Raw genomic sequence first — 57671 nt, 5'->3', positions numbered from 1 at the left:
TATAGGTAGAATCTATGCGCAATAGCTGATCTTTAACCCGCTTGCGCCCCTCTATGGCAATTTGTAACATTTCCTCTACCTCGGACTCTGTCCCACTACCCTGGGGAAAAAGGAGTTTCATTAAACCGGAAAAGGTCTTTTGAATACCATCGCGATCGCGGGTGGAAATATCAGGAGAAAGGGAAAAGTAAGTATGGTAGTAATCTGAGTAATCAAGGTTACGCATAGCTCGGAGAATTTCCGCTAGGTAGTCTACGACAAAACCATAGCCATTGCAGAACATTTCCCCCCGGATGATGTCCACTTCCCATCCGGGAATGTAAAAATGAATGCGATCCAGGAAGGCGGAATCGTGGAATTTGTCGGGAAGTTCTTCAAAAAGATCAGAGTGCTTAAGCATATAGGGGACTGTATGCTTAGTGTTACCCACAAATACCATTGAGGCTTCAGCTCCAAGGGTTTCTATACCTCGGGAAAAGGATTTGTTGGCCATGTAGTTCTTCATGATGTCTACAAGAGATTTATTCACACTCTTTTGCTTACCAGCAAATTCATCAAAGGCCACCACATCCCAATAACCAACTAAACCAATCCTACCAGTGGAATTATTGACAAATAATTTGGCTACGGTTACTTCGCCACCGGAGATGAGAATGCCATGGGGGGAGAATTCGGAAAAAATGTGGGATTTGCCAGTCCCCTTGGGTCCAAGCTCAATTAGGTTATAGTTGCGCTCACAAAATGGAATCAGACGGATGAGCTGAAGTAGCTTGCTTCGCCTACCAAACATCTCGGGGTTAAAACCAATACTCTGGACTAGTAAGTCAATCCATTCTTCCGTGGTGAATGCTTGGCGGGCCTGCACGTAAGTATCAAAATCAAAGTAAGATAGTTGAATGGGTTTTAGGGAGGCCAGAATCCAGGGACTAGAATTCTTATCTTCGCTAAATTCGTATTCCAGGTCTGCAATGCACCACACTCCACTCACTAGGAGTTTGGGGTGGCTCTTGACTGTGCTAGAATCAACTAACACCTTCTTAATGCCCAGATTGCCAAACTCGGCTTCATACACATCCGCCTTTTCGTTCAACTCAACGCTGATCTTATCTATGACCTTATAACGTCCCTTTTCCCTAATATTAGAGCGAATCAGCCCTGCTTCGTTGCGATGGACATAATGTTTCCGCAATATTTCCTTAACTGTTTCAATCCCTGTGTTAATAGTGGCTTCGTCATTGGTGGCACAATACTGACCGAGAAGGTATTCGAGTACATAGGAAGGAACGATGGCGTTACCTTTGACCGTCTTAACCAGGTCTTTTCGCACCACAAGTCCAGGAAAATGGGCATTTATCTTTTGATCCAGGTTGTTCAAAGCAGTTCCTCCCACTTAAAAATCAAAGTCACTGGTGAACGAGCGGCGCATGGTATAAGAAAGGTGTTTATACTTCTTATGTTGAGATGTGCCGGGTAGTTTTTCGTTAAGGCGCAAGTAGACCTCTTGTCCATTGGCTTCATCCGCTTTGCGTGTTAGGGTGAAGGTGACGGAAATTTCCCTATCTCTGGGATTTTCTGATTCTAGGTCAAAGGTGAGGTCATGGGAGTCGGAGATCAGTTCCTCTGTCTGAGTATAGATTCCAGCTTGCAGAAACCGGGGGTGTACTTTTTCTGTAACTGCTTGTGTCTGGTATATAACTACAGTCAGTTGGGTGGCTGTGATAATAGAACTAGCTCCCCGGAGAATTTCCACTTCCACCATAGTGATATCACTGGTTCGCTTCTTGTGGATCTTCACAATAGGAATCACCACTTCTTGCAGGGAGGCGCCACCATGGACGTAACGACTTCCCGAACCTTTAAGACGGAGACGGTTGATTGATTTGGGGATCTGCACTTCTAGTTCCCCTTGTAGACCAAGCTGATTGGAAGTAAATTTACGTAGGCTGGGGGTCTCTTTTAGTCCCTTACCCAGGACGAAGCGGCGGTTTTTAAACAGGATCTGTTCCCCCTGGGGTTCATCACTGGCAAAATCACTATCTTCGATCGCCCGTTTCTGGTAGATAAATCCGTGGTCTGCTGTTACCAATATATTACTGGCATTTGCCCCGGTTAGTTTCTTAATCAGCTTGACTAGTTCATCTAGGGTTTCTTCAACTGCATCAAAAACTCGGGACTCTGATTCTCGTTTATCGCCTATAGCATCAATATGGTTATGATACACATAGACCAAATCATGGTCACGGACGAGTGTGCGACGATCGTCTGAGCTTAGTTCTCTTAGATCTTCTGCGGTTATGGCGGTGGCACGTTTGTAATGTCCGCGTTTGATTTGTTTTTTACGATTTTCGGTTCCCATGGAACTTTGAGAATCTACTAAAACCGAACCATCATTAGCTATGGCGAGAGTGCTATGGGGGAGCAAGGCAGCCATACCAAGCTGGGTATAGCTTGGGAGCATGGCCATGGCTGATTCTAGGGTCGCTTCGTAACGATCTTCTTGGCGGATTAAGCTGATCAGTTCATCACCAATTTCAAAGCGCAAAGCATCGGAGATAATTACAAATATTTTCTTATCTGTGTTGAGAAAGGGCAGTACCCAGTGGTGAAAAAATTTATTTTGGAGATAGATATATGGTGCAGACCAACTGGTGGTCTGATCAACCAATAATTGCCAGCGATCATTCAGCTTCAACAGGTAATTGTTAGTATAGAAGTTTTCTATTAAATCAACCAATTTCTTCATCAGTGAGGAATCTGCTGATCGGTTCAGATGGTAAATGATTTTACGATAAAACTGATCGATGCGAAACCAAGAACTAGTATATTTTTGCACGCCATCAGTCAGGGATTTCATGGTGAGATCAGACATGTCTAACTCCTGTAGAAACCTAGCTGCGGCCCCAACACATTCGTAGTAGTGTTGAAACTCTTCATACCAATGGCTTTGCTTGCGCCGCCATATCCACTGAGCAACATCACTACCAAGTAAAGTTCTCTGCTCCACACCGCGCACCAGTTCGCTCAATATTCTTTGGTCAATTAGGCGGAAGTAGTCCACATCGAGCAGTTCCCCAATCTCTCTTTCTCCTAGGTCATGTTCAATGCCAAGGTCTTTAGCACACCAGCTGGATAAAGTCTCGAAGGAATGTTGACATTTAATGCTATCCTTCCATCGTTTGAGAAATACCACAGCGTCGGAGGAGAGGTTTTGAGTTCCTTTGGGGGTGGAGGCAAAGTTTTCAAAATAGCAGTAGCTGAAGAGTTGGAGAGCAAAATCCTTCATACTTGGTTTGGCACAGCTGTAACCATAGCAGTTCTTCATCTGCTCCCAAAAATACTGCTCTAGCTCGCACCGTACCATCAGGCGATATTTATCCCCAATTTGACCTTTCTCATACTGGGCACAGTCACTAGAAAGCTCCCCTAAAAGTTGTTCCAGAATCGCTTCCAATCTTGAGTCCGACCCACAGCCGGTGCAGACAGCTAACATCTTTAATTGGATTTGAGTGATAGTATCATGGGATGTGATTAACCGTTTAAGCGACTCCCTCCGCTCAGAGGATTGGAAAAAGGCAATGTGACCTTGCACCAAATGGGTAAACTCCCTACTTAGTTCCAGTTCGGCGAGCCATAGAGAAGTCTGGTCAGCACGAAACTCTGTGTGGGCTAGTTGAACATCCAGCAACCAGTTTTCTAGGTCAGGGGGTTGAGGTCCTTCTTGATAGAGTAGGAACTTACTTTTCGGTTCCTGGTGCAGGATACGGTACTTAACGGCGAACTGGTTGTTGGTAAGTTCTATTTTCTCTACACCACCCAAAAATTCCCGGACAAGTTCCGGTTTGGCATCATACCAGAACACAATGCGGTGTTTTTCAAAGAGTTTGGTGAGGGACTGGTTAATTCGGTTAATCATAAATGCCCTCCAGCAGGTTAGAAATCGCTTCTGAGGAAGGTAATTGACCTTTTAGTTCCTTTATTCGGGGGATAATGGCTTTTTCTAGTTCCCATGCAATTTCTCCAACCAGTGGTTGGAGTTTTTCATCCCCACTAAACTCCAGGTAATATTGGCGCATATACCAGAGATTTTGTACGGAAAACCCTCTGATACCGGGGAATTTTTCCTGGAGATCAGCAGATAGCCTTTCTACCACGGATTTCCCCCATCCACTATCTTTTTGTCGCTCCACGATCATTTTGCCGATGTCCCAATATAATCCTACCAGCTGGGTATTTACGGCTTTGAGGGCTGCATACTGGGCTGTGCGAACTCGTTCTTTGACCTCTAGTAGGAGTTGGGAATACTCGACTGGAGATAGAGTTGATTGGATATCTTTCTTAGATTTCTCAGCCATTAGTCCTCCTCTTTTGTCTCCAATCCGGGGATTTTCTTTAAAGCTAACCCAAATTTTGGGTAATTTGCCTTGACACCGTCATCCAGGTCAATGTGGATTTGCTCTATGGCCAGGGGATAGAGGATCTCTCGTTCGTAGTCATCGAGCTCTTCGATTATGGTAGCAAGTTTGTTGATTTCTTTGACTGCTTTGGTTTTCTCTGACTGGGAGGCATCAGCACTTACTTCAACTCGTTTGAGGTGATTTTGACGGGCTTCTAGTTTGGCTCGGAATTCCCGCAGGTAATCGTTTAGCACTATACTGACTGTATCTGGGCGATAGCGGTGTAGGTAGATGAGGGCGTTGAAGTTGCTTTTGGGGGAGGAGAAAAGCCAGTAGATGGGGCGTTTTTTGTAGCGTTTGATGTGGTCGTTGTAGAAGTCTTTGAGGAAGTATTTGCGGATATCTTTGCCTAGGGCTTTTTCGATGAATTTTAGGTTTTCTTCGTAGTGTTCTTCACCAAAGGTAAGGCGCAGGAATTGGCGGAAGCGATCGCTCATATCGTCGGTGAACCATTGGCCATCGAGAATGGGGATAACGTTGGTTTTTGTGGGGGTAAAGGTGGGATTGGGGATTTGTTGGAGGTAGTCTGGGAGGGTTTCTCCTTGGTTGGCGAGGATGAGTCCTGGTTGGTCGAGGGAGTAGCGTCCAAACATGCACCCTACTGCGTAGGAGATGTATTCTTTGATGGTGTCCGCGAGGAGAAGGGTTTCTAGTTCGGTTTGGGGTTTGGTGTGGTCGTAGCGGTAGTGGGGGTTACAGGTGAGGGTGATTTCGTTCAGGGGAACTTCGGGGGTGAGTTCGTCTTGGAGTCCGTACGCCAAGATAAATATGCGGTTGTTTTCTTCTTCTAGGCGTTGCATTTCTAGGGTTGTTTGTTGCCATTGATGGCGGAGTTTTTGGTAGGTGGTTTGGAGGGTGGGTTGGCGGTAGCTGGGGTCGAGGAGGGGGAGTTTGGTGAAGTCCCAGGAGGTTTCATAGGAGTCCCAGTCTGACCGGGCAATGTTAATCACTTGTTCTATATTTTCAAGACTGTTAATTGTGATTTTGTGAATAGTATTATTAAGTATGGGAAAGTTTGATATTTGCCCAACTTCAAAATTTAATGTGGGAGAAAGTGAGGCGGTTGTACTATTCATAATTGGCGAATTCATTAACCCTAATATTGGCTTAATTATACTTTTATCATTAAAGAATATTGACATACCTGCATCGGCAAAAATAAACCCCTTTGGATAAAATCTGAGGGAAAAATAACTACTTGTTACTTTAGACCAACTTATACTTTCTTGAAAATATTTATCTGTGTTTTGGGGACGGGATCTAGCTTTTAGTCCATGTTCAGTGCCAAAATTACGAATCTCGAAACCATCATTTTCCCAATTAACAACATATTCCTGATTGCCATACCATTTTCTAAATTCCCCGCCTTTATTATAGGGAAACCATTTTTTTCCAGATTTTTTTGCCGCTTCTCTGCTATCTAATCCAAAACCTATATTATTAATGTTAACTTCTGTCCATAATCTCAGAAATCTATCATTATTTGCGGTAGCTAAACCCTGTCTTGGAGATGCAATATCATTCAGGGGTTTGGAGTGTTGGAAAATCTCTAAAATCTTATCACTCACCCAATAGGCGATCGCACTTCCTGGAATTTTGGAGAAATCAGCAGCAGAAGCACGGAAAAACCAACCGCAATTGGGATTTTTAATGGCTTCACGAAGCGCAGACTCCTTCTCTCCTTCGGAGTTGCCATCAACTAAACGTACATAACTTCCTTTATATTCAGAATCATTGCTGTTCGCTAAAACAAAGGCAGTTGTGGATACAACCTCACCCCCAATACTGTCAAACCCTCTTGCGCCAAGATAGGCCATGGAAAGGAGAGTATCTTGACCCAAAATACCCGCTCGAAGTTTTTCAAATGAGGAGAGAAACATCCAACTCTGCATGGTTATCATCGCAACCAAACCGTGCTTTCTCGCAAGTTGCAGATTGCGCTCAATAAACACAGCAAATAAATCCCCCTTGCTGTCAGGATAATTATCTTTAACCCACGCCCCCAACCTGCTATTCATCCCCTTCCCACCCATATAGGGGGGATTAGCCACCACTACATGATACTTAGAACTCAAATAATCTGCCTGCTTTAACACTTGCAAAACCTTCTGATGGGTCTGGTAAAAAAACAGTTGCCCAGAAACATCCTTCCCTTCCAGCATGGCCACCATCCCTCCCACATCTGTCGCTGTGGGACGAATGAGAGAGCCAAAATTATCAGCCTCTTCAAACTCATGTAGGGTGCTTTGCACCTTATATGTAAACAGATCCCGCCCTATAAAATCCATGTAGCTCTTTAGCTCATTCTTCTCAAATATCACCTTTTGCAATACGCAAATATTCGGTTGGAAAGGCTTACGCAAGAACCGCCGATATTTCTCCCGGGCCTTCATCACCAATGCAAACGCTGCCAACTCCCCTGCTCGTTCATCAATTTCCACCCCGTAAAGGTTATGGGTGAGAATCTTACCAGGAATCTCAGATGGTTCATAACCTTCCTCTTCATAAATGGCATACAGCAGCTCAAAGGCATATACCAATATATGTCCGCTACCGCAGGCCGGATCACATATCTTAATCTCCTCCGGATTTTCAATGGGGAGAAAATCAGATTCAGGTACTTCTGGTTTGATATAATATTCCATGCGCTCCACCAGTGGAGAATGGGGACGATTCAGCATCCACAACCGACCCAAGGAATTTTCCACCAAATATCTAACAATCCAGTGGGGGGTAAAAAGCTGGGTCGCTGCGGGAATATTCTCTGGCGTAATCTTCTTATTCTTTTTTAACCCCTCGAATACCTCATCCTTCTTCTCTGAGATATAATACTGATACAACCACCCAATCACCTCCACATCCTGACCAACATCAGGAGTCATGGCCTCACGGGTATAGGCGAGAATTGATTTTCCTGATAGTAAATCATCGGGTAACAACAGCTCAGTGTAATCTTGAATGCGCTGAAAAAGAAAAGGCATAGCTCCATGCCAGTAGTTACAAGCAGCTACCAGTAGGAGGCGATAGGCCTCCGTTTGTGGGTCTCGGCTGGTAGAAGTTCCGTTTAGTAAGGTCAAGACATGATTTCTAGTTTTAGCTATGGGCATCATATCCTCATCAATATGCCCCATCTTAGCTTCAGCCAAAACCTCTGGTTGGAACTGTCCTTCCAAAGGGGATATAATGGCGGTGGTGGTATAGCCATTTAAATCCATAAACCGCAGGGCACAGAATCGGTTAAACCAGATATAAGCCACCTGCTCAATCACCTGTTGTTTTCCCTGTTCTTTAATTTGCTGTTCTAGCTTATCTACTGCTTCTGCGCTCTCGCGACGAGCTACACTGTCTTCAGCTATTATATGATTTAATTTACTAGAAACCTGTTCAATTAGGCTGCGACGGGCAAATTGGGCAAATCTTTTGAGTCTAGTTGTATCCATATATGTTAATTTTCTCTCCTTTCAGTGCTTTGATTTAGGCGTGTGACGGGCCACCCGGGGAAAGTTTCGTTCCATGTCTCCAAATTGAACACTTGACAATTTTCTACTAATTGTCGTCTCCATCGCGGCACAGTCTTACCCATAGGAGGGATCACCTTTCTTATTTTCATCTGAAAAATTATCCAGTAATACTGCATCATCCAATGTTATAATATTGAGGTAGTCCACTGGTTTGTGAATCTTTTCTTCCGCCCAGCGATACAAGAATGAATCAACAAATTTGTTTGCAAAAGTCCTGCTGAGACTCCCATTTTTCAATTCTTCCCAAAACTTTTCCAACCCCTTTACCTATGCTTTTGGGTTGCCAGGATCTTTAATCTCGACAAACACGATGCGCGTTTCAAACTCAACCACGAAATCAACACGGTACATTTCGGCTACACCATGATAGTCTGGGAGTGTTTTATCCTTCATTTGATCAAAAATTAGTGCCTCTATTGCATCAGTAAAGTCAATTTCCAAATCTCCCTCTCTCACTTTCATTTGCCTAAATCCCCCATTTTTAGGTTTGCCTGTTGTTTGATAAGGTCGCTAAAGGTGTCGGCAATGGCATTTGGTGACATGCCTATGTAGTTATCTACACTATCTAGTTTGATGGTTCCAGATTCATCGTCACGGTAAAGAGTATGAAACAGAATATGATCCCCTTTACTCTTGTCCATAAGTAAGTCAAACCACTTAAGTAGGATGTAATCATGGGTTGCCAGAATAATTTGCTGTCCATTGCGTGATAGCTCTAGCAAAATGGTAACGAGACTTTTCATCAGTTTAGGATTCATGTTTGATTCGGGCTCATCCCACAACAGCAAACCACTAACACCGGGTTGAAGCGCTCCCGTTTCTAACAGACGGTAAAGCATTCCAACTTTGCAAATACCCTCAGCTATAGAGTTAGCGGAGTATTCAGAATCCTCGGTTCTGAAGGTGACTTTGCCTCCTCCATAAAAAATGAATCGACCACCGCAGATGGCTTTCAGCTCTTCCATGGCCCATTTGGATTTTTCGTGCAGGTTTTCTGGACGAATTTGGGGAAGGTCTAACAACAGGCAAATATCTTGATAGGTCTGGTCAAAGGAGACTTGGTACATCTGGTACAAACTGTTAAATCCTTCCATAAAGGAGAGGACTTCTTTGGTGGGAAAGAAAACTGGTTTGGATTGGTATTGTTCCCAGCTATTTCTATCCTTGATCTTGATTTCCAAGGATTTAGATCTGGTGCTAAAGCTAACAGCTATCTGTTGATCATGGGCAAAGTGGGCTTCTAATGTGGCTTTTGCACCTCCACCGTGGTGACGCATTTTGTTTAACTTAGCATCTAAAGGCAAAAATAGGCGTAAAAGCTCAGGGGTAAGGGCGGAAGCAAGTTCCTTAACAAGTTCTTTGTCACTAATATGGGAATTGTTTTTGAATAGGGGAGCCACACCACTGAGGAAATAAGCAGCTTTGAGCAGATGGGTTTTTCCTGTGCCATTTTTCCCGATGATCACGTTGATCTTAGGAGAAAAATCAATTTTCACTTCGGTGAAGGCCATGAAGTTTTTCAGTTCTAAATGTGTTATCATATTTATGTTATTTTGTACCCATATCTCTTAGTTTTTTCTCGACTCAGTGCTTTGATTTAGGCATGTGATGTACCACTTGGAATACACTTATGTATTTGTCTACACTATCTAGTTCGATGGTTCCAGATTCAGCCTTATTGTGTAGGCTATGAAACTGTGTATAGTCCCTTTTACTGTTGTCTATAAGTAATTAAATGGAGAATTGGTACTTCTTGTCAATACCTCAGCCCAAAAAAGATTATGAAATGCTAGGACTGACCATTTAAAAAAAAAGATTTATTGGAAAGACTAGTATTATGGACCGGGGCTTATTTTGTAGCTAGTTGTGGAGGTGTCAGACCAACTTAAAAAATATGTAGAGAATCAAGATTCCCTTGAACATTAGTTGTGCTTGTCTTATAGCGTTATAATGGATTGCTCTAGCATTCGGCGCATTACGGGATGAAAATGCGTCTTGCGCCTTGATACTCTTCAATATCAACTACAATATCAACCAAACGATTAACGCAGCGATTGCGATAATCTGGCTCGGAAAGTAGTCGATCAATATTACCGATTGTAACGACGGGTAATGATGTGGGGGTATTTTCCTCCCGCATCACTTGCTCCAGGGAATCTTTGCCTTTCATGCTTCGGTTACCGGTGATCAGGATCATCTGATTGGCTTGAGCATACCGCCAAACAACGCGATCATCGCTCGTGACAGCTAAACCGACTTCTTCAAAGAGAATAAAACGAATCGATATCAAGTCAAGCCAACCACTCGCAGTAAAGCTCCCAGCGAGGAAAACAGAATGCCCTCGTAGGTTATGATCAACTAAAAAATTCATACTCGTGATGCAAACTTGGCTTTTTCTGCTTGGAGTTTTGCCCGAATGGCTTCTGTACCTGGTTTTGGGGGCTTAGCCGCAATACGGGCAACTCGCTCACGATTTTGTTCTTCGTAATACTGTCTCAGTTCTTCGCCTTCCTTCAGGACAAGCTGATACTCTGCATCAACTTCTTCACGGTATGTTTCAATATAAGATAGTGCAGCATTTACCTGTCCATGGGTAAGATCGAGCATAGCACGGATAAACTTTGGTGGATAGTTTTCCGTTACGTAATCCATCACATCGTACAGGGTAATGCGAGTACCTGCGATCGTTAATCCTCGCTCTGTACGAATGATATCAGTTTTTCTATTAGATGCTGGGGTCATGGTCAAAGCCTCTTAATATGTGTGTTTACTAACTTGTATTTTATCATAGTTGTACTCTTCTCCCACTGCGAACTTCTGCCAATAATGCCTCTCGCATAACAGCTACATACTGCTCTACATCCGTTTCATCTGCCAGCCACTCTTTGTCGAAACTAAACTGGATGGAACAATGACTTACATACAGACTTTGTGTCTCTTGCCAATTCCCCACTAATCTTTTTTCTTGATTAGTATGGTATTGATTTGCCTTCTCTGCTACCACACCAGGCTGGGTACAAAAAACTATTTGCCGTAACCTTTCGTATTCCTCTTGCTCAAAGTAGCTCTTTCTGTCACGGATTACAGCGATGAGCTTCTGGTTCTTGATAACCTTTATATATTCATCAAATGAGCTAGCAATCTCAGTTTGCTGACCAGAGCTAAGGACATGAAACTCAGCCGTAGCAAACAGTTTGCTTCGTAGTGATTCTATTATAGCTACAGCATCCTCAATTTCTCTATTTAACCGAGTAGTAATCTCTTCCCCCAGTTTAGTCACCAATTCCTTTAACTGCTGCATGCGATCGCCTCGGAAACAGTCGGGATCGGCGAGTATTTCCTGCACCTTTTTCTCTTGAGGAGCATTCACTCTCCAGAAGTTCGCTTCCTGCTCTTTAACAAACGCCTGGGCGGAATCGAATATGTTTCGCTGTGAACCGTTCATAAATGTACAAATCGGATCAATGGTTTGTTCTTTCAGGTCAAGCAGTTCATCTTCTTGTTTGATAAGGTCTGTAAGATACCAGGCATAAGGTTTGCCATTTATGGTTCTCAGTCTGGCGATCGCACTACTAAGTTTTTCTTTAAAGGGATAGTGTGAAGTAGAAAGGGCTTCAAGCCTATCAATTAAGTCGGAAATGGCGGTTGCGGTTTTTTGTCCCAGTAGTTTGGCATCTCCGCTGGGAGCTGGTTCGTTAAAAAAGTCAGTATATAGTTTCTTTAATGCCCGTACCTGGGAAGCAGTGAAATCTATTTGCGGTTCAAGAATGATGTTCATGTGGTCACGGGTGTTGGTTAGTGCTTTGAGTAGCTCATTACCATCCAATAGATTGCTGTCCCAGCGTACTTCCAGCTTACCTCGGGCACAAAGACTCGCTACATTGTGCAATAGGGCTGCATGATGCCAGCCATAAGGTTTACGTTCAAATTTGTCTATTAGCGTTTTTAGGGTTGTCCTTACTCCAAGATCTTTATTGTGCTGAATGGAAGCAAGCACCTCCTGCTCTGGTTCGGTGTCTTCACGAAGCTGTTCAGGTTTGTTTAGTGCCTCGGACAGATCTTTTTCTGTATAAACCATACCGCGCAGCATTTGTAAATTGGGATAGGTTTTGAGGATCAGATCCTCAAATCCCTTGAGGATGCGATTCTGGGGGTCATCTCCCCCTACTTCAATATAGCTGCCATTAAGGATGAGTTTTGATTTACTCAATAATGTGTGTACCCGTTGCTGGAGATCTGTGTAGCGTTGCCTATTCTGGGAATTCTTATCGGTGAGTATGCTTTTAACTGAATCCTTTTGGGTAATGGACACATTCTGGCTGATATATTTATCTGTCTGTTTGTACATGATAAGGTCGCGCATGAGTCTTTCCTCTGGTGGTATAATCACTACCAGTTCATCACGTCCCATGGACTGGGCGCGCAGGTTATCTTCATTCTCAGCATTTTCATTGAACGGGGAGATGATGTGTATTGTCAATTCACATTCCCGACTATAGAGACGATCATCTATCTTTTTACAAAAGGGATAATCCTGTGAGTTGGAGCGAATCTTTTTCAGCTTGAGGGTGTGATCGAAGACTAGCTTTTCTAACTCTTCAGCAACAGCTCTTTTGTCTACCTCCGTATTCTTAATCTCCTGTTCCACGTCTTTTTCTTCATCCGTTAGATACTCGTAGAGTTCCCCGTGGCGCTGGATGTAGGTTTCTTGCTCTAATAGGTTTAGTCCTTCCTCTACTCTCTTACGCAAGTCCGTGATATGGCAATTGAACCGATCAAACATCAACACACAGAGGTTGCGCTGTGTTGCCTTAAATTCTCTTACATATTTGACCAGGAACAGGGCTTTTAACAGCTGGATAGCAAAAGTGTTACGCAGGTGTCGCTCCGCCTGTAAAATGGCTTGCTGGATGCTGGATTTTAGTGCTGAACGGATACCTTCAAACATGAGGTCGAAGGTGGCAAGTTGACCTTCCTCATATTCACTAATCTGTATAGCAACTTGCTGAAAAACACCTAACATGGAACGCTCTCCAACAGAGCTGTGCTTGCCTTCAAACGCATTGTGAGCTGATAGATTTTGAATGGCAGCTTGGAAAAGGGGAAACTGGTAAGGTATAAAAGGATAGCTCTGGATAAAGTGATCCCGATCCTGAAAATTACGGTAGGTCTGGGATCCATCAACGAAATCAAAAAGGGTCTTAAAGTTATTCGCTTGGTCATCATATAATTTTGAGAGCACATTCTTGCCAACTTCATTTTTCATGAGCAGTCGCTTTTGAATGACTTCAGCAACATCTTGGCTGGTAAGTTTCATCCGGTTGGCAAACCGAGCTTGAATCTTGGAAAAATCGTTGGTCTGTTGGCGACTATCTTCTCCTAATACTGAGTCCATATCTTCTTGGGCGGTAACCATAACCCAAGCGCGTCCCCTACACTTGGTAGCCAGACTTTCTGCAACGGTTTGCAGATTGGTCATTAATTTCACATTATCGGCGATGTATTGCCCTACCTCGTCTACAAAGAAGTTTAAACGGAAGTTTTTCCCTTGTTGCTCCACATAGTCCAAAACCGCTTTAGCAAAATCCTCAATGGAAACCTTGTATTGATTGCGATACTTATCCAGAATTCCTTGCCCTGCGATCGCATCGCCACCTACGGTTTGGCCATAGGCGATGGCAATGTTTTTGGACTCTAACAGGGCCTGCTCCCGACCTTCTTCCCAGGGTCGATGGGCCACTTCTTTGTATGCTGATTTAAAGCTTTCATATTGACCACGGCTATCTAAGTCCCGCTCAAATTGGGCAATATAGCCATGTTTACCATAATAGCCGCACATCTCGTCAAATACTTTGACAAAGACAGCTAGGAGGGCATCTATTTCAGTCTTGCTAATTACATCAGCCTTTTGGTCAATGTTAAAGAGAATACTTTTTGATGGGATGGAGACAGCCTTTTTGAGGTCACCCCGGAGCATTTCATTTTCACCGCACTTGGGTAGGAAGGAATGTAGTACCGGTATCCCATCCACAGATCTATTTTCCAGTAGCAGTGCTAACATCTTGAGCAGGTGAGATTTACCAGAACCAAAGAAACCTGACACCCACACCCCATTGGCACCCTGGTAATTGTTGTAAGCATGAAGAAATTCCTCCAGTCGCTTCTCTATCTCGTTAGTGAGTACATATTCTTCAATTTCAATCCGTAGGCTTGCTTCGTCATCTGCTTTGATGACTCCTTCAATGGGGCGGTCAATTGGCTTCTGAAAAATAGTCTTTAAGGTCATGGTGTGGTCCTATGGTTCGTAATGGAAGATATTAAATGCTCGGTAGTATTTGTCATCCCGCAATCGCCCAAAGAGATCCAGGGATGGACCGGTTTCTAAGGAATGGGTGTAGGCCCCTGGGAAGAACATTACCGTGGGGCGGTCCTTGGCAGTGCTTTGGAGGTTGTTGAGAACGTTATGGGAGCGAATGTAAGGAAATACCTCACCCACCCCGGAAATAAACATAACGGCGAATTCCCTCTGGGCCATTTTTTCCGCAATAGCTGGTACAAGATGCTTTTCGGGATCAAGAACCCCTTGCAGTAGCTCCTTGAGTTGCTCTTTGGAAACTGAAGGCTCAATATCCAGAATTTGCTCCCACACTCCTCGCTTTTGTAAAAGCTCAATGGAAAGATTATACAAGTTAATTTCCAGCACGCCAAGCCCAGCTTGATTGAGGCTCTTGGTAAGTTGTTGCTGAATGTATTCCATTTCTACTGACTCTTCTGGTCTATAGGGACAGATAAAAAATGGCACTTCGTTTCCTAAACCCTGCTTTTTCAGAAAGCGATCGCCAGAAATAACTTTTAGCAGGTGCTGAAATCTCTCTTGTATTGGTTGTGTTTCTATATCTAGTGCCATAAACTTTATTCTCTTCTATATCTTTATTTCCAAACAAGGATGTGTTTAGGATTTTTTAAAAACTATTTCAACTGTGAGATCCTGCTTTTTGGGGAAGAAATTGCTAATTTTTTCCCCCGGTTTGATAAGCTGTTTGTAGGTGCAACACAAAAGTATGGACAATATTTGGACTAGCTCTAGATGGAGTCAGTAAGGCGACTTTGACTGCGCCAATTAGAGTACGCTTGTGGAACTTTCGGCATAACGAACCTCCGCACAAAAACGGTTCTAATGAATCCCCGTCTCTTTAGTGCGGGGAGAAGTCAACACATATCATGAATTAAGGAACATGGGTCCTGCAAACTTTTCCCACGATACACAAGCTGAACAGCTGCTGGAACTAGCCTTAAAATCCGGGGCCGAGGCCGCAGAAGTATATCAGTCCCGTTCACTTTCTCGTCCCGTGTTTTTTGAGGCTAATCGTCTTAAACAATTAGAAACTAGTCAATCCGAAGGTGCTGCACTCCGACTGTGGAAAAATGGGCGTCCAGGACTTACTGTGGCCTACGGTCCTTTAGACCCCCCAGGGATGGTAGAACGGGCCCTGGCCCTGAGTCAACTAAATGAACCAGAATCAGTAGAACTGGGAACCCATTCTCCCCAATCCTACCTCGACATAGGTATTTCCGTATCCGTAGAACAACTGATAAATTGGGGCAAAACCGCGATCGCTCAGGTACGTGATATCTATCCCGATGTTGTCTGTAATGGTGACTGGGAATGCGATGTGGAAAGTATTAGGTTAATTAATAGTCAGGGTCTAAACTGTGATTACAGTGACACTACTCTCAGTTGCTATATGTCCGCCGAATGGGTTAGAGGTGATGATTTTTTAAGCGTTGCTGATGGACAAACTCAACGCGGTCAACTTGACCCCCTAAAAGTGGCACATCAAATCCTTCAGCGATTAACCTGGGCTGAACAAAATGTTCCTACCCCCACCCGGCGATCGCCTATTTTGTTTACCTCTAAAGCTGCTGATATGCTTTGGGGAACTGTACAGGCTGCCCTAAATGCTAAACAAGTGTGGGAAGGAGCTTCTCCCTGGTCTGATAGATTGGGCCAGTCAATTATGACACCTAATCTTACTATATATCAGGATCCTCAAGCAGGTCCCTATAGCTGTCCTTTTGATGATGAAGGCACCCCTACCCGATCTTTGATATTTGTTGATCAGGGGGTTTTACGCAACTTCTACAGCGATCGCACTACTGGTGGTCTCCTAAGTATGGGAACTACGGGTAATGGCTTTCGTCCAGGTCTAGGTAGCTACCCCGCTCCTGGTATGTTTAATTTTCTCATCCAACCCGGTGGAGAATCCCTGCTGGAGTTAATTAAATCTATGGATACGGGTTTAATTGTGGATCAAATGCTGGGTGGGAGCGGGGGAATTTCTGGAGATTTTGCTATTAATGTTGATTTGGGATATGTAGTGGAAAAAGGAGAAGTTATAGGTCGAGTTAAGGATACTATGGTTGCTGGTAATGTTTATACCGCACTCAAGCAGGTAGTTAAGATCGGTAGTGATGCTGATTGGAATGGTTCTTGTTATACTCCTTCTCTTGTAGTAGAAGGCCTTTCCATTATCGGTAAAAATGGAATAAATACAACCTATTAAAAAGTCTATACGTTGCTATATGTTGATTGTTGATCAACTCGCTCAACAGTTTCGTCAAATCTGGCGACCCAGAAAGGGTTTGGCGATCGCGGAGGCTTCTATTATTGGTATTGTAGCTGCTTTATCAGCTGTTTTACTCAAACAGAGTTCGGGATGGTTAGGAACATGGCGTATTCATAGTACCCATATTTTACCAGCTTGGTTAGTATTACCGTTGATTGGCATGGGGTTCGGGTTTTTTGCAGGTTGGTTAATCCAACGATTTGCTCCGGAAGCTGCTGGTAGTGGTATCCCCCAAGTGAAAGCCAGTTTAGGTAATGTTCCTATCAGGTTATCTTGGCAAGTGGCGGGGATTAAGTTAATTAGTACTATTTTTACCTTGGGATCGGGTTTAATCTTGGGGAGACAGGGACCGACTATACAGGTTGGTGCGGGTTTGGCTGCGGGGATGAGCCGTTTAGTACCCACATCTCCTGAACATCGTCGCCAAATGATTGCTGCAGGTGCGGGTGCGGGGTTATCTGCTGCTTTTAATGCTCCCATTACTGGAGTATTATTTATTATTGAGGAACTACTGAAGGACCTGTCGGAATTAACTCTGGGAACTGCTATTATTGCCTGTTTTATTGGGGGGGTAATTTCTAGATTGTTGGGTGGTGGAACTTTACAACTTAATCGAGAACTGGTTAACTATTCTGCTCAGTTTTACCTCCCAGAAATTCCCATTTTTCTGCTTTTAGGGGTAATTATTGGCCTATTCAGTGCTGTATTCCGTCATGGGCTAAGACTTAGTCTCAAAATTTATCAAAGATTCCATATCACTTTACCTTTACGGGTAGCTCTAGCAGGTCTACTTTCTGGGTTGATTGTGGCTTTGCTACCAGAATACTATCGAGATAATGCTGGTTTGAGAGAATACATGATTGCTAGTGAGCCTAATTTGCTATTAGCTACTATTACTTTCATTAGTCAGTTTATTCTCACCCTAATTGCTTTTGGTTCGGGTGCACCTGGGGGATTATTTGGCCCTAGCTTGATTTTAGGTTCTTGTTTGGGTCATATTATTGGTGTTTTTGAGGTGCAATTCTTGGGTTTTGGTTCCCTTAATACTTACGCTTTAGCAGGAATGGGTGGTTTCTTTAGTGCAGTTTCTAAGGTTCCTATTACTGCTATTGTCATTGTTTTTGAACTAACTACGGATTTTAATCTGGTATTGCCTTTAATGATTGTTGCTGTAACAGCCTATTTGGTTGCAGACTACTTTGTACCAGGTTCACTCTATGATGAATTACTGAAATTGAATGGGATTACCATTGAAAAAAATAGTCCTATTGAAGGTGTTTTAACTAAATTAAAAGCTGAAGATGTAATGCAAAAACGAGTAGAAACCTTAGATGTCCAGATGTCTATAAAAGAGGCTATTCAAGCTTTTTCTCGTTCTCATCATCGAGGGTTTCCAGTGGTAGATCAGGGTCAGTTAGTGGGAATTATTACCCAGTCAGATATTAAAAACATTTACCCGTTTCAGCATACTACTTTACGGGAAATTATGACACCGGGACCTATTACCGTGCAACCAGACCAAGGCTTAACGGAAGTTTTATACCTACTAAACCGTCACCAAATTAGTCGCTTACCGGTGGTAGAAAAACAAAAAATTCTTGGTATTATTACTCGTGGCGATATTATTAGAGCAGAAGCAGATAGCATTAACTGTAAAAATATCGCCTCTGGACCTCAACCAGAACCATCATATCTGGTATATCAAACGCGATCGCCTAGTACTGGAAGAGGTAGACTATTAGTTACCCTATCTAATCCAGATACAGCGGAAACTCTATTACAAATGGCTGCTACAATTGCTCAAGAACGCCATTATGAATTAGAATGCTTACAGATTATTTTAGTATCTCGTCATAGTTCTCCTTCTGAAACTAAGGTCAGAACAACAAAAAGCAGAAGAATACTTAGACAAGCCGAATCCCTAGCCAAAAAATGGCAAATTCCCATCCACACCCAAATACGGGTTGCTCATGATGTGGCCCAGGCCATTTTAGAAACCATTAAGGAACGACATATAGATTTAATTTTTATGGGTTGGAAGGGAAACACCTCCACACCAGGAAGAATTTTTGGTACGGTGGTAGACACGATTATTCGTCAAGCCACCTGTGATGTTGTTTTGGTCAAATTAAGTAGCTTGCATAATAAATCATACCTTGCTAATTTTCATCGATGGTTAGTACCCATGGCTGGAGGACCAAATGCACCCGTAGCTATTAAGTTATTACCAGCTTTAGTAAGCTTAGTAGAAAATCCAGAAATTCGCCTTACCCAGGTGGTCAAACCCTGGGAAAAGGAACCGGATATGCACGTTTTAGAGGAGTCTACTCGCCAACTAATTCGTAACCGAAACATCCATGGTCAAGTAATTGCTGCGTCTTTACAAGGTGAGTCGGTTAGTCAAGCAGTAATTGAACTGGTTAATACAGAAGGTTTCGACGTGGTGATTTTAGGTGCTTCCCGGGAGGGACTATTACAACAGGCAATCCACGGTAATATTCCTGAAACTATTGCCTCCGGTGTTAATAGTACAGTTATACTAGTTAGGGGAGAAATTTAGAGGTCACAGAATCAACGGTCATTGGTGTTAATTTTAGCCAACAGTTGGTTAGAAAGGAAAATTATCACTGCTAATAACACTAACTGAAGTTGCCAGGATGCTAAAAACAGGCTCACCACCAGGGTAACAGCTGTTAATATACCAGCAATATAAGCAATCTCCAGATTTTTTTTATTGAAAAAATAACCAGTTATACAAGCGGTAAGTACTGGAACTAGAAAAAACAAGGGCATTTTAATCACATCCTGAACTAAAACGCGAGGTTGAAATTGAAAAAATCAACCCGCACTGGAAATAAGAAGAAATTATATAATTGATTAACTTTCCTTTACAATAGCTGGGAACCTAAATATCTTAATTAGTTGACATTTGAATGATTTGTCAATAATTACCCGTTATTGTTTAAATTAATCCACATCTGGTCCGTGGGGGAGACTCAAAGCCCAAGTCGGTCAAACCCGACTGGTTAAGGTAGCTCCACAAGCTAGTCACGCCAACTGGTAATTCAGGGGAGGTTATGAGTATTCTGGTAAGACACATTGTGATTAATTAGTTTCTTTGCTAACTCGTGGGTCTTCCCATGAGTTATGGAGGTTTTTTGTGGGTGGAAAACACAACTGAGACCGGGAATCAATTCCCGGTCTCCCCCATGGACCAAGTGTGGATTAATTCAAGCAATAACGGGTAGTTGGCGAGATCCCGTGGGTTTGTTGAGTTTAATAACTCAACCTACAAATAATTGTATCTCTTAAGCTGTAGTTGCTTCTCGCACCAGTTTATCCCAACCCAAGTCCTTCAAATTATTGTTCCTCCTTAAAGGACGGGTGACTAATTCCAAAATGTCCCGCGCATTGCCAAATCCATGAATCTGTGCAAAGGTAAACTCCACAGACCACTTAGTATTAATCCCCCTTGCTTCCAGGGGATTAGCATGAGACATCCCAGTGATTACTAAATCTGGTTTTAATTCATAAATCCGCTGAACTTGATTATAGTTATCTGGTTTCTCGATAATTTTAGGTAAGGCAACACCCATTTCTTGACAAGTCTTTTCTAGTAAAGATAGTTCGGCTGCTTGGTAACGTTTATCCATATAAGGGATGCCAATTTCTGGTACGGTCATTCCGCAGCGAACTAGGAACCGAGCTAGGGAAATTTCTAACAGGTTATCACCCATGAAAAATACAGATTTACCGCGAATCAACTTCACATAATCCTCTATATTTTCCCAAATTTGTGCTTCCCTTGCTTCCAAACCCTGGGGAGTAATACCAAAAACCGAGCAGATCTTCTCCACCCATGCACGGGTACCATCTGGACCAATGGGGAATGGTGCACTAATTAGTTTACATTTTCTCCTTCTCATTAAGGTTGTTGCAGTCCTACTTAAAAAGGGATTAACACCAGCAACATAATAGCCCTCTTCAATTACTGGTAACTCGGTAAATCTCTTTGCAGGAAGCCAACCAGAAACCTTAATTCCCTGTTTCTTCAATTCTAACGTTAATTGGGTAACCACAGGATCTGGTAAAGAACCGAATAATACCAAAGGTGGATGGTTGACATATTCCGATTCTTCCTCAATTACCTCTTCCTTTTTCTTCCCAAAATGTAGTAACTTTTGAATAGCATTCCGTTCGTTCTTTTCCGTTTCAGTTACTGGTGTTTGAGCAGGACAACGATTAGCCATAGCAGCTAAAACCGTATCCTCACCTTGGGTAAAAGCATAATCCAATCCGTTTGCACGAGCAACCACAATAGGAATACCAATTTCCGCTTCTAACTTGGGAGCTAATCCCTCCAAGTCCATCTTGATGATTTCAGTAGTACAAGTACCAATCCAGACAATTACACTAGGATTGCGATCGCGTTTAATTTGTTCACAAAGTCTTTTTAACTCATTAAAATCATTCAACTGAGCAGAGATATCACCTTCTTCCAATTCAGCCATTGCGTAACGGGGTTCAGCAAAAATCATTACTCCCATGGCATTTTGAAGAAAATAACCACAAGTTTTAGTGCCAATTACCAAAAAGAAGCTATCCTCGATTTTCTGATATAACCAAGCTACACAACTAATGGGACAAAAAGTATGATAATTACCGGTTTCACATTCAAAAGTTAAAGCAGTATTTTCCGCAGTCACTGTCATTTAATTTTTCTCTCCTTTATTTATATTTATTTAATTTTCGGGGAAGAGACGGGCCATTTCCGAACCATCAAAAACCCTGGGAGGTAGTTCCTCGCCATTTCCAGAAGAATCTCCGCCCCAAACGTCAGAAACCAACTCACCCGTCTCATGGGATTGGTTGAAATCATCGAATTCATCATCATCCGGTAAATTCAACCCTAGAGACCTATTCACCAGTGAAGGATTTTCTCCCACCACACTAGGTGCATCGGAATATACTTTCCCATCATCCAGATTACGTGCTTGACCTGCAATAGCAAGGTCGGGGTCAAAATTTAATCCCAGAACCTCAATTAAAATATCGGGGTCAGGATTCAACTTAGCAAAAGGAAACATCAACTGAGCAAGTTTAGGTTCCAAAGCGTTGACCACACCCAGGATCAGGTAAGAAGAAGGACGTTTACCTCCATCAGGGGTAGACATTGATTGTGCAGCCATCTGCACCACAATCCACTCACGATTAACCTCAAAAAAATGTAACCACTTTTGTTTAATTGCATCAGTAAAACTATCGAAGAAAGCCATATTTCCCCTATCCGGTAAAAACTAAATTGTTGGGTGAAAAAACCAAGCAGAAAAATCAGGTTTTCAAGAACTGCTGTGTTTTATGTGTAATATAACAGCAACTGACCATGATACGGGAGACTAAAGGACAATTGTAGATAAGATGAAACTGTTTTTCGATAGCTATTTTGCTGCAACTGGGTTCCTAATCTTCACCCCTAATTAAACACCTCAGACCATCATCAGTTTCAATTCTTGTTCCTGGTTATTAGTCTGTGGTTTAGTGGGATTTAAATAGAAATCTGACAACAGGGAAAACAGTTCCCGGTCAGGAGCATCACTGGGAACAACCCCCTCTGGTTGAGCTAAAATTTGGTCAGCAATACTCAAATAATAGTCACAAACATAATTGAGTGAGGGGTCTGATTCTGCCATTTCAAACAGGGTTTTACCCTTAACACGAGAAACACGAATATCTTCAATCAATGGCAATACCTCTAATACAGGCATTGGCACTGCTTCTACATACTTCTCAATCAAATCCCGTTTCGCGGTGCGATTACCAATTAAACCTGCTAAACGTAAGGGGTGAGTTCTGGCTTTTTCACGGACAGAAGCAGCAATGCGATTAGCAGCAAAGAGTGCATCAAAACCGTTATCAGTGACAATTAAACAGTAATCAGCATAGTTTAGAGGTGCAGCAAAACCACCACAAACCACATCGCCCAAAACATCAAATAGAATCACATCATACTCATCAAAAGCATTGAGTTCCTTTAAGAGTTTGACAGTTTCACCTACCACGTAGCCACCACATCCTGCACCTGCAGGTGGGCCACCAGCTTCTACACAGTCAACACCACCATATCCAGGGTAAATGACATCCTCTGGCCACACATCTTCATAGTGATAGTCTTTTTCTTGCAGGGTGTCAATGATGGTGGGAATCAAAAACCCGGTCAGGGTAAAAGTGCTGTCATGTTTTGGGTCACAGCCAATTTGTAGTACCTTTTTACCCCGTTTGGCAAGGGCCACGGATATGTTACAGCTGGTTGTAGATTTACCAATACCGCCCTTTCCATAAACTGCTAATTTCATAATTTCTCATCTTGTGAATAGTTTTTCTTTTCGGTTCCACAGAGATCCTGGGTTTTTACCAGGTAATTTCTCAAGGTCTGTGATTGTCATTATTATCCAAGTTCCCCATAAAGCAAAGGGCAATCAACTACGAAATTCTGCTCTAAATGTAGAATTTACAAGCAAAACTGATTTTTTATGGGTTAAATGTCCCTTAAATCTTAAAAAATCTCTATATTTAGCTCTAAATCAATTTTTTATTACTTTTACACTAAAAATAGTTACAAAAAACAAATTAGCCATTATGGGGGGTAATCCAGGTAGGTGCTAGGATAGGAAGACGGAAATATGGGGATTGGGGAGATTTAATACTAGGTTGAGCTTTTATGTAAATTATTATTAAAATAGAATAGCGTTCCCCTATAATCCCCGAAAAAGGATTATGGATAAAGGCGATCGCTAAGTGATACTACGTCTTATTGTTGATTTCTACTAAAGATTGCCAACCCGGATGCCATTGGGAATTGTCCTGTAATAGTTTAGCATTTATCCAAAAACGCACTTTTGGATCACATGCTGCTACCATTTCCGCATATACCCAATTACCTTGATTTTTACGATTAACAACTTGAAAGTGTCTCCAACCATCCACTTTTTGTTGAGCTGTCCACTTAGAACCAAGTAAATAAGGAAACTTTTGTTTTTTAGCCATCGGAAATAATATAAGTATACGGAGAGATATACACAATTAATTATCATCTAATTATCATCATAATCTGTTGAGTCACCCTATTAAACTCAACCTATAAAATTGCTATAACACTCCATTTCCGCGCAAACACTGCTCCGCTCCCAGTTGTTCTACGCGTTCTTTTCTTCTATAATCGGTCTGTTGTTAGTTATCTTTACCCATTCCATTTTGACGAACATGAAACATACTCTTTCAGTTCTTGTAGAAGATGAAGCGGGAGTCTTGTCTCGCATTGCTAGTTTATTTGCCCGTCGTGGCTTTAACATTGAAAGCTTAGCTGTTGGTCCTGCTGAACAGGAGGGAATATCCCGCATTACTATGGTTGTACCTGGAGATGACCGCGTACTTGAACAAATAACTAAGCAATTATATAAATTGATTAATGTATTAAAGGTACAAGACGTTACAGAAACTCCCTGTGTAGAGCGGGAATTGATGCTCTTAAAGGTAAATGCCAATAGCACCAACAGATCCCAAGTGGTGGAACTGGCTCAGATTTTCCGTGCTAGGGTAGTTGATGTAGCGGAAGATTCTCTGACCATAGAAGTGGTAGGAGACCCTGGGAAAATGGTAGCAATTGTTCAGGTTTTACAAAAATTCGGTTTGAAGGAAATTGCCCGCACAGGCAAAATTTCTCTCACTCGCGAATCCGGTGTCAATACTGAACTTTTGAAATCAATTCCCAGAGAAGTACTAGCACAAAAATACTAGATTTAATCGCTTTCAACCCAACTCACCAAGGTTCTTACACCAAAACCAGTTGCTCCAGCACTATTGTAGCCACTTTCTTTATCAGCCCAAACAGGTCCAGCTATATCCAAATGTGCCCATGGTGTAGTTTTAACAAACTGCTTTAGAAATAGAGCAGCTGTAATAGAACCACCATAGCGGGGTCCAGTGTTTTTCATATCAGCAATACCTGATTTTAACCCTTCAAAATATTTTTCTTCCATTGGCATCCGCCAAATCTTTTCTCCAGAAGACTCAGCAGCGGTTTGCAATTGAGATGCTATATTATCATTAGGGGTAAATAAGCCAGCAATATTATCGCCTAAAGCTACTACGCAAGCGCCTGTGAGGGTTGCTAGATCCACCATGGCATCCAGACCTAACTGATCGGTGTACACCAGAGCATCAGCTAGGGTTAAACGCCCTTCCGCATCAGTGTTATTTACTTCGATAGTTTTGCCATTAGATGCTTTAAGGATATCTCCTGGGTGCATAGCTTTACCGCTAATCATATTTTCAGTAACTGCGGATATGAAGTGAACTTCTACATCTGGTTTAATCTGACCTATAGCCTTAGCAGCACCAAGAGTAGCAGCAGCTCCACCCATGTCAATTTTCATAGTTTCAATTCCGCTACCAGCTCCTTTAATATTCAAACCACCAGAATCAAAGGTGAGACCTTTACCAATAATAGCTAGTTTACGTTTAGGGGTGGTTGCGGGTTTATAGATGAGGTGAATAAACTTGGGTGGAAGGTCGGAAGCTTGTGCTACGCCTAAATATGCTCCCATACCAAGTTTTTCACAGTCTTCTTGTTCCAGAATTTTTAGTTCCAAACCATGTTCCTGGGCGATCGCTTGAGCAGTTTGTGCCATAGTAATAGGTGTGACCGCATTAGCTGGAGCTGCTACCAACTCTCGAGCTAAAATAACTCCGGAAACAATTTGTTCTGCGCGGGTGATAGCGGGTTGTTGTCCCGATAAATTTAATAGGTCAATGGTCTCAATAGGGGGATTTTTATCTTCTGGTTCTGATTTGAACCGAATATCTTGATAAAGTGCTAATTGGGCCCCTTCTGTAATCGCTTGGGCGGTAGCTGCTGGTTGATTATTGTATATTGGAAAACTAATAGCCAGGGTTTTGGTTTTTTGCTTTTTAGCAGTCCTAGCAAGGGTTGCAGCTGCTATACGCAGGGTTTCTAATTTCAGTGTATCTACTTTTCCTAAACCGATAAAAATTACCTTACGAATGGGGGAGTTGGCTCCCACACGAATGACCACTGTAGTATTAGCTTTACCGGTGAACTCTTCTTCAGCGATGACTTCTGAGAAAACTCCCCCGTATTTCTGGTTGAGAGTTGCTAAGTCGTCTTTTAGCTCTACTGCATCTTCAAACAGTCCAATACCCAGGGTATCACCAGTCCAATTTAATAATTCTGTGTCACTAGTCCGAGTTATCATTTCTGTCATTTTTTCTTGTTTTTACCTGCTTCCAGTATGGCCTAAAATTTTCTATTGAGGGAGACTTTCTCGTAAAATCCCTGGTCTTGGAGAATTTTATATAGATTTATCTCTTCCTCCACTAGACAAGCGTGACCACTATCAGGTAAAATTACAATCTTACTATTTGGCAACATCCTTCCTAATCTTTCTACCTCTGTAAGGGATGGTAACAGGCGATCGCTTCCCCCAGCGATTAACAGTGTCTCTTGTTTGAGTTGTTGCATTTTCTCATGATCCAGGTGAAAGTGACGCAATAAGGACAATCGCCAATTAATAGTTTCTGCAGGGAGGGAGGTCATACTTTGGAGTAGTTGACGACGGAGGGGAGTGGATATGCGAGGTAAAGATGCTAAAAAGGGTAGCAACCCCCAAGCACCTACCGGATAAAACCATGATGGTACTAAATTTGTCATTTGGGATGAAAAGCTGATCCAAGGATTTAGTTTAAAAGAAGAAGCGGGATTAATTAGAATAATACGTTTAAACAAACTTGGTGACTGAATAGCTATTTTCATAGCCAAACAAGCACCGAAAGACTCACCACACAAATAAACCAAGCGATTTCCTCTCTTGAAGGATCCTGTAGTCAATTCCATATCAATTAAGTCGAGGACATTTGTGGTTAATAGGTTCCAATCTCTCATATCCGTTTTAGGAATTGCTAAACAACGAATGTCAAACCCCCGCCCTAAATCGCTAATTTGTGACTGTAGCATTTCACCGGTTCCATCCATTCCTGGTAAATAAATAAACAATGGATATTCTGGTTGTAGGGGTTTGGGAGTTAAAAACCGGAGTTTGAGTTCCACATCTATCATCTTGGTATTTTTCGGGGAATAGAGTCATTAAAAGCTAACTACATCAAGCTTTCTATATAAAAATCAATTCAGTCTGAAACTATAATTACAGATTTTAACGAAGTTTGAATGAATTATATATAAATAGGTGAAATCGCTGAATAAATCCTTGACGCAGTTAATCCATCTCAATGGTTGGTAGTTGAAGTATGGATATGAGATTGTATTTGACGAAGCACAATCTGTCCATACTGAAAACTGAAATTTTCCTACCTATTTACCGATTAATTCGTGTATGTTGCGCAAAAATTTGGCATTTTTCTTAATTAATATTTTACATTTCTGTACTTAAACCTGAACGGGATCAGATGGGACTGTAGAAATTAGAGATTAGGCCTGATTTTCCGTTGGTTTGCCCAGTTTTTTGATCTGAGTACACTCTCTGACTACAGTAATCAAAATCCAGGCAAAATCCGGGAATGTGATTGTTGACTAATTGTCTCCTAATCCCAGGGAACAATCATTAGTGTTTATAGAATGGAAAAAATTGTGAGGTTATTAACTTGTCATGATCAAAACACAGTTGGAAAAAATAGGTGTAATGTTATATAATTACCTAGCTTTACAAAACTAACTAGCTGGTAAAACTGTTTAATAATTTCTTTTTTATTATCTATGAATCTAACAAATAAAACTTCAAAAACCTTTGCCCTGACCACACCGCTATACTATGTAAACGATGTTCCCCATATTGGTAGTGCTTATACCACAATAGCTGCAGATACTATAGCCAGATTTCAGCGTTTATTGGGTAATGAAGTGATATTTATTACTGGAACAGACGAACATGGACAAAAGATCCAAAGATCAGCACAAAGTCAAGGAAAATCACCCCAAGAGTTTTGTGATCAAATTGTCCCTAGTTTTATTGATTTATGGCAAATTTTGAACATTCAATATGATCGATTTAGTCGTACTACTGATTTAAAGCATCAGGTAATTGTCAAAGAATTTTTTAATAGAGTTTGGGAACAGGGTGATATATACCGAGGAGAGCAGAAGGGATGGTACTGCGTATCCTGTGAAGAGTTTAAGGAAGAAAGGGAGCTGATAGAAGGTAAGCGCTGTCCTATCCATACCACCAAGGAAGTGGAATGGCGCGATGAACAAAATTACTTTTTTCGTCTATCTAAGTATCAAAAACCACTAGAGGAGTTTTATCAATCCCATCCAAACTTTATTCAACCTGCTAGTCGGCGAAATGAAGTTCTTAGCTTTGTTAGTCAAGGTTTACAAGATTTTTCAATTTCGCGGGTCAATTTAGATTGGGGCTTTCCTGTACCTGTGGATACCCAACATACTCTTTATGTTTGGTTTGATGCACTTTTAGGCTACATAACAGCACTATTAGAACCAGGAACAGAACCAACTTTAGAAAATGCCGTGTCTAAATGGTGGCCAATTAACTTACATTTAATTGGTAAAGATATATTAAGATTTCATGCCGTATATTGGCCAGCTATGCTGATGTCAGCTAATTTGCCCTTGCCAAAACAAGTATTCGGACATGGATTTTTGACTAAAGATGGTCAAAAAATGGGGAAGACTCTGGGTAATACTGTTGATCCTGTAGCGCTGGTGAAAAAATATGGTAGTGATGCTGTTCGTTATTACTTCCTTAAGGAAATCGAATTTGGTAAGGATGGCGATTTTAATGAAATTAGGTTCATTCATGTTCTAAATGCAGATTTAGCCAATGACTTAGGTAATTTGTTAAATCGTACTTTGAACATGGTGAAAAAATACTGCGCTGGGGAAATTCCCTCCATTGCTCCACAAGATATTCCCCCTGAGAATACCTTAAAGACAATTGGTGGGCAATTAGGGGAGAAAGTTAAACAAGCTTATTCAGTTTTAGCTTTCAATGAGGTAGCTCAAGCTGTGATGTTATTAGTTCAAGCCAGTAACAAGTTTATAGATGAACAAGCTCCTTGGTCATTATATAAACAAGGAAAACAGAATGAGGTAGCAACAGTGTTGTACACCGTTCTGGAATCGGTGAGACTAACAGCTTATTTACTATCGCCAATTATTCCTAATATCAGTAGCGATATTTATCAGCAATTAGGATGGGGAATCAATTTTAACAATCCAGAAGAAACCTCCACCGTTGCACCTTTTACAACCCATGCAACATGGGGCGTACTATCGAATAAACAACAGTTAGGCACACCTCAGCCAATTTTCAAACGGATAGAACTTTAAAACCGGAACCCTCTCAACATTTGTCTTTTCATGGCAAAGGTTACTTCTAGAGGTGTTTGCTACCGTGGGGAGGTGCAATAAAACTGACATTTTTTTTGAGTCAATTAACCCAATCTAATAAGGGCGTAAATTTAATGATTTCTATCGCAGACGACATGGATAACAACCGAGGTCTAACAATGATGTTGAATAATTTAGAAAATGACTCGATTTTTACGCCAGAACAGGTTTTGGAAAATCGGGGTCGAGTGGCAATATTTATTGATGGCTCAAATTTATTTTATGCAGCTTTGCAATTAGGTATCGAAATTGATTACACTAAACTATTATGTCGGTTGACTGGTGGATCAAGGCTATTACGGGCTTTTTTCTATACTGGTGTAGACCGGACTAATGAGAAGCAACAGGGATTTTTGTTGTGGATGCGTCGCAATGGTTATCGAGTCATAGCTAAGGATTTGGTACAATTGCCAGACGGTTCCAAAAAAGCTAACCTAGATGTGGAGATAGCTGTGGATATGATGGCTTTAGTGGACTCCTATGACACCGCAGTTTTGGTCAGCGGTGATGGCGACTTGGCCTATGCTGTTAACTCGGTCAGTTATCGTGGCGTTAGGGTGGAAGTTGTTAGTCTACGCTCCATGACCAGTGACAGCTTAATTAATGTGAGCGATCGCTATATTGATTTGGAAGCGATTAGGGAGGATATCCAAAAGACACCTCGTCAGGGTTATCCCTACAGGCCATTATCCAGTATGGGATTCTTGGACGACCATCAAGATAGTGAAGGACATTTACAGATTCCAGAATAATGCAAAAACAACTAAGCGGGAATTATGGGAGCGTTAATACGCAACTTCTAGAGGGGAAGTAAATCCAATTCCTCCCGCTACAGTTTTATGTGATTTTATATGTTAAATATGCCTAAAAATTTTAGTTATTGGTCAGTGATTTTATTATTGTTAACGGGATTATTTGGTTGCTCGGGTTCATCTACTATTTCTCCAGTGGAGAATAGTTCTGATTCTGATAAGTTGAGGAGTGATAGTCAGTTGACTTTTTTTGGTGTTAGTCTGGAGCAATTTGACCAAGATGGTAAACCATTTTGGAAGGTGCAAGCTCGTCAGGCTAAGTATACCAAAGAAAAGGAAATTGGTCAAGCCAAAAATCCCCAGGGTGAACTATATCAAGATGGTAAAGTAGTTTATACAATTAAAGCAGAAACGGCGGATATTCAGCAAGATGGTAAACAACTTGTGCTCAAGGGTAAGATTGTGGCTACAGATCCTCGTAATGGAGTAGTATTGGAAGGGAATGAATTGGAATGGCGACCCCAGGAAGATTTATTAATAGTCCGTAATCAGTTTCATGGTCATCATCGTCAATTGAAAGCTACCGCCCAGGAAGCTAGAGTTAAAACTCGTCAACAACAGGTGGAGTTTACAGGCCAGGTGTTTGCCGTTTCTAATGACCCTAAATTACAAATCAAAACTGAACGCTTACTTTGGCAAGTTCAATCAGAAAAGTTGGTGGGCGATCGCCCTGTGGAAATTCAACGTTATCAAAACAATCAATTTACTGATCGCGCTCAAGGAAAGGGTATAGAGGTTAATTTGAACACGAAAATTACCACCCTAGGACCGGAAGCCAAACTCCAGTTAATTAACCCACCAATGCAAATTAATAGCAATGCGATCGCCTGGGATATTAATCAAGAAATTGTCAAAAGTAATGTTCCCGTAAAGGTAATTCATCAAGGGGAGAATATAACAGTATCTGGCAATGCAGCGGAAATGAAATTGCTAAAGAAAACGGTTTATTTAACGGGTGATGTTCAGGCAATTGGGCAACGTAATCAGTTTTTAAAATCAGAGCGACTCACTTGGTATTTAGAGCGAAAATTAGTGGAAGCTCAAGGAAAGGTGATTTATCGTCAGATGGAACCACCTCTGACTTTCCAAGGGTCAACTGCAATTGGCAATTTGGCAACGGAAAATATTACCGTTAAGGGTGGTAGTTCTGGTCGGGTGGTGACAGAAGTTATTCCTCAGCAGGTTCTTACCCCATCCCTGGGAGAAAGATAACGATTTGTAACATTTGGTTCATATTCGTTGTCAAATTCGATTTTTGGATAGAAACTAAATAGTATGGCACTTTAGGTAGTCAGCAATTTTCCCAACCTGATTCTAATCGTGTTCCCAAACAACGTAATTAAAAGAATTACAGCAATCATAGTTTTATGAACAATATTTCTAACCTTCAATTTAAGAGATCCGGTTGGCAAACAACCGTAATCTTTACCCTGGGTTTTTGGCTCAGCGCTACCATGGTATTAGATGGGTTAATCATGCCCAGTCTTTACATTACTGGTATGATGAAAGAAGCAAATTTTACCATGGCTGGCTACAGCATTTTTTGGAATTTTAACCGTGTGGAGTTAGTAGCTGCTGCGGTAGTATTGACCGCCATATTGGCTATGGGTAAAGCCAAGTCAAAATGGAACTTGAGTTCTATATGTTGGTCGGTTTTATTGCTCATGGTGGCCCTGTTAGATACCTATCTGCTCACCCCCCAAATGTCCGCTCTGGGTAGTAATTTGAGTTTGATGGTTACACCTGGTACAGTGCCAGAAACCATGAATTTACTACATGGTGGTTATTTTATCCTAGAAGTTATTAAGTTAGTAGGAGCTGGTTGGCTATTTAATCGCTGTTGGAATGATAGAGAAATCATGGCAATCTAGTTTGACTAGGTTTGACCATATAAGGCGATCGCTTTTAGGAAGCGCGATCGTCTTCATTCTCAGGTAGTAAAAGACGAATAGCCAAAACAGCAAAACCAATAGCTGCAATTGTCTTTAAAATTCTGGTGGGCAATAATTGTGCCACCGCTCCCCCAGCTAACACACCCAGCAAACTAGTGAACACCAGCGCAGCTGCGGTGCCAAAAAATATAGCCTTTCTAGATTTTCCTTGACCAGACAATGCGATCGCAGCTAGTTGACTCTTATCACCCAGTTCGGAAAGAAACACGGTAATAAAGCTAATTCCCAGAAGATTCCAATCCATATCTATATCTATTTAATAACTTAACCGTGAATCACATCCCAAAATAACATCGAAGAAACTAACAATAATACCAGTCCTGCTGATTTTTCTACCGTTTTAGGACTAAGTCTACTAGCAATAAAACCACCAAGCAGTACACCCAGTAAACTAGTGGTGACCAAAGCAGCTCCTGCTCCCAGGAATACCAACCAAGGCGCATGGGACTGGGCACTCATTAATAATGTTGATAATTGAGTCTTATCACCAATTTCCGCCAAAAAAATGGTAATAAAGGTTGTCCCAAATACTACCCAAACCGAGTCAGACTTTTTTGTCTTGGGTGGTGATTGGTCAGCAGGTGCAGTAATGGTTAAATCCAAAGTATCAAGTTTCACGGTGCTAACGGAGTTTTTCATATTTTTATCATTATCTCATAATGTAATGACCAATGACAAGTTTTTAAAAAAAGATCCTTTGTCCCTACTTCACAACTCAAAACCCAGGGTCTGATTAAATCGAATCATTTCTAAACTGCGATCGCCATATACAGAATCTATCTGTTGATGACAACAGTCAATAGCGAAGTCATTTAACTCCTCTGGTTTGATACCATACATCTTTTCAAAGGTTTTAGACTCTACCCGACAAAATGAAGGACGATCCCTATAAATAGTACATTCTCGTGTTTGATGATCAAAATTAACACACCAACCGTCCTCACCTACCAAACGGAGATAGAGTGAGAGTTCTGTAGGTGAGAGATAATCGGATAAATAGGGGCGATCGCTAGGATCCAGATGACAGCAAGCACCACACTGCTTAACACATTGCCAAGTAGCCATAAATTACCTCCATAATAGATGAAACAAAAAGAGACATGAACTGATCCTGTTTTTTGGTATATTGATATAGTAGGAAAAATTGCCATTTAGCAATTTGAATTATTTAATTTTTTAAAACCCTTGGGAGGAAAAATGGAAGCTCTAGCTAATATCAACTGGGAAGTCGCGTTTCAATTGACCTGTGTAGCATTAATTGTCCTTGCTGGACCCGCTGTAATTTTTGTACTCGCTTTTCGTAACGGGGATCTTTAATTGGTGAAATGGGAAGTGGGTGTGAGCAAGCCATACTTTGCCAAAATACTACAAAATTAAGCCCAAACTGAGTCAACTAGTTTCCGTCAAAGCTGTAATTGCAGCTTTGATGATACTGTTGAGGTAACCTAACACCGACTAACTCCAACTCAATATCATTCGCACCATTAAAGTTATTTTCCCGTAACTTGTAAGCAATATCAATAGTGAAGGGTAAAGGGAAATAATCACCCCATCGCCAAGCCAAAGCTTTAATTTCATATCTTGTATTATCTATGATTTGAGCCAAAGTTAACTTAATACTACCCTTACCAATCATTTGCTGTTCTACCACTCGTACTTGGGGAGTCCAAAAGATAGGGTCAGGGTTTTCAATTCCACAGGGATGAAGAATATTCAACTGTTGGAATAAATCCCGATTGATCTGACAAAAGTTGATTTGACCATCTATTCTTAATAGTGGTTTGAGATGTTGAACTTCCAGACATTGATTAGCAAACTCTGATAAACGCAATCGAAAATTTTCTAGATTAGCTGCGGGTAAAGAAAATCCAGCAGCAGCTTTATGTCCACCATATTTATATAGTAAATCGCTGCTAAACTCCAAAGCATCAAACACATTAAATTCAGGTATTCCCCTTGCGGAACCACGAACCAGGTGATTATTTTCGTAAGTACCGATAAAGACAGGAACTCCATAACGTTCTACCAGACGAGAAGCGACAATGCCAATTACACCATGATGCCAATTATCTTTGACTACGACCAGAACTCGGTCTTGATGCAAATTTTGTGCATATAAATCTTCAACCAACAATATTGCCTCTCCTTGGATTTCCTCACAGATTTTTTGACGTTCAGCATTTATTTGCTCACATTGCATTGCTCGTTCTAAAGCAATTCCCATATCATCAGTAGTTAGTAATTCGATCACAATTTGAGGATTGCCAATTCTACCCACAGCATTGATTCTTGGTCCCAGACGAAATCCAATATCTTCTGGTTTTAAAGACTTAGAATTTTGTGCCTTAGATACTTGCTGATTTTCTCCCATACTCGGTTGTACACCAGAGACTTGAATTAAAGCCTGAACACCCGGTAAATTGGACTTATATAATGATTTTAAGCCCCGTTTTATCCAACGACGATTAACACCGGTTAAAGGAGCTAGATCAGCAATAGTTCCCAAGGTAAATAAATCCAACATAGGTTGAACCAGACCTGTGATTTTTTGCAAATGTTGAGCTAAACATACAGCTAAAACATAGGCTACACCCACACCAGCAAGACCTCTATAAGGAGAAGATAGAGATATTAATTTGGGGTTAAGAATTGCATCAGCAACTGGTAATTGGGGAGGTAAATCATGGTGATCCGTAATAATCACTTTCAAACCCAACTCTTTTGCTCTTGCAATAGGTTCAAAAGCAGCAATACCATTATCTACGGTTAGAATTAAACTGACCCCTTCACTGTGAAATTCTTCCACAATTCGTTTATTAATTCCATACCCCTCGTGCATTCTACTGGGAATAGCATAGTCAATGTTTGCACCTAAAGATCCAAGACTACGTAACAGCAAGGCTGTACTAGTCATGCCATCAGCATCATAATCGCCGCAGATAGCAATTTTCTCATGGTTTCTAATAGCACTTGCCAATAATTCCACACTGGGAACTAAATCGGGGAACTCGTCCAAGGGAGAGGGTAAATTTATACATTCAGGATTGATAAATCTAGTAGCTATTTCTGGTGTTTCCATACCTCTATTAATTAACAACTGACCTATAATAGGAGAAACATTATTGACACTTGCTAACTTTTCAGCTAATTCTTCATTTTGCTTTGCTATGTGCCAGCGTTGATATGGTAATTTTATATTATTTTTGTTTACACTCATAACTGGTTGTGATATGAAGATAGATTTATCTAAAACTCTAATCGTTCCCTATTTTCACAAAAAATAATTGACACTGGTGACAATTCGGCTTTTTTCAGCCCGTAAAGCAACCTTCAAAAATAAAGTAGTTTGATTGTGTAAAATTGCATCCCACCAATTGCGGGTAACAAAGGATGGAATAATAACGGTGGTAAACATATTTGGATACTGTTCCTCAAACTCACTCACAAACTTAACAACCGGATCGATGACAGAACGATAGGGGGAGTCAATAATATACAGAGGAATATCAGACTCTAATTTTTGCCATTTTTCCTCCAATGTTTTCCTGTCTGTAGAACCAATATCCACATGTATGGCAACAATTTTATCAGCAATTATGCGTGCATAATCCAAAGCTTCTATTGTTCCCCGATTTAGTTGACCAACTACTATCACCGCAGGATGACTAACCACTTCCGATTTAAGTCTAGCCACGTAACTACAAGGTACCACATCTTGAACACTAAGACTTTCAGCTACATGCCTATAATGTTTAGCAATGGCTAAAAACAAATTTATGAATATGGGAATGGCTACTACTACTAGCCAAGCACCAAACAAAAACTTAGTGTAAACTATTACCAACAAAACAATTAATGTAGTAATTGCACCTATGCCATTCATGACCGCACTGGCCTGCCAACCTGGGGTTTTTTCTTGAAACCAATGACGCACCATTCCTGCTTGGGATAGGGTAAAGGAAGTAAATACACCAACTGCGTAAAGAGGAATAACAGCGTTGACTTGACCCTTGAAGATGACAACTAAAATGGCTGCACAAACACTCAGAAGAACAATGCCATTGGAGTAGACCAGTCGGTCTCCCAGTAATGATAATTGACGAGGTAAAAATCCATCCTTGGAAAGGAAGTAACACAGTCTGGGAAAATCGGCATAACTGGTATTTGCAGCTAATAATAAAACTAATAGGGTGACAATTTGTAGAAAATAATAAATGACACTGTCACCAAAAACTTCTCTCCCCAATAGGGAAAGTAAGGTTTGTCCTGATTCGGGAACAAGATGATAGGAATTGGCTAAAAATGTAATTCCTGCAAACATTGAACTCAGAACAATTCCCAAATATAAGAGGGTTAAACGGGCATTTTTCCATTCTGGAGGTTTAAATGCTAATACCCCATCGGAAATTGCTTCTACACCTGTTAGTGCGGTACAACCAGCTGCAAAGGCCCGTAGAACAAAGAATAAACTTAATTCTTGACTGATGGCAATGGTAGGATATGATGTGGAAACCTCACCGCTTAATTGTTTAAATAACCCCACCATAATCAGCAAAAAAATGCTGCCAATAAAGGCGTAGGTGGGAATCATAAATATCCTTCCTGATTCCTTAACTCCCCTTAAATTTGCTAGGTTCAATAGAAATATGAAGATTAAGCACAAAAGAACTGTGTGACCTCTCAGGATTGGTATCGCCGATGTTAGAGCTGCTGTACCAGCAGATATGCTAACTGTAACAGTCAGAATGTAGTCAATCATTAAGGAACTGCCTGCTACCAAACCAGCATATAAACCTATGTTTTCTTTAGCAACAATGTAAGAACCACCTCCCTGAGGATAAGCTCGGACGGTTTGACGATAGGAGAGGATAACTATTGCTAGGAGTGCAACAATACCAATGCTAATGGGTAGGGAAAATCCTAGGGTACCACTACCAGCAGCTACTAAAACCAATAAAATTTCTTCGGTTGCATAAGCAACTGAAGAGAGCGCATCTGAGGAAAGAACTGCTAATGCAGCAGCATTGCTTAGTCTCTCTTCTGTGTGGGCGCTGGTGGGTAAGGATTTACCAATTAAAAACTTTTTAATTTGGGAGTATAATGACATAAGAGTCCTACTGAACTAATGTTCTGACGTGGTTGGGAACAAATCCAGCAAATCTATAATATAATGTCCAATATTAACACTAAGCAAAATTTTTCCATAATGTCTTAACCAAGTGCCAACTTGGCAACCAGGGTCTCTGGAATTGAGTTACATTGAATTTGACAAACGAAAAAACAGAAACTAATGGTTCCACAAGGTACTAGTCTCTACTTTTCGATTTGTGAAACTAATAACGTAATAACCATTTGCTGCAATAGGAATGATCAATGAATACAAACCTAATCGATTACAAATTACCCCCCTAATTAACGATTAGGTTTGTCAGTGATATTCCCTAAACGCTTCAGCAGCAAATAAGAGAGTGGGAGTGAATGGCGCTTGGTAATGCCTCCTCCCACTCTCTTTTTTATGGGTATTACCAAAAAACAATATGTCACTATCTGTCTACCAAAATCATAGTCTCATCATCTCCTAATAACTCTTGTGCTGCTTCTAACATATATGTGGCAATATCTTTTAAATCTTCACGATTGTTTAAGTAGGTTCTTAATGCCTCTATGGGATCAATACTACTACTAGCATTTAATTCGGGAATTCGCGGTCTGGCTAATTGACTCACTAGTTCTGGGTGAATCGTATAATGATGTGCATCCCCCAGCGCCTTATGAATAACAGCGTTTTCTATTACATCTAATTGTTCCGAACGCAGTTTATAAACTAGTCTGACTACATTCCCTGTTAGGTCATGTTTGGCGATCGCCTGCAATAATGTTTGTTGAGGATTGTCGCTGGGGGATAAATCCACCTCGATGGTGCGGAAAATGCGAGCAGGTAGTGGGCAAAACTGCCAATTGGCCTTACCTTTTTCCAACTCTACCATGACATAACCCTTTTGTTCTTTTTCTTCACTAAAATCCACTCGCTCAATACTACCAGGATAAACCACAGGTGGGTCGTTGGATTTATTCAGATTTTGATGGCAGTGGATATGACCTAATGCCACATAATCAAAACATGGTCTAATAAGTAAAGAAGCTGGCAGAGTAAAACCCTTACCTACAGCTAATAAACGTTCCGCACCCAACATAGCATTATCAGCCATCAAATGGGCTAAAAGTATGGTGGGCAGATTTGGGTCTAAATTTCTCACCTCTCCTTCTAAAACCACTTGTAATTTTTCAATCAAAAGTTGATTAACCTCAGCCATAGACATTCCCGTAGTTTCCTTGCGGGTCATTAACATAGACCTAGTCAACCAAGGTAGAGTAATTACTTGTACCTTACCATTGGGGGTTTGAATATGATGGGTAGTCAAACTATCACCCACCACAAAACCGGGTACTCCCAAAGTTCGGTAAATATTAAGACTTGCTCCTCCTATACCCTGGGAATGTAAATCATGATTGCCAACTAATAAAACCGTTGGAATATGGGCATCAACCAACCTACGAAACTGACTGGCAAATGCTTCTTGTACGTAGGGTGGAGGGGTAGCATCCGGAAAGGCATCACCACCAAATATAACCATATCTACCGGTTCAGACAGGGCCCGATCAATACATAAAGATAGGGTATTAACAAAATCCTCCAAGCGGGAGTTTAATCCAGTGTTGGGGTTAATACGTCCGTGGGAAAAACCGCTTCCTATATGAATATCTGAAAGGTGTAGAACTTTGATCATGGATTTACGGCAATCTTTTTTTCATGATACGCTCCCACACTCACAGTGTGGGATTTATATCTAGATTTAAATCTTAAATGTGAATACCACACTCAGTCTTCCCAGTACCGCGCCAACGTCCAGCTCTTTCATCTTCTCCATCACCTACCCTGGTAGTAATGGGTTCATCACCAATACTTGGGTATCCTTGATCATGTAGGGGATTATAAATTACCTTGTATTCAGCTACATACTCCCAGCTTTCTTTTCTTGTCCAGGTAGCCAAGGGATTAATTTTTAAGCGCCCTTGATTATCCAACTCAAACACGGGCATATTCGCACGGGTAACCGCCTGATCCCGACGACGACCAGTAATCCAAGCTACTGTATTTAATTCATCCAATCCACGCTGCAAGGGTTCAATTTTAGTAATTTGATGAAATTTACTAATATCAGTATCCCACAACGCCTCTCCATACTTAGCGGCAAATTCCTCACGACTATAGACATTGGGTACTTTATAGGTCTTTAAGTCTAAGCCATAAACTGTTTTAGCTTTAGCAACCAAGTCTAAAGTTTGTTCAAAGTGATGAAGGGTATCAAGGAAAATCACTGGTGTTGGGTTATCCAGTACTTCATAAAGAATATGGGTAATAATCAAGTCATCAACATTGAAAGCACTGGTTTGGACTAAACCCGTAGGTACGTTTTCCACCGACCATGCCAAGATTTCCGTGGGAGTGGCGGTTTCAAATTGTTCATTTAAACTTTCTAAGTCAAAAGCTGTTGCAACTGTCATGGTAGTTCTCTTGTCAACGTTTAAATATCTCAAAGTATTTTACCGGAAAATTGACCCACCTGATTTAAAAGTTGCTGGAAAACCTTTGCTTGAGTTCAGCTTTATATACTGACTCATGATAGTAGACAACTACATTACGTCCTTTGGTTTTATCTTTGTAACCCGGTATTCTAGGTTCACCTAAGAACTTAGAATGATGTGTCTCTCAACTAATATCATTTGTTCCTCCTTCGTTCAGCAGAACGTTCACCATAAGTCTTGGCACTAAATGAAGCCATTAAAGATAACATATCTTCTATTAGCTCTGCTTCATAAGACTTAGGTAAGACTTCTTCTACATATTCAACTTCAACGTTATGTGACTCAAAGAACATTTTTAATATATTGAAGTTAAATCTGATTAGACGGTCTTTATGTTCTATAACTACTTTAGTAATCCTCCTTTCTATGGCTAATTTCATTAACTGATGTAACTCAGCTCTAGAATCATTCATCCCAGAACCAACTTCAGTAAATATGTAATTAACTTTATACTTTTTCTTAGCTGCGTATTCTGTAAGTCTAGTATTTTGTCTATCTAAATCACCTTTAGTCTTTTGTTCACCACTTGAGACGCGAGAGTAAAGAGCCACTGACTCTTCTACTTCCTCAGATGGTTTATCAATACCTATAAGTTTATAAATATCGGACTGTTTATATCTTCTATGATTTCCAACAGTCCGAATTGCTGATAACTTACCTGACTCGTCCCACAGCCTAAGCGTTTGAATGCTGACATTAAGCGCAGTACAAACCTGTTTTATTGTCATTAGTTTTTCTTCCATTGGTTATTTCCTCAAAGATAAAGAACCAATAGTCGTAATACATTTGGAACTCTTCAAGTGTAGGGACTTCATCAAGTTCCACTGCATGAGGATAAATTGTGCCGTCTTCCAACCCAAACTCAGTTTTTGTAACACGGATTACCTTTTTGCTGTTCACAGCAATTTACTCCAATACATATACTATATCATATACTATGAGATTTTGGTAATATTTAGTATGATTTGTTAGATTTGCTTTTTACTGCCTAAAACATTTTAGTTGATGGTTGACTACTATAGGATATTCAATGTTTAAGGTAGCTCCTGTGTAGTGTAGCAGGTCTGTTAACACTGGAGCAATCAAAAACTCTCTGCGTGCAATTTCACTGGTAAGACTTAAATGAGGTAATACTTCTTCGATACGGTTCTTTAAAAATTTAAAAGATTCAAATCGTTAGTATACTTTGCTAACTCCAAACTGGAACGTTCTAAGGAAACATTGAAATAAGGTAAAATGTCTTGTGGAGTAAAATTAAGTTTAAAATAGTCTGCAAATGTGTAGGATTTTTTGGATTGATTATGTTTCTTTTTACCATTTTTATAAAAGTTACTAATTACTTGTATCTTGTATCTATTCTCTTCCTCATAAATCTTCTAGACTCAGGGAGTCTAGTCTCATAACAAGCTATTGAATAGGATGTATTTTGGGTAGGCAATTTTCATAGCTGTATCTGGCGAGTCATGGATTGGGCTATTTTTATCGATTCGTGTCTTTTTCTTATCGATCCTTATACTTGTGCAACCAATACTGACGAATCGGTGTTTATAGCAAGCTAGAAAACTACTCTCCTTCCAGAATGACTTACCAATGTCTTGACAGTATTTTACAAAACATTCTGCTCCCCTTAATTGCTGCACAATCTTATGCCATTTATCTTTTGTGCGCTTGACTTCAATATAGAGAATGCATCGCTTCTCCGAACTTATTATAACGTAGTCGGCGCGTCTGCACTCCCCTTTCGTCCCATTAAAGATATCCTCAGGAGACCGAAACTGATCCACTTTTATCACCAGAGCATCCGAAGGTAAGTTACGTATCTTTACCATGGAATCCGGGGATTGAGTTTCATCGAGTATAGCATATAACTTCCCGTTCTCCTCTTTAAGCTCAACCTGTGCGGTTTTCTTAATTAGTTCGGCAAGAATTTCCATGTCCCTACTCATCGTCCCCCCAAACAATTTCTTGCTGAATGCGATTCATCTCTTCAATCGTTTTATCGAAGCTAGAAGCTTCAATTCCCATTTTGGCATCTATGGGAGCAGGAACTAGCGTTTGGCAATAAGTCCTCTTCTTTAAGCCGTCTAACTTAATCCATGCTTCCTCTGCAATAAAAACGCTAACCTTCTCAGCTTTGAGCAACTCGTTTTTGCGGTATCCTTCACGCTCTGCTATTTCACTTAACCTTTTTCCTCCCTGATTTAACATAATGAGAGTGTTAAGCTCCTTAATAATATAATCACTGTGGGTAGTTATAAATACTTTTACTCCAACATTTACCAACCTCGAAAACAAACGAGCTACGCGTCTCTGGTTCTGCGGGTGCAAATTAAGCTCAGGTTCATCAACCATGAGTAAGTCGCCAGGAGCAGCAACATGTCGCAGATAAAATCCTATATCCAGTAGTGACCGAACCGCGCTTGAACTTTCATCCATGGTCAATTTCACGCGTTTTCCCTTAGGGGTATAGTATAATTCATCATTCTTGGTGACAAGATACTCACCACCAATAATGTCTGAGAAGTCATTTGTAATCTCTGGATGATTCTTTGCTATGAAGCTATCTTTTTTTGAAAGCTCTTCTAACTGTCTTGTGAAATCAACGTTTGACTTAATGGGTAGAGCATAATCCGCATATACTTTGGAAAGTAATTCAAGTGGATTTATTTCCTTTTCCATTGAGCTCATTTCCTCTAGGAGACGGTTTCGGGCAAAATTAAGCTCTCTTCTGAATATTGCCACACCAGTTCGTTCGGCGCTGGCAATGAAAAGACGGGGGAAAAGGTCCCCAAAAATAATGTCTTTTAGAGCGTCTCCGATAATTCGACTAATTATTTCTTGAGGTATCCTTACCTGCTCTTTCTCAACGAGCAAAGAAATTGAAACTAGGGAAGAGTCGGCTTTTTTCGATATGAAGAATAGCTGGGTTTTAGCTGCACCCATAGTTCGCTCGAAGGTTGAAAGAGGATTTATGTCACTAGAATCCAGGTTTACCAAAAACTGACTCCCGGCAAAATGTTTTTCGGAGGAAGCGAAGAAGTGAGGTAATTGTTGTGTAAATGCCCTACAACCTTTCTCAAGAATATTTGGTGCATTGCGGATGTATTCCTCGATATTTAACTCAATTAAACCTTCATTTAACAATTGCCACACATCCCCGTCGGAAACATCTATGGAGAAAGCATCACGCCAAAATGAGATAAAGCCAAATAACGCATAGGTGGCATAGGTTTTACCGGTATTGTTCCCACCACATATAATAGTTAGTTCGTTAAGTGTAAACTCTGCCTGCTTGATAGGTCCGAGATTCTTTATGGAAATTTTCATTCGCTTTTACATTTAGCTGGTTTAAATATATAGCCTTGTCCAAAACTGTCTTGCAGATGGCTACGAGTAGTTGATTTTTTAAGAGAGACACCATACATTCACCTTAAAGTAACAGATATCAAGTTATATGTCAACTCCATCAACTCATTTTGTCTTAGGAGGATATGTTTAGGTATAGCCTATTTATGGGATGCGATTAAACAAATTTATAGTTTGAAATAGCCCTAGAATTATATCTTCATCTCTAAAAATTAAGTAGCAACAGTTTGTGTTTAGCTAGTATTTAATCTTAATATAATCAATACTAATACTTTAACTATATTTTGAATCCCAAAATTTTCTACCCCAGCCTATTGACTTTTATTCTCAAAAGTTCTAGATTAACCATTGGGATTAGTTGAAACTAATTTGCAAAAATACTGAGAATTATTACTAATGAACCTTGACCAATTCCTAACTGGGAAAAGAAAGTTCTTGATTGCCAGTACATTGGCAACAGTGACAAGTTTATTTGTCAGCAATGTGGTGAAAACCCAACCGACGGTGGCTAACTCCAATCCTCCTGCAGCAGCACCACTGTTACTTACAAAAAATCTCAAAAATTTGACCATAGTCTTTCCTAGTCGAAAGGATGCTCCTAACCTGCAAGAACAAGTGGGGAAAGTAGCTAACTTCTTGTCCCGGGAGTTAGGAATACCCGTAAAGGCACAAATTAGCGATGATACTGCTGCTGTAGAAGCCCTAAGAGCTAATAGAGCCGATGTGGCTTTTTTAAGTAGTCGTCCAGCCTTAAAAGCGGAGGGACTAGCAAATTCTCGTTTATATCTAGCAGAGGTGAGATCTAACTACTCCGGTAGATACACTTATAATTCCATATTTGTAGTTGCCAAAAACAGTCCTCTAACTCCTAAAGCTTCTACTAAAGCGACGCTGGAACAGCTCAGAGGCAAAAAAATTGCCTTTACCTCCCCCACCTCTGGATCAGGGTTTATTTTCCCAGTTAGTGAGTTGGTGAAGAACGGATTTGTCCCCGACAAAGATCGGATGGAAGGTTTCTTCGGTCAAATTACTTATGGAGGTAATTACAGTAAAGCACTGGAAGCAGTGGTACGTGGTCAAGCAGATGTAGCAACAGTTTCTGAGTATGCCATGTATCCCCCCTATATATCTACCACAGATGCTGCTAAATTGCGAGTGCTGTATAAAATATCCGGTGTTCCCGCTCATGGAATAGTTGTTGATGATGATGTTCCAGTAGTCATGCGAGAAAAAATTATTAACGCCTTTCTCAAGTTAAACAAACCAGAAAATAACCAATTGTTGCAGGGTTTGTATAATTCCACCGAGCTAGTGAGAGTTGATCATAATCGTCACTTGAAACCCGTGCGCGATGCTCTGAAAAATTTGGGTATAGAACCATAGGGCGAAAAATGGATATGTAACTTCTATAAGTAGTTTTCTATAAAGCTATTTACTGTCAAAAACTGTTTAGAAGTGCTAGAATATTTTTAATTAACAATAATTTGGTTACTACCATGAAACTAATTGAATGTCACAATCTAAAAACAAGTTACACTGCATCCTCAAATCGTCCCATCCTCAATGGGATTGATTTGGAGATTAGCCAAGGTGAATTTGTAGTTCTCTTGGGTTTAAACGGAGCTGGTAAATCCACCCTCTTGCGATCGCTCATAGGGTTAGCTCCGGTAGTAGGTGGTTCTGTTTACATAAACAATAGACAGATGACAAACGAGACCTTGCCAGAAATTCGTCAAGATATTGGCATGTTATTTCAAGGTGGGGGATTAATTGGGCAGTTATCAGTTTTAGATAATGTGTTATGTGGTCGTTTAGGCAAAAGAAAAACCACCCAAACTTTATTTGGATTTCCTCGTCAGGATCACTTCTTAGCTCAACAATTATTAGCACAACTGGGTTTGAAAGGTAAAATCTATCAAAAAACCAGTCAACTCAGTGGTGGACAGCAACAAAGAGTAGCTATTGCCAGGGCTCTAATTCAATTCCCGCAAATCCTGCTAGCGGATGAACCAATTACCGGTTTAGACATGATGGCTTCTCAACAGGTAATGGAAACCCTGGTGAAACTAAATCGAGAGCAGGGATTAACTATTATTATGGTGCTACATGATTTAGCCATGGCTGCAAAATATGCTGATCGTGCTATAGTTTTGGATGCTGGGCGCATTGTTTATGACGGTAAACCTTATAATTTACCAGAGAAAGTTGCTCAGGTTTCACACTTTTAAACTATGACAAAAACACCTAAACACCCTCTATTTAATCACTACTCTCAGCTTGTTTTTTGGTTAAGGAATATAATTATTCTCTTAGTGGTTGTGGGGGTGTATGTTTGGGCATTGCAGGGGTTAAAAGTTGATTTTGAATTGGTCAAAAACAGTTGGCCCTACGTCATAGATTTTATTGTCAGGTTATTTCCCCCCGATTGGAAGGTTCTGGATATAGCTGTTAGGGCACTAATAGAAACTGTGCAAATGTCTTTGTGGGGTACTTCTATTGGCGCGCTGCTCTCCTTACCAATTGCAGTAGCTAGTGCTAATAATATTGCACCCTTGTGGTTGCAATGGTTAGCCAATCTCCTGCAAAATGCTGTTCGTTCTGTTCCTTCGATTATTTTAGGTTTAATCTTTGTTGCTGCTACGGGTTTGGGATCACCTGCTGGAACCTTAGCACTAGCTATCTACACTATTGGCTATCTTGGGAAATTTTATCAACAAGCTATTGAAGCTGTGGATTCCCGTTCGTTGGAATCTTTACGGGTAATTGGCGCATCAAAGTTACAAATGGTTCAGTATGGCATATTACCTCAAGTGTTACCTTTGGGACTGGGTTATACTCTGTGGATGTTTGAGTATAATATTCGTGCTGCTTCTGTGCTAGGTGTGGTGGGTGCAGGTGGAATTGGGTTTCAGTTAAAGAGTTATATAGACGGTTTTGAGTATAATAAGGCGACTACTATGATGTTAGTATTGTTAGTTGTGGTGACAGTAATTGATATTTTTAGTAGCAAGTTACGTCGTTATCTGGATTCTATCTGATGATTGAATATTCTGCTGCGATCGCCTAAGTGTAGGTTGGGTTGAAGTATGAAACCCAACGCCCGCATGAGTTAACCCATTCTACAAATAATTGTGCCTCCCTACTTAAAAAGACGATTTAATTAGTCTTAATTAGTCGCCCCATAATCGTTGGAAATTACTTGCAGGCGTTCCTAAAAAAGCCAAAAATTGCCTAGTTTGAAGAGGAGGATTAGCACCAGGAAAAATAGTGAGTAATTCTACGTAGCTCTTTCGGCGAACTATATTACCATCTACAGTTTTCCTGTAATGATGAGGATACATTCGATGATAAATTCTGCCAATATTGCCCATACGACCAGTCAAGGTAGAACCGTTGATTGATTGATTCCCTTGATAATTACCATGGAACCAATGCACTGCTAAACTATCATCCTTATCTTCAGCTATACGTCCCCAAATTTGTACATTTTGAGGGTGAAAAGATTCTCTCCATAAACACCTCACATTTTCAGGTGTTATTCCTTTAAACCTTAACCATTCTCCCACAGTTTGACGAACTTTATCAATGGCATTGTTGATATGTGGAATATTATTAACTGGGAAATAATAGTCCTTTGAATCCGGGATGAATTCCCAGTGACAACCAATCATAGGCTTATTTTGATTATCCAAATATTCGGGTAAAAATTCTCTATGATCTATCCGACGAGAGGATTTGCCAAATCCACCAATCAACATACTAAATCGCAGAATAGCTTTTGCCAACATTCTCAATTGCTTTTTATATTCAGGAGAAGGATTTTTCATACAAACAATGGTTAAGGTACCACTTTCTAAATCGTAGGTGGGCATGGTGACATTATTATATCTAAACTCACCCATGACTAAATTTTCCGAATTAAAACTAATCCCTAAATCTCCTACTATGGCTCCATTATTTCCTGCAAATCCTCCCCACAGTTCTTTAGTTAATTGTTCTGCGGTTCTTTCATTGGTCATTCCACTTAATAATCTGAGGGTATGACCACGGAGAGCAGCTTTAAATATATTAGGACGAAATTCACCACTTTTGTCTATTAACTGTGATGCTAAACCTTTGCCCTTTAGTTTAACACTTAATAATTTATTCTGGTTTTGTTCTGGTGCAATAACAGGTTGACCATAACCCGCACTGACTCTAGAACCAATACCCTTTTGTATGGCTTTATCCCAAATCTCCCAAATTGTTTGCCACTCAGTATCATCTAACTCAATATTGCTAGAAATACCAAAAACCAGGGTTGGTTGATATAGGGAAATTTGTAGGAATGCAGAATGACTATGATTATTTTTAACTTGCCATTCTTCTTGAGGGTGAACTATGTCAATTAATTGTTCCTCACGCCAACTATCATCTTTTGGATATGCACCATGAAACCGCAATATACCTGGTTTGGTATCCTGGGTAGTTTGAGTTCCACAATATCTTATACCTTGTTCACGGGTGCAACTTCTTAAAAATGCCCCCTTCATACTAGCACCAGGATAATAGGGAAATCCATTGGCACCAATTACAGGTCTAATAATATCATCATCTTGTCCACTATTGGCAAGAAAACGCCAGGAAATCTCATATTCCTTGGTTCTCACATGAGTCCCAAATTTAGGTAGGTTTGCTACTGCTTCATCCCATTCGTCAACCCATCTTTCTGGCTTTGACCGATCTGCAATATACTGAACCTGTCCCCTTCCATCAACTTGAGCTTGAAACATTAAGGGGACTTCATTACTGTTCATTAAACGTAATTCATTAATCATCATTTTCACCTGCTTTTTTATAGCGTTGAGTCCACCACACTAAGCTATCACAAAATTGTGTTAACACGGTTAAACAAACACGTTGGTCATCAATGGATAGGTTCCATAATCTAGATGCATAGTCTTGTAGTTGTGCGGTGTCATTATTAGTTGGTATTTCTGGTAATTGTACGCCCGCATTCTTCATAATCTGTGTGAATTCTTTCCAGGTAGCCTGCCAATACTTACCTTTTTGTTGGTCATCATCATTCTTTTTACTCAACAGTCGCAGGTGTTCACCGGAAAATCTTTCTAAACCGTAGGCTACGGTGCTACGCATTTTATGGGATTGACCAATCACACCTTTTTTATCTCGATAGATAAGAACTAATTTTTGAGCTTTCTGATCTAAATTATAGGATTTCCAAGTCATAATTTACGCTCCTTTAACTGTTAATTGACAATGACCAAAACCAATGGACTCTAATCCACCCAAATAAATATCTCCCGTGTTACTAGTGCCAAATGCCTGCCATTTTTGTTCACCCTGGATATTGTTTCTAATAGCTATGGGAAATACTAGAATTGTGCCTTCAGGTAAGGCTTCAGTATTGAAAAATCCACCCTTATCTACTACTTTTTGTTCCGATTGCAAACGCACCCGACTTTGGCGATATAATGCCATATCATGGATCATTCCAATATCCCCATCATCTACCACTACTGCTGATTTTTGTTCAAGTTCAGGGAACCATGCTGATAGATCTTCGGTATTATTAATTTCCAAGAATCCTAGGTTAAAAAATATAGTTCTTTTACCTCCTGTAGCTTGTTTGGTCTTAATTATGGTAGAACCTGTATAGGGCCTGGGAACTGATATTTCCCGAAGAAGTTTATTTTGACCATTCTTTTTTATTTCTACCGTGTCACCAGCTATACGTTGGTAACGTTTTAATAAGCGAGGAGAAGTAACCCAAACTATGGGTTGACCTGGACAAAAAACGGGAATCCAAATAATAGAAGCATATTCAAATTTGACAATAGATTCGTTATTTTTATCGTCATCTGCTCCGTTACCATACCAGTGATTTGCCCTTTCTTCTCCTTCTAAAATGCGAGTTTCAGCCCGCAATCTTCCACGAATGGAACTACCGGGAATAATCCCCGTTTGGGTGAACTGGTCACGGAATATGAGGTTCAAATTACCACTTTCTTCTCCTGCAGTTGCACCAACATGAACGGGTGCTAGTGTTTCTATAATGCCATATTGTTTGGTGTACATTTTTTCTTCCTTTAGTTAATTCCCTGAATTTCTACTGGTAAACACAAACCACAGCCTACTTTTTTGAGACTGTAACCTTCGTTAGGAAACCATTTTTCATCCCATTTCCACCACGGTTGATTAATGGGTTCTTTGAGGAGGTAAACGCTACCAGCAGGTACAGCATAACGTCCTCTTCCTAAAGTTCCCTGGGAACGAAAACGATAGGGAACTGCTTTGTCTGTGAGTAATTGCACAACCTGGGGAAAGGGATGACTGTCATCTTCTGGGTGGGGATAACGGTGAGAAATACGGTTGGATCCCCATACTCCCGGTGTCAATAAGGCAAAACTTTTACCAATGGGTTGTTGGAGTAATTCCTTGGTTTTGGGTTGAAGTTTTTTACAGGTTATTTCCACAATGTGATTTTCGCCCCCGAATTTATACCAACCATTATCGATATCATAAGTGGATAAATAGACTAAACAAACATCATCTGGTAGTTGTACGGAGTTTTCTAAAAACAATCCATCGGATTTTTCAACGCGTCTTGCTGAAAACTCAATTTTCGGGTGGAGAAAAGAAACAAATTTCCAAGGATCATTAGCAAGGTTACAAGAATCATTACTAGGTTTACTAGCTTTGACTAGTTCTTTGGTAGGTAATTTCCACGACTCTATGGTTTGCCAATTATAATCTGACTCCAATTTATAGTCTAGCTTCTCCTCTTGTTTATTATCCTGCTTGTTAGGCAAATACCATTCGCCATTTTGGATATTCCACTCTCCCCATTCTTTTTTGCCAATAATTTTATTGCGTGGTATGGGAACAAAAAAGTTCTGTGGATTATCTGACTTTGCCCAAAAGGGCCCAGCTACATACAAATTATCTCTTAATTCTACTTGAGATCGCTTGTTATTGACCTTATTGATGCTAAATATGAGACCCGCCAAAGTAGCAGCTTCAGGGGGGAATTTAGCACCAGAGCGACCTACTAAGTTTTCCGGAGATAAAAATGCCCCCGCACTGCCATACATAAGTCCCAAAGGACTAATACTAATTAAGTAATTGAACATAAATGCCAACCTACTTCTACTAAGTCCGTAATCCAATCAATAATAGCTTTTGCCTTTTCTATGGTATCAGCATCATCACTAAATCCTGATAATTTTTGAGCTAATTCCTCTTGATTTTTATTCATTTGATTGATCAAGGTAGTAACCAAACTTGGTTCAGAATCTTGACTAGGGAAGTAAAGATCTAAAAAATGCAAAGCTGTTACCAAGGCTGTTATTTCAACCAGTTTAGTTTTATTGACATTAGTACGATCATCAATATCAAAAGCACGCCGGGATTTTAAATATGCCAAATCTTGATAAATGTGACTCCAATTTGCTTTTCCTTCTCTGTCTTTGTATTTGGTTAGAATATCCAAATAGTCCCAAGGACAAGTCCACTGAACATACTGACCACTGTTAAATAGTATGCGCATAGTTATCCTATTTCTTCCCCGAGACTTAGCTACTTTTTCAGCTTCCCGACAGTGTTGTAAAACATCTCGCTGAGGCACACTACCTGCTACCCAGACAAAACCAACACTCAATGAAATTTCTTGTTCATGTTTTTTCCATGTATCATTTAAACCCAGCAACCACTCATAAGCAGTTAATGGGGAGACAGAAAGACTAGGATCTTGACTATAAATTACCCCTAAAAAGTCATCACCACCAGCATAAACTACCTTACCTAAATCGAATCCTCGTTCAAAATCTCTACCCCATTGTCGTATAGCTAGGCTGAAATTGTGAATTGCAGTATCAGGATCTTCCATCCTAGCTAGTTTTTGCAAGTGATATCCGACTCTATCACCATCCCCCATAAACCATCCTGTCCACTGACCCTTAAAGGTTTCCGTTGGTTTACGTTGTATTTCTCTAAAATTTGTGAGCGATCGCTCCAAATCAATTCTATGTTGAATTTCGTGCCATGTTATGAGACGTTTAACCAGTTCGGGAATACTGAGTTTTTCATTGACTGCAATAAATTTGCCTTCAGGATTTTCTTCCTTCGTATTGTCACTTAATCTAGCTAATTCAGTATAGAAATTTTCAATTTGTTCTTTTTCCCACCCATAATTCAAAGTTTGAGGATTGCGATGACTTGAGCCCAGGTCAGGGAATGCAATACCATCGGATCCACTTAAACTAGAACTTTCGCCAATCCAATTAACAGCGCTCCAATCGCGGGATAACTTTTTAACTTCTAGGTCAGACATTGCAGCAATAATAGTATCACCAGAGCCTTGGAATACTTCCCATGCGTGGGAACCCCATAAACTCCATTCTCTCTCCCAGTAATATGGACCACAATTGGTAATATTACCCTCTATCCATTCTCGGCAAACTTTTAGTAATTCCTTCCAGGAAGAGAGTATAATACGTTCCGCTGTTTCTTTTGTGAGTTCCCCCTTAATTAGAATACGATTGGGCATTCCCTTGAGAATGTTAGGACTTGCGGGAGAAATTAGCCTTAAATCTGGATCTTGATCCACATGTTTGGCTATTTTTTTACTTAAATAAGATAAAATCAGGGATGCACCATACAAGTCTCGTAGTTTACGGGACTTTTCGATGAAACCTTGTACGGGAGCAAAAGTGACAACACTATACTTACCCATTTTCTCTAACTCGTGTTTGCTTATTCTATATAGTACATACTTAGAAGGTACACTTTTAACAAAAGCTCAGTTTTGTAACAATTCTTGACATATCACAGACTTTCCTCTAGTGGGGAACACCAATTAGGGTAAAGGTTAATGGCTAGAAGTGAGTGCTAGGTAGACTTTCTGACTTACCTCAGCCGTATATGACTATGGCTACAAAACTTGTGTTATATTGTTACATTGCAGTCTTCTATCTCAAAGCAATTTAATCTACGGATTGAAAAAGTTTAATACTTTCCGCTCCCCAGTTTTACACCTTGAGAAAAATCAATAAGGAACTTGATAATTGTGTATATTTCACGTCGCTCTGCCACTCTTAGAAACATTTCTGTTGCCGTTGTTAATGGAATTATCACCTTGGTAATTTTATTGATTGCGCCCTTGGGATTAGCAGCAGTTATTATCAATACAATACTGATAACATTTGCTACTTATTTTGTATCCAATATTGCTGATAGGATAGTATGGTGGTTACAGTCAGAATCGAGGAAAGATATGGAAGCTGGTGGAAACGAATATTCTGCTGTCAAGAAGTCAAATTTACAACGTTGGTGGCGTTAATGCAAACCCTGTATGTTTCTGAGCAAAACTGCTACATTTGCTTGCAAAAAGAGATATTAGTGGTAAAAAGAGGTGAAGTTACACAAGCACAAGTGCAGTTACCCTTATTAGAACAGATACTAATATTTGGTAGTTCCCAGGTAACCACTCAAGTAGTTCGAGCCTGTTTGTTGCGCGACATTCCTATTGCCTATTTATCCAGAATGGGTTACTGCTATGGCAGAATTTTACCAATATCGAGAGGATATCGCCAACTGTCTCGTTATCAACAACAACTTTCTGCTATGGAAAAATTAGTAACAGCGAGGGAGATTATTAAAAGTAAAATAAAGAACAGTAGAGTATTATTGCAAAGACAGAAGAAAAAAACAGCATCTGCTAATTTAGAACGTGTTTTAGAAAGCCTTAATTATTTAGCAGAGCAAACTGCATCAGCTGACAGTTGTGAGAGACTAATGGGGATAGAAGGCGCTGGTGCTGCCCAATATTTTTCAGCTTTTGGGGAATGTCTTAGCAACGAGAATTTTATTTTTTTAGGTCGCAGTCGTCGTCCCCCTGGAAACCAGGTCAACGCCATGTTGAGTTTTGGATATCAAGTGCTTTGGAATCATCTATTGGCACTAATAGAAATTCAAGGTTTAGATCCTTACTATGGTTGTTTGCATCAAGGTCATGATGGTCATCCAGCATTAGCTTCTGATTTAATTGAAGAGTTTCGCTCCCCATTAATAGACTCATTGGTTATGTGGTTAATCAATCGCAATATTTTTGATGTAGGAGCTGATTTTGAGTTTATAAAAGGGGGATGTTATTTAAATAATTCAGGAAGAAAAAAGTTTTTACAAGCTTTTTTGCAAAGAATGACAGAGGAAGTACAAACGGAGGATGGAACTAAACAACCAAAGTGGGACTTACTCACTCAACAGGTAAGAGCTTTTAAGCAGTTTGTTTACAATCCTGCCCATCACTATCGTCCATATAGAATACATTAGTTTTTCTTTACAGCAGAATGTCTTAATTTTATGCTGAATTACATTATAAGTTTATGGTATTATTAAGTGGTACTTCTAATTATGTTTTTATATGTAATTGCCTACGATGTTCCTGATGATAAAAGGCGCAAGAAAGTAGCTGATTTACTAGAAGGTTATGGTCAGCGAGTGCAGTATTCCGTATTTGAGTGTCAACTAAGCACACAGCAATATCGTGATTTGCATTCCCGACTGAAAAAGATTATCAAGTTACAAGAGGATAATATTAGATTTTATCCTTTATCTAAACATACCATTCCTCAAATAGAAGCTTGGGGAGTGGGAGTACCCATAGTGCAATTACCCAATTCTATTATTATCTGAGTATTCATGCTAGGTAAAGTTTTAATCTATATGATATCTGTTTACTTTAGTCTAAGCAAAAATAAAATATACAATAAAATTTTTGTTTTTGAATACTAGTTATTTGAGCATGAATCAGTTATAATGATATAGCTAGATGGGTTAATTAACGATTAGTATTGAGATTATTTATTGAGTATTAATTAAGGGCTAAAGTGATATTAATGACAGTAAATTCAGTGATTAACGAATGAAATGCGAAGGTCAGCAAAAAACGCTGGAATGCCTATTATTTCGTCGGGAACCTCGCAGCCTTGTGGTGTAAGGGTTTCAGCCATTATTTTGAGGGTGGTAGGGGTGAAAAACAGAGAAAATTTGCTGACCTTCGCAAAGTGGGTCTAGACACCAGTCAGGGTAAGGGCTTAAAATGGAGGTCCCCGCTTCCCTCTGGGAAGTGGAATCAATGGAAACTCCTGGGAGAATCGCTCCCAGCAGGAGGAGTACTACGACCCCGCTTCCCTCTGGGAAGTGGAATCAATGGAAACTATAGTATTTGCAATCAAAACAAGACATGAGAAATACCCCGCTTCCCTCTGGGAAGTGGAATCAATGGAAACTAGAACTGCATCTTGTAGTAGACCTTTACTGCAATCAACCCCGCTTCCCTCTGGGAAGTGGAATCAATGGAAACTGAAATTGTTAGATGAAACTAACCTCATACATCCTCCCCGCTTCCCTCTGGGAAGTGGAATCAATGGAAACCTTGAGACATCCCAAGACATGTCAGGGAAGGCTTTCCCCCCCGCTTCCCTCTGGGAAGTGGAATCAATGGAAACGGATCGCTATAGACTGATAGTCTATAGACATTTTAAACCCCGCTTCCCTCTGGGAAGTGGAATCAATGGAAACGTGCGGACTCGTAAGAATACATCTTACAATTAAAACAACCCCGCTTCCCTCTGGGAAGTGGAATCAATGGAAACCTTCGATGAGGTTTAAAGGGATTACTCTAGAAGGTTACCCCGCTTCCCTCTGGGAAGTGGAATCAATGGAAACCCCATCTATAAGGCAGATCCACTGCTCGGGCGTACCCTCCCCGCTTCCCTCTGGGAAGTGGAATCAATGGAAACCCGTGGAACTCTAGTCCCTCGAAGAAACAATAGTTTGCCCCGCTTCCCTCTGGGAAGTGGAATCAATGGAAACCGTATTTATCGTTTATGATACCCATTAAACCTTCTCCCCGCTTCCCTCTGGGAAGTGGAATCAATGGAAACCAGCCAAAGATTTAGGCCCTTGACCATAGTCTCTGAATCCCCGCTTCCCTCTGGGAAGTGGAATCAATGGAAACCTTTTTATCTCCTCTATTTCCAATTCGGTTTGAGTTAGCCCCGCTTCCCTCTGGGAAGTGGAATCAATGGAAACGAGTCTAGTATAACATTTCTCTCCTCTTGAGTTAACCCCGCTTCCCTCTGGGAAGTGGAATCAATGGAAACTCCTCCGTCCTGGGTGGTTGTACCACAGGTGGTTGAACCCCGCTTCCCTCTGGGAAGTGGAATCAATGGAAACTTTCTACTTACGCTTCTTGGTGGATTAGACAAGCTATACCCCCGCTTCCCTCTGGGAAGTGGAATCAATGGAAACGTCCGTTTGAATAATTGTTCCATTGGGATAAACCCAATGCCCCGCTTCCCTCTGGGAAGTGGAATCAATGGAAACTTTTAAATGTATGGTATTGTTTTGAGAAAGAAGAGAACCCCGCTTCCCTCTGGGAAGTGGAATCAATGGAAACTTTCAGTAACGAGGAGACCCCCGTTTACATATTCGTCCCCGCTTCCCTCTGGGAAGTGGAATCAATGGAAACCATCTTGTACATTTATCAGTAGCTCCCTACTACCCAGACCCCGCTTCCCTCTGGGAAGTGGAATCAATGGAAACTCAAAGAGCATTAAAACAAGAATTATCACATCCCACCCCGCTTCCCTCTGGGAAGTGGAATCAATGGAAACTCCTAATTCATACTCACTTGTGTAGAAGTTGCTGAACTCCCCGCTTCCCTCTGGGAAGTGGAATCAATGGAAACCATCTTGTACATTTATCAGTAGCTCCCTACTACCCAGACCCCGCTTCCCTCTGGGAAGTGGAATCAATGGAAACTTACGATGATATTCTCTCTTCCCACGTCGAGGAGTATGGGTCCCCGCTTCCCTCTGGGAAGTGGAATCAATGGAAACTGACATTACCCACCGCATTACCCAACGAAGTATTAGAACCCCGCTTCCCTCTGGGAAGTGGAATCAATGGAAACGTAGATAGATTGCCAAGGGCCAGAGCGAACAAAAATATAACCCCGCTTCCCTCTGGGAAGTGGAATCAATGGAAACTTTCGCTAGTACCTAACGGTTTCAATAGGCGTATAAAATACCCCCCGCTTCCCTCTGGGAAGTGGAATCAATGGAAACCAAAATGATCTTTGAGATCCTGATAGTACCATCGAGGCCCCGCTTCCCTCTGGGAAGTGGAATCAATGGAAACTACCTTAGCTAGGTAGTGAAACCTCATCCGGTCTTTATTTACCCCGCTTCCCTCTGGGAAGTGGAATCAATGGAAACCTTCCTTCTCTTCCTCTTCTGCATATGGATTAAAATTCCCCGCTTCCCTCTGGGAAGTGGAATCAATGGAAACTTGAACGTTCTTGCTAAAACCTTCACGACCTTCTTTCCCCGCTTCCCTCTGGGAAGTGGAATCAATGGAAACATGAGTTCTACTGGAGCGGGCAGGGGTTCTATATCCCCCCGCTTCCCTCTGGGAAGTGGAATCAATGGAAACGTAGCCTTGATTTCTCGACCAAAGAAACCGCTGTATCCCCGCTTCCCTCTGGGAAGTGGAATCAATGGAAACCTCCTGATTTTTTTCTGCTGTCATTTTTTAAATCCTCCCCGCTTCCCTCTGGGAAGTGGAATCAATGGAAACCGTGGGTGATGGAGAGTAGAGCCTCTTGGCCCTCGGTGCCCCGCTTCCCTCTGGGAAGTGGAATCAATGGAAACATCTTTTTTACAGGTAACTTAAAGTGTAAGGCGCGCGGCTCCCCGCTTCCCTCTGGGAAGTGGAATCAATGGAAACTTCATAACTAACTGCGGGTCAGAAGTCTTGGAAAGCTGTTCCCCGCTTCCCTCTGGGAAGTGGAATCAATGGAAACGCCTTAATCTCCTACAAAAAATCATTTACACTGTTAATCTCCCCGCTTCCCTCTGGGAAGTGGAATCAATAGAAACGCATTGTCTTTAGGTAATTATTGCCACGAGCAATAAAAAGCATCTTTCTATTTTTATTGATGCTAGGGAATGGGGAGAAATTTAAAATATGAGAGCGATCGCCTACAATAAGCTATAAGATCGCACCTCCTCAACTCCCCAAACAGCGATTATTCATTTTTATTAAACTGGTACGTCTGACTCCTTCTGCGCTAAAATATCGTTAGTTCAAGGAATTGGCTATGAAAATAAAAGCAATTATTTGGGAAGAAGACGGTGTATGGTGTGGTTCTGTACCAGCTTTACCAGGATGTCATACCTGGGGTGAAAGTTACGAACATTTATTAGAAATGTTGAAAGATGCTGTTCAAGGTTGGTTAGAAGTTGCTAGTCAGCAAGAAGAAGTTGAACCACAAAAACAGTTAATTGAGTTATCTTTATGAAATCCGTTTCTGGTAAGTCTCTGTGTAAGATTGTTGAACGCTATGGATGGAATCTAAAAAGGATTACAGGTAGTCATCATATCTATGTTAGGGAAGGTATGAGTGTGATTCTTTCTATACCTGTTCATGGAAATCGTGATCTACCTACGGGTACACTGAAAAGTATTTTGAAAGATGCTGGTTTGATTGAAGAAGATTTAGACTAATTTCGCCAACGCACTCCCTCCTTGTAAAGTCTCTTCTCTTTGCATCTGCTCTTTATAAAACAACTCATTCAAAACTACTGATATAGCTTATTAATCCCATCCGCCATTAACTTAATTTGTTCCCGAATCTCCAATGGTTGTACAACCTTAACTTTATCTCCAAAACCAATAATCCAACGTCTGAGGTCTATATCCTCAATACTCCAACAGGGTAAAGTCAGTTGGCAACAATAAGGATACTTAGAATCTTCTGTTAGTGGTAAAACAAATATCGTCTCCCCT

Annotated in this window: 50 protein-coding genes, 2 pseudogenes and 1 CRISPR repeat array (1 of these 53 running past the window's edge); of the genes and pseudogenes, 17 read left to right on the top strand and 35 right to left on the bottom strand. The window is 40.7% G+C overall.

Annotated features, from left to right (window positions below):
• From brxL to ASL19_RS00225, 7 genes are all read right to left on the bottom strand, one after another.
• Nucleotides 1-1375: the 5' portion of a BREX system Lon protease-like protein BrxL gene (gene brxL, locus ASL19_RS00250; RefSeq protein ID WP_057176822.1), read on the bottom strand. 647 nt of this gene lie to the left of the window's left edge; the window shows 1375 of its 2022 coding nt (coding positions 1-1375); its start codon is at nt 1373-1375; the stop codon falls past the left edge of the window.
• A 15-nt stretch (nt 1376-1390) separates the two neighbouring features.
• Nucleotides 1391-3913: a BREX-1 system phosphatase PglZ type A gene (gene pglZ / locus ASL19_RS00245; RefSeq protein ID WP_057176819.1), complete on the bottom strand. Its 2523-nt coding sequence runs from the start codon at nt 3911-3913 to the stop codon at nt 1391-1393.
• On the bottom strand, nt 3906-4352 hold the full coding sequence (locus tag ASL19_RS00240; protein ID WP_057176818.1) for a DUF1016 N-terminal domain-containing protein: 447 nt from the start codon (nt 4350-4352) through the stop codon (nt 3906-3908). The genes pglZ and ASL19_RS00240 overlap by 8 nt, the downstream gene beginning before the upstream one ends.
• Nucleotides 4352-7894, bottom strand: coding sequence for a BREX-1 system adenine-specific DNA-methyltransferase PglX (gene pglX, locus ASL19_RS00235; RefSeq protein ID WP_057176817.1), 3543 nt, complete (start codon nt 7892-7894; stop codon nt 4352-4354). Before pglX ends, ASL19_RS00240 begins: the two co-directional genes overlap by 1 nt.
• A 135-nt stretch (nt 7895-8029) precedes the next feature.
• Nucleotides 8030-8233 (bottom strand): hypothetical protein, encoded by a 204-nt coding sequence (locus ASL19_RS17990; RefSeq protein WP_200959782.1) that lies wholly within the window; start codon nt 8231-8233, stop codon nt 8030-8032.
• Between the two features lie 9 nt (nt 8234-8242).
• Entirely contained in the window at nt 8243-8437 is a 195-nt protein-coding gene (locus tag ASL19_RS17985) for a hypothetical protein (protein ID WP_200959781.1), read from the bottom strand.
• Entirely contained in the window at nt 8434-9516 is a 1083-nt protein-coding gene (locus ASL19_RS00225) for an ATP/GTP-binding protein (protein ID WP_057176816.1), read from the bottom strand. Before ASL19_RS00225 ends, ASL19_RS17985 begins: the two co-directional genes overlap by 4 nt.
• A 291-nt stretch (nt 9517-9807) precedes the next feature.
• On the opposite strand from ASL19_RS00225, the pseudogene ASL19_RS18875 reads away from it, so the two are divergent.
• Nucleotides 9808-9901, top strand: a pseudogene (locus ASL19_RS18875) (IS200/IS605 family transposase); the annotation flags it as partial.
• A 49-nt stretch (nt 9902-9950) separates the two neighbouring features.
• Here ASL19_RS18875 and ASL19_RS00220 read toward each other — a convergent pair.
• The 4 genes from ASL19_RS00220 to ASL19_RS00205 are packed head-to-tail and all read right to left on the bottom strand — an operon-like array spanning nt 9951 to nt 14882.
• Nucleotides 9951-10346 carry a hypothetical protein gene (locus ASL19_RS00220; RefSeq protein WP_057176815.1) on the bottom strand — a complete coding sequence of 132 codons (396 nt, stop codon included), beginning with the start codon at nt 10344-10346 and terminating at the stop codon, nt 9951-9953.
• Complete coding sequence (locus ASL19_RS00215) at nt 10343-10717, bottom strand: DUF433 domain-containing protein (protein WP_006277877.1); 375 nt, start codon at nt 10715-10717, stop codon at nt 10343-10345. The genes ASL19_RS00220 and ASL19_RS00215 overlap by 4 nt, the downstream gene beginning before the upstream one ends.
• Before the next feature lie 43 nt (nt 10718-10760).
• Entirely contained in the window at nt 10761-14261 is a 3501-nt protein-coding gene (brxC, locus tag ASL19_RS00210) for a BREX system P-loop protein BrxC (protein WP_057176814.1), read from the bottom strand.
• Between the two features lie 9 nt (nt 14262-14270).
• On the bottom strand, nt 14271-14882 hold the full coding sequence (locus ASL19_RS00205; protein WP_057176813.1) for a DUF1788 domain-containing protein: 612 nt from the start codon (nt 14880-14882) through the stop codon (nt 14271-14273).
• A gap of 328 nt (nt 14883-15210) precedes the next feature.
• Here ASL19_RS00205 and ASL19_RS00200 point away from each other — a divergent pair, with 328 nt between their 5' ends.
• A complete protein-coding gene (locus tag ASL19_RS00200) occupies nt 15211-16539 on the top strand; it encodes a TldD/PmbA family protein (protein ID WP_057176812.1) in 1329 nt (442 codons plus the stop codon).
• Between the two features lie 19 nt (nt 16540-16558).
• Complete coding sequence (locus ASL19_RS00195; RefSeq protein ID WP_057176811.1) at nt 16559-19162, top strand: chloride channel protein; 2604 nt, start codon at nt 16559-16561, stop codon at nt 19160-19162.
• 11 nt (nt 19163-19173) lie between these two features.
• Here ASL19_RS00195 and ASL19_RS00190 read toward each other — a convergent pair whose 3' ends face one another.
• The 5 genes from ASL19_RS00190 to ASL19_RS00165 form a co-directional block, all read right to left on the bottom strand.
• Nucleotides 19174-19395, bottom strand: coding sequence for a hypothetical protein (locus tag ASL19_RS00190; RefSeq protein WP_006277882.1), 222 nt, complete (start codon nt 19393-19395; stop codon nt 19174-19176).
• A 515-nt stretch (nt 19396-19910) separates the two neighbouring features.
• Nucleotides 19911-21314 (bottom strand): ferredoxin:protochlorophyllide reductase (ATP-dependent) subunit N, encoded by a 1404-nt coding sequence (locus ASL19_RS00185; RefSeq protein WP_006277884.1) that lies wholly within the window; start codon nt 21312-21314, stop codon nt 19911-19913.
• A gap of 30 nt (nt 21315-21344) precedes the next feature.
• Nucleotides 21345-21878 carry a DUF5331 domain-containing protein gene (locus ASL19_RS00180; RefSeq protein ID WP_006277885.1) on the bottom strand — a complete coding sequence of 178 codons (534 nt, stop codon included), beginning with the start codon at nt 21876-21878 and terminating at the stop codon, nt 21345-21347.
• Between the two features lie 210 nt (nt 21879-22088).
• The gene (bchL, locus tag ASL19_RS00175; protein WP_006277886.1) at nt 22089-22955 is read right to left on the bottom strand and encodes a ferredoxin:protochlorophyllide reductase (ATP-dependent) iron-sulfur ATP-binding protein; all 867 of its coding nucleotides are present in this window, start codon (nt 22953-22955) and stop codon (nt 22089-22091) included.
• A 448-nt stretch (nt 22956-23403) separates the two neighbouring features.
• Nucleotides 23404-23646: a TIGR02450 family Trp-rich protein gene (locus ASL19_RS00165; protein WP_057176809.1), complete on the bottom strand. Its 243-nt coding sequence runs from the start codon at nt 23644-23646 to the stop codon at nt 23404-23406.
• Between the two features lie 216 nt (nt 23647-23862).
• Between ASL19_RS00165 and ilvN the strand changes: the two genes are divergently transcribed.
• Nucleotides 23863-24396 (top strand): acetolactate synthase small subunit, encoded by a 534-nt coding sequence (ilvN, locus tag ASL19_RS00160; protein WP_006277889.1) that lies wholly within the window; start codon nt 23863-23865, stop codon nt 24394-24396.
• A gap of 2 nt (nt 24397-24398) precedes the next feature.
• Here ilvN and ASL19_RS00155 read toward each other — a convergent pair whose 3' ends face one another.
• On the bottom strand, nt 24399-25874 hold the full coding sequence (locus tag ASL19_RS00155; RefSeq protein WP_057176821.1) for a leucyl aminopeptidase: 1476 nt from the start codon (nt 25872-25874) through the stop codon (nt 24399-24401).
• A 41-nt stretch (nt 25875-25915) separates the two neighbouring features.
• Complete coding sequence (locus tag ASL19_RS00150) at nt 25916-26734, bottom strand: alpha/beta fold hydrolase (protein WP_006277891.1); 819 nt, start codon at nt 26732-26734, stop codon at nt 25916-25918.
• A gap of 654 nt (nt 26735-27388) precedes the next feature.
• Here ASL19_RS00150 and metG point away from each other — a divergent pair.
• The 4 genes from metG (at nt 27389) to ASL19_RS00130 (ending at nt 31721) form a co-directional block, all read left to right on the top strand.
• Entirely contained in the window at nt 27389-28978 is a 1590-nt protein-coding gene (gene metG / locus ASL19_RS00145; RefSeq protein WP_057176808.1) for a methionine--tRNA ligase, read from the top strand.
• Between the two features lie 182 nt (nt 28979-29160).
• The gene (locus tag ASL19_RS00140; protein ID WP_040009398.1) at nt 29161-29790 is read left to right on the top strand and encodes an NYN domain-containing protein; all 630 of its coding nucleotides are present in this window, start codon (nt 29161-29163) and stop codon (nt 29788-29790) included.
• A 108-nt stretch (nt 29791-29898) separates the two neighbouring features.
• On the top strand, nt 29899-31062 hold the full coding sequence (gene lptC / locus ASL19_RS00135; RefSeq protein ID WP_181735955.1) for an LPS export ABC transporter periplasmic protein LptC: 1164 nt from the start codon (nt 29899-29901) through the stop codon (nt 31060-31062).
• Nucleotides 31063-31217: 155 nt separating this feature from the next.
• Entirely contained in the window at nt 31218-31721 is a 504-nt protein-coding gene (locus ASL19_RS00130; RefSeq protein ID WP_057176807.1) for a hypothetical protein, read from the top strand.
• Between the two features lie 34 nt (nt 31722-31755).
• Here the strand turns inward: ASL19_RS00130 and ASL19_RS00125 are convergent, their stop codons facing one another.
• The 3 genes from ASL19_RS00125 to ASL19_RS00115 form a co-directional block, all read right to left on the bottom strand.
• Nucleotides 31756-32046: a TMEM165/GDT1 family protein gene (locus ASL19_RS00125; RefSeq protein ID WP_057176806.1), complete on the bottom strand. Its 291-nt coding sequence runs from the start codon at nt 32044-32046 to the stop codon at nt 31756-31758.
• 20 nt (nt 32047-32066) lie between these two features.
• Entirely contained in the window at nt 32067-32441 is a 375-nt protein-coding gene (locus ASL19_RS00120; protein ID WP_006277897.1) for a TMEM165/GDT1 family protein, read from the bottom strand.
• 69 nt (nt 32442-32510) lie between these two features.
• Nucleotides 32511-32867 carry a YkgJ family cysteine cluster protein gene (locus ASL19_RS00115; protein ID WP_006277898.1) on the bottom strand — a complete coding sequence of 119 codons (357 nt, stop codon included), beginning with the start codon at nt 32865-32867 and terminating at the stop codon, nt 32511-32513.
• A 132-nt stretch (nt 32868-32999) separates the two neighbouring features.
• Here ASL19_RS00115 and psb30 point away from each other — a divergent pair, with 132 nt between their 5' ends.
• Nucleotides 33000-33119 (top strand): photosystem II reaction center protein Ycf12/Psb30, encoded by a 120-nt coding sequence (gene psb30, locus ASL19_RS00110; protein ID WP_006277899.1) that lies wholly within the window; start codon nt 33000-33002, stop codon nt 33117-33119.
• A 76-nt stretch (nt 33120-33195) separates the two neighbouring features.
• On the opposite strand, the gene recJ is transcribed toward psb30, so the two are convergent.
• The 8 genes from recJ to ASL19_RS00075 form a co-directional block, all read right to left on the bottom strand.
• Nucleotides 33196-35019, bottom strand: a complete 1824-nt coding sequence (recJ, locus tag ASL19_RS00105; protein WP_057176805.1) for a single-stranded-DNA-specific exonuclease RecJ — start codon at nt 35017-35019, stop codon at nt 33196-33198.
• A 54-nt stretch (nt 35020-35073) separates the two neighbouring features.
• Nucleotides 35074-36909, bottom strand: a complete 1836-nt coding sequence (locus ASL19_RS00100; RefSeq protein ID WP_057176804.1) for an APC family permease — start codon at nt 36907-36909, stop codon at nt 35074-35076.
• Between the two features lie 436 nt (nt 36910-37345).
• Nucleotides 37346-38590: an exonuclease subunit SbcD gene (gene sbcD, locus ASL19_RS00095; RefSeq protein ID WP_057176803.1), complete on the bottom strand. Its 1245-nt coding sequence runs from the start codon at nt 38588-38590 to the stop codon at nt 37346-37348.
• Nucleotides 38591-38663: 73 nt separating this feature from the next.
• Nucleotides 38664-39368 (bottom strand): phosphoadenosine phosphosulfate reductase, encoded by a 705-nt coding sequence (gene cysH / locus ASL19_RS00090; protein ID WP_057176802.1) that lies wholly within the window; start codon nt 39366-39368, stop codon nt 38664-38666.
• Between the two features lie 215 nt (nt 39369-39583).
• Nucleotides 39584-40192, bottom strand: coding sequence for an IS607 family transposase (locus ASL19_RS00085; RefSeq protein ID WP_057176801.1), 609 nt, complete (start codon nt 40190-40192; stop codon nt 39584-39586).
• The gene (locus tag ASL19_RS18350; RefSeq protein ID WP_152980378.1) at nt 40146-40349 is read right to left on the bottom strand and encodes a hypothetical protein; all 204 of its coding nucleotides are present in this window, start codon (nt 40347-40349) and stop codon (nt 40146-40148) included. Before ASL19_RS18350 ends, ASL19_RS00085 begins: the two co-directional genes overlap by 47 nt.
• Before the next feature lie 497 nt (nt 40350-40846).
• On the bottom strand, nt 40847-41383 hold the full coding sequence (locus ASL19_RS00080) for a hypothetical protein (RefSeq protein ID WP_152980377.1): 537 nt from the start codon (nt 41381-41383) through the stop codon (nt 40847-40849).
• A 4-nt stretch (nt 41384-41387) separates the two neighbouring features.
• Nucleotides 41388-42776, bottom strand: coding sequence for an AAA family ATPase (locus ASL19_RS00075; protein ID WP_057176799.1), 1389 nt, complete (start codon nt 42774-42776; stop codon nt 41388-41390).
• Nucleotides 42777-43211: 435 nt separating this feature from the next.
• Between ASL19_RS00075 and ASL19_RS00070 the strand changes: the two genes are divergently transcribed.
• From ASL19_RS00070 to phnE, 3 genes are all read left to right on the top strand, one after another.
• The gene (locus ASL19_RS00070; RefSeq protein WP_057176798.1) at nt 43212-44198 is read left to right on the top strand and encodes a phosphate/phosphite/phosphonate ABC transporter substrate-binding protein; all 987 of its coding nucleotides are present in this window, start codon (nt 43212-43214) and stop codon (nt 44196-44198) included.
• 113 nt (nt 44199-44311) lie between these two features.
• Nucleotides 44312-45043 (top strand): phosphonate ABC transporter ATP-binding protein, encoded by a 732-nt coding sequence (locus tag ASL19_RS00065; protein WP_057176797.1) that lies wholly within the window; start codon nt 44312-44314, stop codon nt 45041-45043.
• Between the two features lie 3 nt (nt 45044-45046).
• Nucleotides 45047-45853 carry a phosphonate ABC transporter, permease protein PhnE gene (gene phnE / locus ASL19_RS00060; RefSeq protein ID WP_057176796.1) on the top strand — a complete coding sequence of 269 codons (807 nt, stop codon included), beginning with the start codon at nt 45047-45049 and terminating at the stop codon, nt 45851-45853.
• A 132-nt stretch (nt 45854-45985) separates the two neighbouring features.
• Here phnE and ASL19_RS00055 read toward each other — a convergent pair whose 3' ends face one another.
• From ASL19_RS00055 to ASL19_RS00035, 5 genes are read right to left on the bottom strand one after another with little or no spacing between them, the layout of a single operon-like run.
• Nucleotides 45986-47632 (bottom strand): hypothetical protein, encoded by a 1647-nt coding sequence (locus ASL19_RS00055; protein ID WP_057176795.1) that lies wholly within the window; start codon nt 47630-47632, stop codon nt 45986-45988.
• The gene (locus ASL19_RS00050) at nt 47625-48044 is read right to left on the bottom strand and encodes a hypothetical protein (RefSeq protein ID WP_057176794.1); all 420 of its coding nucleotides are present in this window, start codon (nt 48042-48044) and stop codon (nt 47625-47627) included. Before ASL19_RS00050 ends, ASL19_RS00055 begins: the two co-directional genes overlap by 8 nt.
• 3 nt (nt 48045-48047) lie before the next feature.
• Entirely contained in the window at nt 48048-48893 is an 846-nt protein-coding gene (cmr4, locus tag ASL19_RS00045) for a type III-B CRISPR module RAMP protein Cmr4 (RefSeq protein ID WP_057176793.1), read from the bottom strand.
• A gap of 11 nt (nt 48894-48904) precedes the next feature.
• Nucleotides 48905-49948 carry a type III-B CRISPR module-associated Cmr3 family protein gene (locus ASL19_RS00040; RefSeq protein ID WP_057176792.1) on the bottom strand — a complete coding sequence of 348 codons (1044 nt, stop codon included), beginning with the start codon at nt 49946-49948 and terminating at the stop codon, nt 48905-48907.
• Complete coding sequence (locus tag ASL19_RS00035; protein WP_057176791.1) at nt 49933-51549, bottom strand: type III-B CRISPR-associated protein Cas10/Cmr2; 1617 nt, start codon at nt 51547-51549, stop codon at nt 49933-49935. Before ASL19_RS00035 ends, ASL19_RS00040 begins: the two co-directional genes overlap by 16 nt.
• Before the next feature lie 333 nt (nt 51550-51882).
• Between ASL19_RS00035 and csx18 the strand changes: the two genes are divergently transcribed.
• From csx18 to ASL19_RS00010, 5 genes are all read left to right on the top strand, one after another.
• Nucleotides 51883-52155, top strand: a complete 273-nt coding sequence (csx18, locus tag ASL19_RS00030; RefSeq protein WP_057176790.1) for a CRISPR-associated protein Csx18 — start codon at nt 51883-51885, stop codon at nt 52153-52155.
• Nucleotides 52155-53147, top strand: coding sequence for a CRISPR-associated endonuclease Cas1 (gene cas1, locus ASL19_RS00025; RefSeq protein WP_057176789.1), 993 nt, complete (start codon nt 52155-52157; stop codon nt 53145-53147). Before csx18 ends, cas1 begins: the two co-directional genes overlap by 1 nt.
• An 81-nt stretch (nt 53148-53228) precedes the next feature.
• Nucleotides 53229-53510: a CRISPR-associated endonuclease Cas2 gene (gene cas2 / locus ASL19_RS00020; RefSeq protein WP_006277913.1), complete on the top strand. Its 282-nt coding sequence runs from the start codon at nt 53229-53231 to the stop codon at nt 53508-53510.
• A 414-nt stretch (nt 53511-53924) separates the two neighbouring features.
• A CRISPR array of direct repeats spans nt 53925-56761; the repeat unit is 36 nt; unit sequence CCCCGCTTCCCTCTGGGAAGTGGAATCAATGGAAAC.
• A 221-nt stretch (nt 56762-56982) separates the two neighbouring features.
• Nucleotides 56983-57183: a type II toxin-antitoxin system HicB family antitoxin gene (locus tag ASL19_RS00015; protein WP_006278807.1), complete on the top strand. Its 201-nt coding sequence runs from the start codon at nt 56983-56985 to the stop codon at nt 57181-57183.
• A complete protein-coding gene (locus tag ASL19_RS00010) occupies nt 57180-57389 on the top strand; it encodes a type II toxin-antitoxin system HicA family toxin (RefSeq protein WP_006278808.1) in 210 nt (69 codons plus the stop codon). Before ASL19_RS00015 ends, ASL19_RS00010 begins: the two co-directional genes overlap by 4 nt.
• Nucleotides 57390-57463: 74 nt before the next feature.
• Here the strand turns inward: ASL19_RS00010 and ASL19_RS00005 are convergent.
• Nucleotides 57464-57671: pseudogene (locus ASL19_RS00005) on the bottom strand (WYL domain-containing protein); the annotation flags it as partial.

Source organism: Cylindrospermopsis sp. CR12 (genome assembly GCF_001432185.1).
In the GTDB taxonomy this organism is placed as follows: domain Bacteria; phylum Cyanobacteriota; class Cyanobacteriia; order Cyanobacteriales; family Nostocaceae; genus Raphidiopsis; species Raphidiopsis raciborskii.
Note: the sequence above shows the minus strand (reverse complement) of the source record. Positions and strands in the feature narration are given on the sequence as shown.

Bases quoted from the DNA above. Each gene is read 5' to 3' on its own strand.
- pglZ (WP_057176819.1), bottom strand. From the start codon at position 3,913: ATGATTAACCGAATTAACCAGTCCCTCACCAAACTCTTTGAAAAACAC.
- ASL19_RS00240 (WP_057176818.1), bottom strand. From the start codon at position 4,352: ATGGCTGAGAAATCTAAGAAAGATATCCAATCAACTCTATCTCCAGTC.
- pglX (WP_057176817.1), bottom strand. From the start codon at position 7,894: ATGGATACAACTAGACTCAAAAGATTTGCCCAATTTGCCCGTCGCAGC.
- ASL19_RS17985 (WP_200959781.1), bottom strand. From the start codon at position 8,437: ATGAAAGTGAGAGAGGGAGATTTGGAAATTGACTTTACTGATGCAATA.
- ASL19_RS00225 (WP_057176816.1), bottom strand. From the start codon at position 9,516: ATGATAACACATTTAGAACTGAAAAACTTCATGGCCTTCACCGAAGTG.
- ASL19_RS00220 (WP_057176815.1), bottom strand. From the start codon at position 10,346: ATGAATTTTTTAGTTGATCATAACCTACGAGGGCATTCTGTTTTCCTC.
- ASL19_RS00215 (WP_006277877.1), bottom strand. From the start codon at position 10,717: ATGACCCCAGCATCTAATAGAAAAACTGATATCATTCGTACAGAGCGA.
- brxC (WP_057176814.1), bottom strand. From the start codon at position 14,261: ATGACCTTAAAGACTATTTTTCAGAAGCCAATTGACCGCCCCATTGAA.
- ASL19_RS00205 (WP_057176813.1), bottom strand. From the start codon at position 14,882: ATGGCACTAGATATAGAAACACAACCAATACAAGAGAGATTTCAGCAC.
- ASL19_RS00200 (WP_057176812.1), top strand. From the start codon at position 15,211: ATGGGTCCTGCAAACTTTTCCCACGATACACAAGCTGAACAGCTGCTG.
- ASL19_RS00195 (WP_057176811.1), top strand. From the start codon at position 16,559: ATGTTGATTGTTGATCAACTCGCTCAACAGTTTCGTCAAATCTGGCGA.
- ASL19_RS00190 (WP_006277882.1), bottom strand. From the start codon at position 19,395: ATGCCCTTGTTTTTTCTAGTTCCAGTACTTACCGCTTGTATAACTGGT.
- ASL19_RS00185 (WP_006277884.1), bottom strand. From the start codon at position 21,314: ATGACAGTGACTGCGGAAAATACTGCTTTAACTTTTGAATGTGAAACC.
- ASL19_RS00180 (WP_006277885.1), bottom strand. From the start codon at position 21,878: ATGGCTTTCTTCGATAGTTTTACTGATGCAATTAAACAAAAGTGGTTA.
- bchL (WP_006277886.1), bottom strand. From the start codon at position 22,955: ATGAAATTAGCAGTTTATGGAAAGGGCGGTATTGGTAAATCTACAACC.
- ASL19_RS00165 (WP_057176809.1), bottom strand. From the start codon at position 23,646: ATGGCTAAAAAACAAAAGTTTCCTTATTTACTTGGTTCTAAGTGGACA.
- ilvN (WP_006277889.1), top strand. From the start codon at position 23,863: ATGAAACATACTCTTTCAGTTCTTGTAGAAGATGAAGCGGGAGTCTTG.
- ASL19_RS00155 (WP_057176821.1), bottom strand. From the start codon at position 25,874: ATGATAACTCGGACTAGTGACACAGAATTATTAAATTGGACTGGTGAT.
- ASL19_RS00150 (WP_006277891.1), bottom strand. From the start codon at position 26,734: ATGATAGATGTGGAACTCAAACTCCGGTTTTTAACTCCCAAACCCCTA.
- metG (WP_057176808.1), top strand. From the start codon at position 27,389: ATGAATCTAACAAATAAAACTTCAAAAACCTTTGCCCTGACCACACCG.
- ASL19_RS00140 (WP_040009398.1), top strand. From the start codon at position 29,161: ATGTTGAATAATTTAGAAAATGACTCGATTTTTACGCCAGAACAGGTT.
- lptC (WP_181735955.1), top strand. From the start codon at position 29,899: ATGCCTAAAAATTTTAGTTATTGGTCAGTGATTTTATTATTGTTAACG.
- ASL19_RS00130 (WP_057176807.1), top strand. From the start codon at position 31,218: ATGAACAATATTTCTAACCTTCAATTTAAGAGATCCGGTTGGCAAACA.
- ASL19_RS00125 (WP_057176806.1), bottom strand. From the start codon at position 32,046: ATGGATTGGAATCTTCTGGGAATTAGCTTTATTACCGTGTTTCTTTCC.
- ASL19_RS00120 (WP_006277897.1), bottom strand. From the start codon at position 32,441: ATGAAAAACTCCGTTAGCACCGTGAAACTTGATACTTTGGATTTAACC.
- ASL19_RS00115 (WP_006277898.1), bottom strand. From the start codon at position 32,867: ATGGCTACTTGGCAATGTGTTAAGCAGTGTGGTGCTTGCTGTCATCTG.
- psb30 (WP_006277899.1), top strand. From the start codon at position 33,000: ATGGAAGCTCTAGCTAATATCAACTGGGAAGTCGCGTTTCAATTGACC.
- recJ (WP_057176805.1), bottom strand. From the start codon at position 35,019: ATGAGTGTAAACAAAAATAATATAAAATTACCATATCAACGCTGGCAC.
- ASL19_RS00100 (WP_057176804.1), bottom strand. From the start codon at position 36,909: ATGTCATTATACTCCCAAATTAAAAAGTTTTTAATTGGTAAATCCTTA.
- sbcD (WP_057176803.1), bottom strand. From the start codon at position 38,590: ATGATCAAAGTTCTACACCTTTCAGATATTCATATAGGAAGCGGTTTT.
- cysH (WP_057176802.1), bottom strand. From the start codon at position 39,368: ATGACAGTTGCAACAGCTTTTGACTTAGAAAGTTTAAATGAACAATTT.
- ASL19_RS00085 (WP_057176801.1), bottom strand. From the start codon at position 40,192: ATGGAAGAAAAACTAATGACAATAAAACAGGTTTGTACTGCGCTTAAT.
- ASL19_RS00080 (WP_152980377.1), bottom strand. From the start codon at position 41,383: ATGGAAATTCTTGCCGAACTAATTAAGAAAACCGCACAGGTTGAGCTT.
- ASL19_RS00075 (WP_057176799.1), bottom strand. From the start codon at position 42,776: ATGAAAATTTCCATAAAGAATCTCGGACCTATCAAGCAGGCAGAGTTT.
- ASL19_RS00070 (WP_057176798.1), top strand. From the start codon at position 43,212: ATGAACCTTGACCAATTCCTAACTGGGAAAAGAAAGTTCTTGATTGCC.
- ASL19_RS00065 (WP_057176797.1), top strand. From the start codon at position 44,312: ATGAAACTAATTGAATGTCACAATCTAAAAACAAGTTACACTGCATCC.
- phnE (WP_057176796.1), top strand. From the start codon at position 45,047: ATGACAAAAACACCTAAACACCCTCTATTTAATCACTACTCTCAGCTT.
- ASL19_RS00055 (WP_057176795.1), bottom strand. From the start codon at position 47,632: ATGATTAATGAATTACGTTTAATGAACAGTAATGAAGTCCCCTTAATG.
- ASL19_RS00050 (WP_057176794.1), bottom strand. From the start codon at position 48,044: ATGACTTGGAAATCCTATAATTTAGATCAGAAAGCTCAAAAATTAGTT.
- cmr4 (WP_057176793.1), bottom strand. From the start codon at position 48,893: ATGTACACCAAACAATATGGCATTATAGAAACACTAGCACCCGTTCAT.
- ASL19_RS00040 (WP_057176792.1), bottom strand. From the start codon at position 49,948: ATGTTCAATTACTTAATTAGTATTAGTCCTTTGGGACTTATGTATGGC.
- ASL19_RS00035 (WP_057176791.1), bottom strand. From the start codon at position 51,549: ATGGGTAAGTATAGTGTTGTCACTTTTGCTCCCGTACAAGGTTTCATC.
- cas1 (WP_057176789.1), top strand. From the start codon at position 52,155: ATGCAAACCCTGTATGTTTCTGAGCAAAACTGCTACATTTGCTTGCAA.
- cas2 (WP_006277913.1), top strand. From the start codon at position 53,229: ATGTTTTTATATGTAATTGCCTACGATGTTCCTGATGATAAAAGGCGC.
- ASL19_RS00015 (WP_006278807.1), top strand. From the start codon at position 56,983: ATGAAAATAAAAGCAATTATTTGGGAAGAAGACGGTGTATGGTGTGGT.
- ASL19_RS00010 (WP_006278808.1), top strand. From the start codon at position 57,180: ATGAAATCCGTTTCTGGTAAGTCTCTGTGTAAGATTGTTGAACGCTAT.